The organism is Bacillus sp. (in: firmicutes), from assembly GCA_017656295.1.
Lineage (GTDB): Bacteria > Bacillota > Bacilli > Bacillales > JACDOC01 > JACDOC01.
Map to the genome: position 1 here is coordinate 1 of JACDOC010000012.1, position 57,671 is coordinate 57,671.

51 protein-coding genes and 1 riboswitch (1 of these 52 running past the window's edge) are annotated in these 57,671 nt (G+C 40.4%); of the genes, 38 read left to right on the forward strand and 13 right to left on the reverse strand.

Annotated features, from left to right (window positions below; all coding sequences use genetic code 11):
* Nucleotides 1–509 precede the first annotated feature (509 nt).
* The 7 genes from H0Z31_10485 (at nucleotide 510) to H0Z31_10515 (ending at nucleotide 7,883) form a co-directional block, all read left to right on the forward strand.
* Entirely contained in the window at nucleotides 510–1,202 is a 693-nt protein-coding gene (locus H0Z31_10485) for a DUF2306 domain-containing protein (protein ID MBO8177867.1), read from the forward strand.
* Nucleotides 1,203–1,518: 316 nt separating this feature from the next.
* Entirely contained in the window at nucleotides 1,519–2,889 is a 1,371-nt protein-coding gene (locus tag H0Z31_10490; GenBank protein ID MBO8177868.1) for a D-serine ammonia-lyase, read from the forward strand.
* A 279-nt stretch (nucleotides 2,890–3,168) separates the two neighbouring features.
* Complete coding sequence (locus H0Z31_10495; protein MBO8177869.1) at nucleotides 3,169–3,954, forward strand: GNAT family N-acetyltransferase; 786 nt, start codon at nucleotides 3,169–3,171, stop codon at nucleotides 3,952–3,954.
* Between the two features lie 256 nt (nucleotides 3,955–4,210).
* Nucleotides 4,211–4,975: a dioxygenase gene (locus H0Z31_10500; GenBank protein MBO8177870.1), complete on the forward strand. Its 765-nt coding sequence runs from the start codon at nucleotides 4,211–4,213 to the stop codon at nucleotides 4,973–4,975.
* Between the two features lie 33 nt (nucleotides 4,976–5,008).
* Nucleotides 5,009–6,121 (forward strand): bifunctional diaminohydroxyphosphoribosylaminopyrimidine deaminase/5-amino-6-(5-phosphoribosylamino)uracil reductase RibD, encoded by a 1,113-nt coding sequence (gene ribD, locus H0Z31_10505; GenBank protein ID MBO8177871.1) that lies wholly within the window; start codon nucleotides 5,009–5,011, stop codon nucleotides 6,119–6,121.
* Nucleotides 6,122–6,131: 10 nt separating this feature from the next.
* Nucleotides 6,132–6,347, forward strand: coding sequence for a hypothetical protein (locus tag H0Z31_10510; GenBank protein MBO8177872.1), 216 nt, complete (start codon nucleotides 6,132–6,134; stop codon nucleotides 6,345–6,347).
* A gap of 267 nt (nucleotides 6,348–6,614) precedes the next feature.
* The gene (locus tag H0Z31_10515) at nucleotides 6,615–7,883 is read left to right on the forward strand and encodes an MFS transporter (protein MBO8177873.1); all 1,269 of its coding nucleotides are present in this window, start codon (nucleotides 6,615–6,617) and stop codon (nucleotides 7,881–7,883) included.
* Between the two features lie 110 nt (nucleotides 7,884–7,993).
* Here H0Z31_10515 and H0Z31_10520 read toward each other — a convergent pair whose 3' ends face one another.
* Complete coding sequence (locus H0Z31_10520) at nucleotides 7,994–9,514, reverse strand: potassium/proton antiporter (protein ID MBO8177874.1); 1,521 nt, start codon at nucleotides 9,512–9,514, stop codon at nucleotides 7,994–7,996.
* Nucleotides 9,515–9,536: 22 nt separating this feature from the next.
* Nucleotides 9,537–10,094, reverse strand: a complete 558-nt coding sequence (locus tag H0Z31_10525; protein MBO8177875.1) for a tyrosine-type recombinase/integrase — start codon at nucleotides 10,092–10,094, stop codon at nucleotides 9,537–9,539.
* Nucleotides 10,095–10,494: 400 nt separating this feature from the next.
* Here H0Z31_10525 and speD point away from each other — a divergent pair, with 400 nt between their 5' ends.
* The 3 genes from speD (at nucleotide 10,495) to H0Z31_10540 (ending at nucleotide 13,976) form a co-directional block, all read left to right on the forward strand.
* Nucleotides 10,495–11,829: an adenosylmethionine decarboxylase gene (gene speD, locus H0Z31_10530; protein ID MBO8177876.1), complete on the forward strand. Its 1,335-nt coding sequence runs from the start codon at nucleotides 10,495–10,497 to the stop codon at nucleotides 11,827–11,829.
* Nucleotides 11,830–11,961: 132 nt separating this feature from the next.
* A complete protein-coding gene (locus H0Z31_10535) occupies nucleotides 11,962–13,059 on the forward strand; it encodes a winged helix-turn-helix transcriptional regulator (protein MBO8177877.1) in 1,098 nt (365 codons plus the stop codon).
* A complete protein-coding gene (locus H0Z31_10540) occupies nucleotides 13,056–13,976 on the forward strand; it encodes a pseudouridine-5'-phosphate glycosidase (protein ID MBO8177878.1) in 921 nt (306 codons plus the stop codon). The genes H0Z31_10535 and H0Z31_10540 overlap by 4 nt, the downstream gene beginning before the upstream one ends.
* A 188-nt stretch (nucleotides 13,977–14,164) precedes the next feature.
* On the opposite strand, the gene H0Z31_10545 is transcribed toward H0Z31_10540, so the two are convergent.
* Nucleotides 14,165–14,725 (reverse strand): thioredoxin family protein, encoded by a 561-nt coding sequence (locus tag H0Z31_10545; protein ID MBO8177879.1) that lies wholly within the window; start codon nucleotides 14,723–14,725, stop codon nucleotides 14,165–14,167.
* Between the two features lie 425 nt (nucleotides 14,726–15,150).
* Here H0Z31_10545 and H0Z31_10550 point away from each other — a divergent pair, with 425 nt between their 5' ends.
* Nucleotides 15,151–16,605: an alanine:cation symporter family protein gene (locus tag H0Z31_10550; GenBank protein MBO8177880.1), complete on the forward strand. Its 1,455-nt coding sequence runs from the start codon at nucleotides 15,151–15,153 to the stop codon at nucleotides 16,603–16,605.
* Nucleotides 16,606–16,930: 325 nt separating this feature from the next.
* Here the strand turns inward: H0Z31_10550 and H0Z31_10555 are convergent, their stop codons facing one another.
* Both H0Z31_10555 and H0Z31_10560 read right to left on the reverse strand, forming a co-directional pair.
* Nucleotides 16,931–17,440 (reverse strand): transposase, encoded by a 510-nt coding sequence (locus H0Z31_10555; protein MBO8177881.1) that lies wholly within the window; start codon nucleotides 17,438–17,440, stop codon nucleotides 16,931–16,933.
* A gap of 295 nt (nucleotides 17,441–17,735) precedes the next feature.
* Nucleotides 17,736–18,602, reverse strand: coding sequence for an HD-GYP domain-containing protein (locus H0Z31_10560; protein MBO8177882.1), 867 nt, complete (start codon nucleotides 18,600–18,602; stop codon nucleotides 17,736–17,738).
* Between the two features lie 596 nt (nucleotides 18,603–19,198).
* Between H0Z31_10560 and H0Z31_10565 the strand changes: the two genes are divergently transcribed.
* The 5 genes from H0Z31_10565 (at nucleotide 19,199) to ybaK (ending at nucleotide 25,292) form a co-directional block, all read left to right on the forward strand.
* Nucleotides 19,199–20,500 carry a PAS domain S-box protein gene (locus H0Z31_10565; GenBank protein ID MBO8177883.1) on the forward strand — a complete coding sequence of 434 codons (1,302 nt, stop codon included), beginning with the start codon at nucleotides 19,199–19,201 and terminating at the stop codon, nucleotides 20,498–20,500.
* A 152-nt stretch (nucleotides 20,501–20,652) separates the two neighbouring features.
* Nucleotides 20,653–21,630 carry a biotin synthase BioB gene (gene bioB / locus H0Z31_10570; GenBank protein ID MBO8177884.1) on the forward strand — a complete coding sequence of 326 codons (978 nt, stop codon included), beginning with the start codon at nucleotides 20,653–20,655 and terminating at the stop codon, nucleotides 21,628–21,630.
* A gap of 237 nt (nucleotides 21,631–21,867) precedes the next feature.
* Entirely contained in the window at nucleotides 21,868–24,084 is a 2,217-nt protein-coding gene (locus H0Z31_10575) for a PAS domain-containing protein (protein MBO8177885.1), read from the forward strand.
* 161 nt (nucleotides 24,085–24,245) lie between these two features.
* A complete protein-coding gene (locus H0Z31_10580; protein ID MBO8177886.1) occupies nucleotides 24,246–24,698 on the forward strand; it encodes a DUF1284 domain-containing protein in 453 nt (150 codons plus the stop codon).
* A 111-nt stretch (nucleotides 24,699–24,809) separates the two neighbouring features.
* Complete coding sequence (ybaK, locus tag H0Z31_10585) at nucleotides 24,810–25,292, forward strand: Cys-tRNA(Pro) deacylase (GenBank protein MBO8177887.1); 483 nt, start codon at nucleotides 24,810–24,812, stop codon at nucleotides 25,290–25,292.
* A gap of 63 nt (nucleotides 25,293–25,355) precedes the next feature.
* Here ybaK and H0Z31_10590 read toward each other — a convergent pair whose 3' ends face one another.
* Both H0Z31_10590 and H0Z31_10595 read right to left on the reverse strand, forming a co-directional pair.
* Nucleotides 25,356–25,958, reverse strand: a complete 603-nt coding sequence (locus H0Z31_10590; GenBank protein ID MBO8177888.1) for a transposase — start codon at nucleotides 25,956–25,958, stop codon at nucleotides 25,356–25,358.
* A 234-nt stretch (nucleotides 25,959–26,192) separates the two neighbouring features.
* Nucleotides 26,193–26,783, reverse strand: coding sequence for a biotin transporter BioY (locus tag H0Z31_10595; GenBank protein ID MBO8177889.1), 591 nt, complete (start codon nucleotides 26,781–26,783; stop codon nucleotides 26,193–26,195).
* A gap of 164 nt (nucleotides 26,784–26,947) precedes the next feature.
* On the opposite strand from H0Z31_10595, the gene H0Z31_10600 reads away from it, so the two are divergent.
* The 5 genes from H0Z31_10600 to H0Z31_10620 all read left to right on the forward strand — a co-directional run bounded on the left by H0Z31_10600 (nucleotide 26,948) and on the right by H0Z31_10620 (nucleotide 30,598).
* The gene (locus tag H0Z31_10600; protein MBO8177890.1) at nucleotides 26,948–27,322 is read left to right on the forward strand and encodes a flagellar basal body rod protein; all 375 of its coding nucleotides are present in this window, start codon (nucleotides 26,948–26,950) and stop codon (nucleotides 27,320–27,322) included.
* 14 nt (nucleotides 27,323–27,336) lie between these two features.
* The gene (locus H0Z31_10605; protein ID MBO8177891.1) at nucleotides 27,337–27,981 is read left to right on the forward strand and encodes a PspA/IM30 family protein; all 645 of its coding nucleotides are present in this window, start codon (nucleotides 27,337–27,339) and stop codon (nucleotides 27,979–27,981) included.
* 229 nt (nucleotides 27,982–28,210) lie between these two features.
* Entirely contained in the window at nucleotides 28,211–28,933 is a 723-nt protein-coding gene (locus H0Z31_10610; protein MBO8177892.1) for a cell wall-active antibiotics response protein, read from the forward strand.
* Nucleotides 28,930–29,967: a sensor histidine kinase gene (locus H0Z31_10615; protein ID MBO8177893.1), complete on the forward strand. Its 1,038-nt coding sequence runs from the start codon at nucleotides 28,930–28,932 to the stop codon at nucleotides 29,965–29,967. The genes H0Z31_10610 and H0Z31_10615 overlap by 4 nt, the downstream gene beginning before the upstream one ends.
* A complete protein-coding gene (locus H0Z31_10620) occupies nucleotides 29,960–30,598 on the forward strand; it encodes a response regulator transcription factor (GenBank protein MBO8177894.1) in 639 nt (212 codons plus the stop codon). The genes H0Z31_10615 and H0Z31_10620 overlap by 8 nt, the downstream gene beginning before the upstream one ends.
* A 308-nt stretch (nucleotides 30,599–30,906) precedes the next feature.
* Here H0Z31_10620 and H0Z31_10625 read toward each other — a convergent pair whose 3' ends face one another.
* Nucleotides 30,907–32,670, reverse strand: coding sequence for an alpha-glycosidase (locus H0Z31_10625; GenBank protein ID MBO8177895.1), 1,764 nt, complete (start codon nucleotides 32,668–32,670; stop codon nucleotides 30,907–30,909).
* Between the two features lie 271 nt (nucleotides 32,671–32,941).
* Here H0Z31_10625 and H0Z31_10630 point away from each other — a divergent pair, with 271 nt between their 5' ends.
* The 12 genes from H0Z31_10630 to H0Z31_10685 all read left to right on the forward strand — a co-directional run bounded on the left by H0Z31_10630 (nucleotide 32,942) and on the right by H0Z31_10685 (nucleotide 45,987).
* Nucleotides 32,942–34,213 carry an extracellular solute-binding protein gene (locus H0Z31_10630; GenBank protein MBO8177896.1) on the forward strand — a complete coding sequence of 424 codons (1,272 nt, stop codon included), beginning with the start codon at nucleotides 32,942–32,944 and terminating at the stop codon, nucleotides 34,211–34,213.
* A gap of 69 nt (nucleotides 34,214–34,282) precedes the next feature.
* Nucleotides 34,283–35,695, forward strand: coding sequence for a sugar ABC transporter permease (locus H0Z31_10635; protein ID MBO8177897.1), 1,413 nt, complete (start codon nucleotides 34,283–34,285; stop codon nucleotides 35,693–35,695).
* 1 nt (nucleotide 35,696) lies between these two features.
* Nucleotides 35,697–36,536, forward strand: a complete 840-nt coding sequence (locus H0Z31_10640) for a sugar ABC transporter permease (protein MBO8177898.1) — start codon at nucleotides 35,697–35,699, stop codon at nucleotides 36,534–36,536.
* Nucleotides 36,537–36,557: 21 nt separating this feature from the next.
* Entirely contained in the window at nucleotides 36,558–38,909 is a 2,352-nt protein-coding gene (locus tag H0Z31_10645) for a glycoside hydrolase family 31 protein (protein ID MBO8177899.1), read from the forward strand.
* Nucleotides 38,910–39,164: 255 nt separating this feature from the next.
* The gene (locus H0Z31_10650; GenBank protein MBO8177900.1) at nucleotides 39,165–40,196 is read left to right on the forward strand and encodes a LacI family DNA-binding transcriptional regulator; all 1,032 of its coding nucleotides are present in this window, start codon (nucleotides 39,165–39,167) and stop codon (nucleotides 40,194–40,196) included.
* A gap of 167 nt (nucleotides 40,197–40,363) precedes the next feature.
* The gene (locus tag H0Z31_10655; protein MBO8177901.1) at nucleotides 40,364–41,188 is read left to right on the forward strand and encodes a hypothetical protein; all 825 of its coding nucleotides are present in this window, start codon (nucleotides 40,364–40,366) and stop codon (nucleotides 41,186–41,188) included.
* Between the two features lie 229 nt (nucleotides 41,189–41,417).
* Nucleotides 41,418–41,558, forward strand: coding sequence for a hypothetical protein (locus tag H0Z31_10660; protein MBO8177902.1), 141 nt, complete (start codon nucleotides 41,418–41,420; stop codon nucleotides 41,556–41,558).
* A gap of 167 nt (nucleotides 41,559–41,725) precedes the next feature.
* Entirely contained in the window at nucleotides 41,726–42,451 is a 726-nt protein-coding gene (locus H0Z31_10665; GenBank protein ID MBO8177903.1) for a 5-formyltetrahydrofolate cyclo-ligase, read from the forward strand.
* 146 nt (nucleotides 42,452–42,597) lie between these two features.
* Nucleotides 42,598–43,539 (forward strand): alpha-L-glutamate ligase, encoded by a 942-nt coding sequence (locus H0Z31_10670; protein ID MBO8177904.1) that lies wholly within the window; start codon nucleotides 42,598–42,600, stop codon nucleotides 43,537–43,539.
* 137 nt (nucleotides 43,540–43,676) lie between these two features.
* Nucleotides 43,677–43,722, forward strand: a riboswitch (PreQ1 riboswitch).
* A gap of 98 nt (nucleotides 43,723–43,820) precedes the next feature.
* Nucleotides 43,821–44,318 (forward strand): NADPH-dependent 7-cyano-7-deazaguanine reductase QueF, encoded by a 498-nt coding sequence (gene queF / locus H0Z31_10675; GenBank protein ID MBO8177905.1) that lies wholly within the window; start codon nucleotides 43,821–43,823, stop codon nucleotides 44,316–44,318.
* 140 nt (nucleotides 44,319–44,458) lie between these two features.
* Nucleotides 44,459–45,547 carry a nitric oxide synthase oxygenase gene (locus H0Z31_10680; GenBank protein ID MBO8177906.1) on the forward strand — a complete coding sequence of 363 codons (1,089 nt, stop codon included), beginning with the start codon at nucleotides 44,459–44,461 and terminating at the stop codon, nucleotides 45,545–45,547.
* Nucleotides 45,548–45,615: 68 nt separating this feature from the next.
* On the forward strand, nucleotides 45,616–45,987 hold the full coding sequence (locus H0Z31_10685) for a helix-turn-helix domain-containing protein (protein ID MBO8177907.1): 372 nt from the start codon (nucleotides 45,616–45,618) through the stop codon (nucleotides 45,985–45,987).
* 204 nt (nucleotides 45,988–46,191) lie between these two features.
* Here H0Z31_10685 and H0Z31_10690 read toward each other — a convergent pair whose 3' ends face one another.
* From H0Z31_10690 to H0Z31_10700, 3 genes are all read right to left on the reverse strand, one after another.
* Nucleotides 46,192–47,196, reverse strand: a complete 1,005-nt coding sequence (locus tag H0Z31_10690) for a rod shape-determining protein (GenBank protein MBO8177908.1) — start codon at nucleotides 47,194–47,196, stop codon at nucleotides 46,192–46,194.
* A 248-nt stretch (nucleotides 47,197–47,444) separates the two neighbouring features.
* Nucleotides 47,445–49,103 carry a methyl-accepting chemotaxis protein gene (locus tag H0Z31_10695; protein MBO8177909.1) on the reverse strand — a complete coding sequence of 553 codons (1,659 nt, stop codon included), beginning with the start codon at nucleotides 49,101–49,103 and terminating at the stop codon, nucleotides 47,445–47,447.
* 19 nt (nucleotides 49,104–49,122) lie between these two features.
* A complete protein-coding gene (locus H0Z31_10700; protein MBO8177910.1) occupies nucleotides 49,123–50,097 on the reverse strand; it encodes a BMP family ABC transporter substrate-binding protein in 975 nt (324 codons plus the stop codon).
* Nucleotides 50,098–50,415: 318 nt separating this feature from the next.
* Between H0Z31_10700 and hutP the strand changes: the two genes are divergently transcribed.
* From hutP to hutG, 5 genes are all read left to right on the forward strand, one after another.
* The gene (gene hutP, locus H0Z31_10705) at nucleotides 50,416–50,865 is read left to right on the forward strand and encodes a hut operon transcriptional regulator HutP (protein ID MBO8177911.1); all 450 of its coding nucleotides are present in this window, start codon (nucleotides 50,416–50,418) and stop codon (nucleotides 50,863–50,865) included.
* Between the two features lie 117 nt (nucleotides 50,866–50,982).
* Complete coding sequence (gene hutH, locus H0Z31_10710; GenBank protein ID MBO8177912.1) at nucleotides 50,983–52,509, forward strand: histidine ammonia-lyase; 1,527 nt, start codon at nucleotides 50,983–50,985, stop codon at nucleotides 52,507–52,509.
* A 13-nt stretch (nucleotides 52,510–52,522) separates the two neighbouring features.
* Entirely contained in the window at nucleotides 52,523–54,193 is a 1,671-nt protein-coding gene (hutU, locus tag H0Z31_10715; GenBank protein MBO8177913.1) for a urocanate hydratase, read from the forward strand.
* Nucleotides 54,190–55,461 (forward strand): imidazolonepropionase, encoded by a 1,272-nt coding sequence (locus tag H0Z31_10720; protein ID MBO8177914.1) that lies wholly within the window; start codon nucleotides 54,190–54,192, stop codon nucleotides 55,459–55,461. The genes hutU and H0Z31_10720 overlap by 4 nt, the downstream gene beginning before the upstream one ends.
* Complete coding sequence (gene hutG / locus H0Z31_10725) at nucleotides 55,439–56,392, forward strand: formimidoylglutamase (GenBank protein ID MBO8177915.1); 954 nt, start codon at nucleotides 55,439–55,441, stop codon at nucleotides 56,390–56,392. Before H0Z31_10720 ends, hutG begins: the two co-directional genes overlap by 23 nt.
* Before the next feature lie 73 nt (nucleotides 56,393–56,465).
* Here the strand turns inward: hutG and H0Z31_10730 are convergent, their stop codons facing one another.
* The gene (locus H0Z31_10730; protein ID MBO8177916.1) at nucleotides 56,466–56,804 is read right to left on the reverse strand and encodes a hypothetical protein; all 339 of its coding nucleotides are present in this window, start codon (nucleotides 56,802–56,804) and stop codon (nucleotides 56,466–56,468) included.
* 196 nt (nucleotides 56,805–57,000) lie between these two features.
* Nucleotides 57,001–57,671: the 3' portion of a DUF421 domain-containing protein gene (locus tag H0Z31_10735; protein MBO8177917.1), read on the reverse strand. It continues 4 nt past the right edge of the window; 671 of the gene's 675 nt are visible here — the last part of the coding sequence; the start codon falls outside the window, past its right edge; the stop codon is at nucleotides 57,001–57,003.

The following is a 57,671-nucleotide window of genomic DNA, read 5'->3' on the forward strand; positions in this document are numbered from 1 at the left end:
CCCACCCGCGAGATGTGAAAGCCAACCTGCGTTAATTTAAATCGATCTTGCGGGAAGTGCAAGCCAAGTAGCGAGAAGTACAAGCCAAGTAGCGTGAAGTGCAAGCCAAGAAGCGAGAAGTGCAAGCCAAGTAGCGGGAAGTGCAAGCCAAGAAGCGAGAAGTGCAAGCCAAGTAGCGAGAAGTGCAAGCCAAGAAGCGAGAAGTGCAAGCCAAGTAGCGAGAAGTGCAAGCCAAGAAGTGGGAAGTGCAAGCCGAGTGCCGGAAAGTGCAAGCCAAGAAGCGAGAAGTGCAAGCCGAGTGGCGGGAAGTGCAAGCCAAGTAGCGAGAAGTACAAGCCAAGTGACGTAAAATACAAGCCAATGTCAAAAAGTGAATGCCTTTCCTCTTTTTAATCAGTAGTGTGATTACATATTTGTAAAAAAATGAAATTCATATAGCGCCTAGAGGTCGGTCATTGGTACGATAGTCTTAAAAGTTCTCAATTTTTTTAAAAAGGGAGGGGCTTGCCATGGAGCTTTTTGAATGGATGAGGATTTTGCATATTATGGGCGGATTTACAGCATTATTGACGTTTTGGATTCCGGTCGTGACAAAAAAAGGGGGAACACTTCACGTTCGTTCCGGATGGGTTTACGTCATTGGAATGGTGATTGTGGCGATAACAGCGGTGTACATGGCAATCTATCGAATTATTGATCCAACTACTTCACCTGTGTTGGTCTCGTTTTCGTTATTTTTGCTGTATATATCCATTTTAAGCTCATCCACCGCTTATTATGGAATTCGTGTGTTACGATTTAAAACAAGAAAAGAACGGCATACACATGTGGGGGATTTAGGGTTCCCGATGTTATTGTTGATATCTTCGAGTGGAATGAGTATTTATGGGTATATAAAAGATTTTCCGTTGCTTACCTGGTTTCCGCTATTAGGGGTGTTTCTTAGTACTGTACAGTTACGTTATTGGCTCCATAAGCCAAAGCGAAAAATGCATTGGTGGTTTGAACACTTCAGTGGGATGTTAGGCTGTTCCATTGCGACCAATACCGCTTTCACGGTGTTTGGTGCACCGAGATTATTAAATATCGAATCAGTCAGCTTGCTATTATGGTTCTTACCGACCATCGTATTAACACCGATCATTGTCGGTCTTTCTGTTTATTATGATCGGAAATTTAGCAAAAGGAAAGTAGCGGGGTAATCGATTCGTGGAAAAAGAACTTTTTTAGGTAAGACATCGCTTCTGTTTATCAGCAGCTTTTTTGCTGTCTTCTTTCACCTTCTAACTCGTTTTAGGGTTCCTTCTCACCATGTTTTACACGCCTCGTGTTGAAAGGGAACAAAATTCACACTTATCTACTAAGCTACAGCATGCCACTGTTCATTGCTTTGTTATCTAGGGGAATTGCGTTTGTTGGGACAAAGTACTTGATCAAAAAATATCATCATTAAAGTCAGCCCATAAAAGTATAAAAGGTGCAGGACCATTAATTTTTTCGATTCTAAGAGGTGAAACTATGAACAATCCGGTTATTAAAGGTAAAATGCTCTCTCAATGGCTAGAGGAATACCCTTTACTTAAAAACATGATCCAAACGGAGGAAGTGTTTTGGACAAATCCGAAGTACGCCCCTCTGGAAGAAGCGATGAAACGAATCAGCCTAACGGAAAAAGACGTGCTGGATGCGGCGAAAAGGTTGGAACGATTTGCTCCTTATATCACGAAAGTGTATCCGGAAACAGCAAAAAATCACGGGATCATTGAGTCCCCGCTCGTTCCTATTCGAAATATGAAACGGGAATTAGAGCAGCTGTACCGTCAGGAAATTTTGGGGGAGATGTTACTAAAATGCGATAGCCATCTCGCCATTTCTGGTTCCATTAAGGCAAGAGGCGGAATTTACGAAGTGTTAAAACATGCGGAAGCGTTGGCCATGCAACATGGGTTGCTTTCGGAAGAGGATGACTATTCCATCATCGATAGTGAACGATTTAAACAAGTTTATTCGCAATATGCGATAGTTGTTGGGTCAACGGGGAACCTTGGGCTAAGCATCGGCATCATGAGTGCCCAATTAGGGTTTCAAGTGTTTGTACATATGTCGGCGGATGCGAAACAGTGGAAAAAGGACTTGTTAAGGGAAAAAGGGGTCACCGTGATTGAAAACAGTTCCGATTACAGCCGAGCGGTAGAAGAAGGACGAAAGCAAGCGGAAAAAGATCCAAAGATGTACTTTATTGATGATGAAAACTCGAAACACTTGTTTCTTGGCTATGCAGTGGCCGCGTACCGTTTGAAGAAGCAACTTGATGACATGAAGATCGTCATTGATGAAGAACATCCTCTCTTTGTGTACCTTCCGTGTGGAGTGGGCGGTGGTCCTGGTGGAGTAACATTCGGTTTAAAACTACTATTTGGGGACCATGTACATTGCTTTTTTGTCGAACCGACCCACTCACCATGTATGCTGCTTGGATTAATGACTGGTTTACACGATCGAGTGGCCGTTCAAGATTTTGGCATTGATAATCGAACCGAAGCAGACGGATTAGCTGTCGGCCGGCCATCCGGTTTTGTCGGAAAAACGCTTGAACAACTAATAAGCGGTGTCTACACAGTGTCTGATAAGCAGTTATACGCCTTACTTACAAAAATGAAGGAGACGGAGAATATCTTACTTGAACCGTCTGCTTTAGCCGGAGTTATTGGTCCAACGAACCTATTTCGCTTTGAAAGCGGCCAACAATTCGTCTTAAAAAATGGCCTTCAAGATAAAATGAAACAGGCGACTCACATCGCTTGGGCAACCGGTGGAAGCATGGTACCGAAAGAAGTGATGATAGAGTACGTACAAAAGGGGAAGGAAATTCTTAAAAATAATTTCTAATAGTCCTATTCCCATGAAAAAATTAGGTTTTTTCTCGTAAACGTGGGTTTTTTCCCATAAGATTTAGATTTTTTCCCATAAAAGTTCAATTTTTTCTCATAAATTTTGGATTTTTTCTCATAATTAATGTGTTTTGCTCTTATTCATTGAATTATTCCCTTAAGTATTTGCTTTATAGGATCATCGTAAAAAAATATATTGCCATAAAATTGATGAAATGGTATTGTTTTATAAATAAAATTTTGAATAAACAGATAAATGAAAATAGGGGGGAGAAGGATGATTCGAAAGTTGACTTCGAAAGATCACGAAGCGGTGTTTGTTTTTTTAAAAGAAGAATCTTCGATGAACCTATTTATCATAGGAGATATCGAACAGTTTGGCTATGACCCAGATTTTCAAGAACTATGGGGAGACTTCGATGAACACGGGGAATTAAAAGCGGTATTATTACGTTTCTATAATTCTTTTATTCCCTATGCGAAAGCTTCTTATGATGTGGAAGGTTTTGCTGAGATTATACGTTCGTATTCCGGTGACTTTCAGCTATCAGGTAAATCGGATGTGGTAGAGCAATTTGAACGGTTAACTGACATTCCGCTAGGGAAAAAACGTGTCATGTATTTTGCCGAATGTAAGTCGACCGAGCATGTACAAAAAGAACTACCTTATGATATTCGTTTAGCAACGATTGATGATGTCGATCGTATCATGGACCTACGAAGCCGCATTGACGAGTTTCAAATCACTCCTAGCTCACGGGACATGCTTATAAAATCTATTGAAACTAACACCGGTCGAACGTATGTGATCGAAGAGGATGGGAAAATTGTTTCCTCTGCGTCCACAGCTGCGGAAAACTCCTTCTCAGCCATGATCGTTGCCGTGTGCACCGATAAAGAATATCGCCAAAAAGGATACGCGAGCGCCATCCTGCAGCGTATCATGTCTGATCTCATTCAAGAAGGAAAATATTTATGCTTATTTTATGATAATCCAGATGCCGGTAAAATATATAAGCGACTTGGTTTTCAAGATATCGGCACGTGGACAATGTATCGATAACGAGTGGGCCATTAGCGGCTCGCTTTTTTTATCTAGATGAGGTATTAGTACTAAAGAAATTCGTAGTTGGCACATAAAAGTTCTTTATAAGCACATAGAATCTCGCATTTGGCACATAGTCTATACAAAAAGGTACATAGAAACTAAATATTGGCGCATCCATAAATATGCTGAGCATCAATCCGGCAATCACAGCATTGAAGATGGTACAATGAAAGAAAATTTTAGCTTATCGCTATAAGGAGGTTTCAATCCCATGGCTCCATCTTTGTTTGTAGCTCACGGCTCGCCGATGATTGCGATACAAGATAATGAGTATACAAAATTTTTACAAAACATAGGTAAACAGATTCAGCCAAAAGCCATTGTGATTTTCACGGCCCATTGGGAACGTGAGGTATTGACGATTTCCTCTATTGAGGGAGAATACGAAACGATCCATGATTTTTATGGATTTCCTGAAGAGTTATTCCAAGTACAATATCCGGCCAAAGGGTCAAAAGAAGTGGCAGCCCTTGTCCAACAACGATTAGAAGAACATGGAATTTCTACAACAATCGATACGAAGCGCGGACTCGATCACGGTTCATGGAGCGTATTAAAGCATTTGTATCCGGATGCCAATATTCCGGTTGTGCAAATATCCGTTCATCCGTTTTTACCACCTAAAGAGCAATATCGGATTGGCGAAGCTTTACGCGGACTAGGAGAGGAAGATATTTTAATTGTTGGAAGCGGAGCCACCGTTCATAACTTAAGATTGCTAAAATGGGGCCAACAAACACCAGAGCCATGGGCAGTGGAATTTGATGACTGGCTCATTGAGCATGTTCAAAAGAAAGATCTCGCCGCACTTTTCCGTTATGAAGAGCTCGCCCCACATGCGTCAATGGCAATCCCTCGTCCCGAACATTTTGTTCCATTATTTATCGCGATGGGAAGCGGAACGATGGACAAGCCTCAATTATTGTTTCGAGCATACGAATACGGAACATTGAGTTACGTGTGTTTTCAATTTTAAACCTAACTGGATACGAAGGAGGCGCACTCATCAGTGGCAAATCATGAATTTTACATGCAGTTAGCCATTCAAAATGCAAAAGCAATGAAAGGGCAAACCGATCCGAATCCACTGGTTGGAGCGGTAATCGTCAATGACAATCGCATCGTTGGAATTGGGGCTCACTTAAAGGCAGGAGAACCGCATGCGGAAATTCATGCGCTTAATATGGCCGGGAACCTTGCAAAAGGGAGCACGATGTATGTGACATTAGAACCTTGTTCACATTACGGTCGAACAGGTCCTTGTGCGGAAGCGGTGGTCCGTGCTGGTGTAAAACAAGTTGTTATCGCCACCCTTGACCCGAATCCGCTTGTCTCTGGGCGCGGAGTACGTATGTTAGAAGAAGCGGGTGTGGAGGTTATTGTTGGGGTGTGTGAAGAAGAAGCGAAAAGAATGAATGAAGTATTTAATAAGTACATCACTACAAAGCTTCCGTTTGTCACCCTTAAATCAGCGATGACGCTTGATGGAAAAATCGCCACCTATACTGCTGACAGTAAATGGATTACGTCAGAAAAAGCGCGAGAAGATGTGCACCAACTTCGTCATGAACATCGGGCGATTTTAGTGGGGGTAAATACGGTTTTAAAAGATAATCCACAGCTCACAACCCGCATTCCTCATGGACGAAATCCGCTACGCGTCATTCTGGATTCGACGTTAAAAATTCCGCTCGATGCCCGTGTGGTAGCTAATAACGAAGCGGAGACGTGGATTTTTACAAGCGAAGCGTATGATAAAAAGAAAAAAGAAGCACTTGAGGACCAAGGAATTCGAGTATTGGTAACGAGTCATCCGTCCCGGGTCGATGTGAAAGAAGTGGTGCGCATACTTGGAGAAGAGCAAATTTCCTCTGTTCTTGTCGAAGGAGGCGGCGAGGTGAACGCCTCGTTTTTGAACAACGGTCTTGTCGATAAAGTGGTCGTTTACGTGGCTCCGAAATTGATTGGCGGGCGCATGGCTCCAACCTTTTTCGAAGGAGAAGGAAAAGCGTTGATGAAAGAAGCCATTGAATTGACAAGCTTTACGGTAACACCAGTGGGACCGGATATAAAACTCGAAGGTTATCCTGTCTATAAAAAAGAAGAAAAATGGAATGACTAAGAAGGGCAGCATGGCGTTGTCCTTCTTTTTTTCAATGTCATTGTTGATTAGTTATTCACACGGCGGCGACTCTAGCGGGAACAAGAAGCCGCAAGACCGTTACTTGAGCGTAGCGAGGGAAGCGGCTTGCCCTAAAAAAGCGTCCGCCTGCAGAGAAATGTATAAATATCAACAGTATCGTTCAACAGACACCCATGCCAATAAAAATTGTCACATGGATGAATAAAATACAGCAAAAGTGATCCACAGTTATTTCAGGGTAGAGCATTTTTAAAAGGAAAGGAAAGGAAATGTGGAAACAATTAAATTAGGTGTGAAACGTTACGATATAGATATCGTGTTGGAAGCGAAATTAAAAGAACTGAGCGTCCCTGTGCATCATGGCCCCATTTTACGAACAGCTGTAAATAATATTATTTGAAAAAAATGAAAATTTTGTCATAAAATTTAAATCCTATGATAAAATGGGGAGGTGGAAAAAGGAGGGGATAAAGTGTCAATTTGGGAAAATCCAACATATGTTCAACTGTTTTCTGCTCGCTTATTATCCAACGCTGGGGATAGTTTGTATGCGATTGCGACGATGTGGCTCGTTCACCAGCTTGGGGGCTCGACGTTTTACACGGGACTTGCAGGATTTCTAGTCTTAATTCCGAATGCGTTGCAAATGTTTTTTGGACCAATTGTAGAGCGTTTGCCCATAAAAAAGACGTTTGTTTTGACTCAATTGGCTCAAGCAATCGTTGTTTTGTTTATTCCGATTGTGGCTCATTTCAATTGGCTAACTGTTGAGTTTCTTTTAGTTATCATGCCTTTACTAGCGCTCATGAACCAACTTGTCTTTCCGATGGAGTCCGCCCTTTTACCAGTGATTTTAGAAAAAGAACAATTAGTCAAAGGAAATATCGCATTTTCTTTTGCTTTTCACGGAATGGAACTCGTTTTTACGACAATAGCAGGCTTGCTTATTGCGACATTTGGGGCCACGACGATTTTATTGGCTGATACCGTCATCTTTTTAGCCGCTATGCTTATTTTCTCGATGTTAAAATTGCCGATTGAACGTCTTAATATGGAAAAACAAGAATCATCCTTTGGCGAGTATGGAAAACAATTAAAAGAAGGGTTACATATTGTATTTCGCTCGTTATTTTTTGTAGCTGCCCTAGGCGGATTAATTGCCAACTTTGCTTTTGGAATGGTGAATGGAGTATTGCCGGATTACGCCGATCATCGTGGGGGCGCGTCTGTCTATGGATTTTATTTAGCGGCCCTTTCATTTGGAATCTTGATAGGGACGTTATTTGCCTCAACGATTGAACGTTTCCCACTTGGTAAAGTGGCTGTGTTCTCCTATGCTGGCTCCGCGGCTCTTTGGGCAAGTGCCATTTACGTACCAAATACATATGCAAGTCTTATTTTACTCGCCTTATCTTTACTGCCAATCGGTGCGACCAATGTCGTCATGGCGGCTGTCGTTCAATCTGTCGTCCCGACGAAATATTTAGCTCGCGTGTCCACTGTTTTAGGCAGTGTATCTGTTGGAGCGATGCCACTTGGGTCCCTCATTGCTGGGGTGTTGGCATTAAAAATTGGAAGTACGCATGTGCTCGCTTCCCCAGCATTAGGACTTTTATTCATTGCATTCTTTTGGCTCCTTATTCCAAGGTTATGGAAATTACCAAAATCGAGTGAAATTCAACCAGAAGATTTCGGACTTAACATAGAAAACCCTCAATTGGACACCTCCACATCGATTTAAACATCCTTCCCATCGTGCGGAAGGATGTTATTTTTGAATCACCCCCCTCCTTTTATAATAAAAACAACCACTTACCCAACAAGATAAGTGGTTGTTATCAATCAATTTCGTTATACAGAATTAGATAAATTCTTTCTCTCCTCATCTAATTGACTGTTTTTATTCTTTTCTTGTAAAAGCTGTTTTAATTGATTTTTACTCTTTCTTGAAGTAAGGATATAGAGGAAATCTCCTGCATGAATGATGGTGTTTCCAGTAGGTGTAATGAGCTGATCTTCTCGAATAATTGCGTTGACTAAAGAACCGTCTGGAAAAGGAATATCTTGTAATGATTTGCCTACAATGGCCGAGTCGGTCTCTATCTCGTATTCAATCATTTCTGCATCTGCTTTTCCAAGCGAAATGAGCTCAAGCGAATGCATCGGAGTAGTTTTCTGTGGACCCGTTAATCCAAGTTTTTCAGCTAAATAGGTAATAGTTGTTCCTTGAATTAAGCAACTCGTCATCACAACGAAAAAAACAACATTAAAGATAAGTTGACTGTTTTCAATATGTGCCAACATAGGGAATGTGGCAAGGACAATTGGCACCGCACCTTTTAATCCTGCCCATGAAAGAAATAATAATTCTTTATTTGTATAATTCATTTTAATCGTAGAAGCAAAAACAGCTATCGGTCTAGCAATAAGCATTAAAATTGCTGAAATTAAGATACCTTTTGAGAAAATGGTCCACGTAAAGAGCTCGGATGGGAAAACAAGAAGACCTAAAATGACAAACATCAATATTTGCATCATCCATGCAAAGCCCTCTGAAAACCGAAAAATCGAATGCCGGTATGCAATTTCTGCGTTTCCAATTATGATAGCTAATACGTACACGGCAAGAAGACCACTTCCGTTCAGAAAAGCCGTGATCCCGTATGTGAGTAAAGCAAACGCAATCGCGAAAATGGGATATAGCCCACTTGAATCAAGATTAATGCGATTTAAAGCTGCAACGGCTAATTTACCGAAAAGAAAACCAACGATAAGAGCAACCCCCATTTGTACAAAGAAAGAACCAACCAACGTTAGTGCATTTGCATCGGGCATCGTAATCAATTCAATCATTGCAACTGTCAAAAAGACAGCCATCGGGTCGTTCGAGCCTGATTCTGCTTCTAATGTTCTACCAACGCGTTCATTAATATTTTGTCCCTTTAACACAGCAAACACGGCAGCTGCATCTGTAGAACCAACGATTGCACCAAACAGGATTGCTTCTAGCCATCCAAGGTCAAGAATCATCTTTGCTGCAAGTGCGACGATTCCAGATGTTAAAATAACCCCAATGGTTGCAAGAGAAAGAGAAGGAAGAATAACAGGGCGAAGCGTACTCCATTTTGTTTGAAGTCCACCCTCAAACAAAATAATAATAAGGGCAAAGACCCCTATAAGTTGGGCGGCACTTGCGTTGTCAAAATAAATAATCCCTAATATATCGCTTCCCATAACCATACCGACCACCATGAATAGAACAAGAGCAGGTACTCCTATACGAGAAGAAAATTTCGTGGTCAAGATACCAGTGATAAATAAAATAGCTGTAAGTAAAACAAATGTATCTGTATGCAAAATATCTTCAAACATGGTTGTCAACTCACTCTCTTTGTTATAAATTTACATCCAATTGGATATAAACAGGATTTTGATTTGTAATCCCTATATATTGACGCGTTTCAGAGGGAGTGGAATGTTGCAGCCTTTTTTGAATGAGTGAAATCGCAATTCCTTTTTTATACGCATGATAGCCGAATGTTTTACGAAGTGTGTGGGTACCAATTGAACCTTTCACTCCTGATAGTTTAGCTGCTTCATTAATAATTCGGTAAGCTTGCTGACGAGTAATTGGTTCATTCGTTTTTCTTGATTGAAAAAGGTAATCGGTGTAGCTGAGTAAACTTTCTTGAATATATGCTCGTAAAGAGTTACGAACATGATCGTTAAAATATACGGGTGGATCAGTGTAAACAGAGGATTGAAGGTAGTGAAGAATTTCACCTGATTCGCTCATAACGTCTTTTACATGTAAATGCAGTAAATCATTAATTCGGATACCTGTATTAATTCCAAGCAAAAATAAACAATAGTCACGCAGTGAACGTCGTTTTAAAAATGCTTTTATTGATAGAAGTTGTTTTTCATCTTTAATTGCTTCAACAGTTTTCATTGCACTTCCTCCGATGTAACATAACATAATTATATCATAGCTTTATGTTACATTAAATTTATGTTTTTACTATTCGGAAAAATAGTAATAAAAGACAAGAAGGCAAACATTCTAGTTGTGCCCCCTTCCTTATGATGAACGTAAAAAAGGGATCACCTTTTACCTCCTTCCATTTCTTAGTGTGTCCCTGTCCCCCCAAGCCCCTATCCTAAAACTAGAGTAATTTGTCCAATAAGCCACACATCTAACGGATTCACATGTCCTGACCAACGTAACATCTCCTAATTATTCCTTCCATACCTGAATTTCATAAGTGTCTAACGCTTTTTATAGACAAACATACAAGCGAATGTTAAAGATTGTACATATTTTGTGAAAAAGGCGAAAGTGGGGAACGAAGATGGATACTACGGGTCACCATTTTATTATTGAATCCTACGGTTGTTCGGAAAGTCGTTTGAACTCAGGCGAATGGTTGGAAAAAGAAATGAGCAACATAGTGAATCAAGTTGGAATGAATAAGTTATCGAGTCATTTTCATCCCTTCTATCCAGAAGGGGTAACGGGAGTCATTGTGTTAAGTACCTCTCATTTTTCCATACACACGTGGCCAGAAAAAAAGTATGCGGCACTCGATTTGTACACGTGCGGAGACACATCAACGGATCGGTTATGGAAGGCCATTGAAACATTTACTGAACAAATTGGAGCGCAATTCACTCAAGTTTACTATGTACCTAGAGGAAATAAAACTCATTCAGACCCAATTTTACGAAAACAATGGACTTCTCAAAATAAAGACAATCGATTAACTACCCAAATGGAGCATCTCCAAATGATCAAGCCAAACCAAAGTAATGAGTGGGATATAATTCAATTAAAAGAAATATTAAGCGGAGAACATCATGTCCATTATCAAGGAAAAAGTCCGTTTCAAGATATTTTTATCGTCGAAGCAAACGACCTTCGTCTTTATTTAGATTATGAGTTGCAATTTAGCTCGATCGATGAACGTTATTATCATGAAGCACTTGTTCATCCGGCGATGTCATGGAACGACAAACGAGAACGTGTCCTTATTTTAGGTGGGGGAGATGGGTTAGCTCTTAGAGAAGTATTAAAATATCCGGATGTACAACAAGTGGAGTTAGTCGATATTGATCCGGTTGTATTAGAGGCTGCTCGGACGGTTCCAGCGTTAACGAAGCAAAACAACCGAGCGTTCTTTGATTCGCGTGTCACGGTTCATGTGAAAGATGCCAATGCATTTATCGAAAAATGCCAAAAACAATATGATGTTATTATTATTGATTTTCCGGACCCTGTAGACGAAGTGATTGCCGAACTTTACACAAAAGAACTGTTCGAGAAAATCGCAAGACGACTATCAAAAACGGGTACGCTCGTCTGTCAATCCAACTCAACAGAAGATACACCAATCGTCTTTTGGAGTATTGCGAAGACGATGGAAGCGGCGGGATTATTCACATTACCATATGAACGGATTGTTCCGTCCTTTGGTATTTGGGGATTCCATTTGGCGGCCCATCAACCGTTAAAAGAAAAAATGTTTTACGTACCTGTCCCTCATCAAGCCCTCCCTGATCCAGTAACGAAACTTTTCCAGTTAACAAACCGGGCACAAAGAACCGAGCCGTATGCCGTTGTTCATACGAAAAAACAATCTCAACTTCATGACATTTATCAAAAAGAAATTCGAAACTTAAATAGGTAAGTAAGACGTCTGACAAATTTTACAAGTCAACCGTTTTTATGTATGATATAAACAATTGTTTAAAATCTAAACAATTGTTTATTTTCTATACAAATAACAGACAATTACCGTTTCAATAGGGGGGGGATGGAGTTGAACAAACGTGAAAAGCAAATTTTAGAGCATATACGAGTCAATCCGTTCATATCCCAGCAAGAATTAGCAGATTCCTTAGGAATTTCTCGTCCAGCGGTAGCTGGATATATTTCATCGTTAATGAAGCAAGGGAAAATTTTAGGTAGAGCGTATGTACTTCCAGCGGATGAACGAATCATTTGTATCGGTGGGGCCAACATTGATCGAAAAGGATATGTGGATGAGCTTCAAATGGGGACGTCAAACCCCATTCAATTTTTATCAACAACTGGAGGAGTCGCTCGAAATATTGCAGAGAATTTAGGACGACTCAATATACCTGTCTCCTTAGTTAGTACGGTTGGCCTCGATGCTGAAGGTGAGCAATTGCTTGAAGATACAGGAAAATATGTAGATACACGGTTGGTAATGCATGTTACTGGACAAAATACTGGATCGTATACCGCGATCCTTTCTCGTGACGGGGAGTTGATCACCGCATTTGCCGATATGAATGTGTATGACACGATGACCCCAAAAGTGATGGAGACCTTTCGGCAAGAGCTGTTGAATGCACGTGTAATTGTTTTAGATACGAATATATCAGCAGAGTCGATTGATTGGGTCATTCAATTTTGTCGGGAAGAAGAAAAAACATTATGTCTTGCTCCCGTGTCGTCATTGAAAATTAAAAAGTTACCTGCTCAATTACATGGTGTTAACTTTTTCATTGCCAATGAGCATGAAGCAAGAACGTACACAAATATGATGAAGGAAGACTTGGAAAGTGTTTGTGATCAACTCCTTTCGTTAGGTTGTGAGAAAGTTGTGATTACAAGGGGAAAAGATGGGGTTGTCTATAAATCAAAAGAAGAATACGGACTCATCGATGCCCCAAAGGCCGACGTTGTCGATGTGACTGGTGCTGGAGATGCCTTTATTGCCGGCTTTTTATTCGGACATTGGCAAAACCAAACGTTAAAAGAGGCTTGTCAATACGGGATGAGTTGTTCGATTATTACTCTTTCAACTAAAGAAACGGTATCGACTGAATTAAACAAACAGCGATTATTACATACTGTAAACACTTATTTTCAAAAGGAGGACGAACAATGAAGCTATCAACGTATGTTGTTTTATCAGAAGAAGTAAAAGAAGCTTTACGATCCAATCAACCAGTCGTTGCGTTAGAATCGACAATTATTTCACACGGCATGCCGTATCCACAAAATGTAGAAACGGCTCTTGAAGTCGAAGAAGTGATTCGAAAAAACGGAGCCGTACCAGCAACCATTGCCATTATTGAAGGAAAAATAAAAGTAGGTCTCACGAAAGAGGAAATCGAATTTTTAGGAACAAGCAACGACATTGAAAAAGTAAGCCGAAGAGACCTTCCGTATATTTTAGCGAAGAAAAAGCATGGAGCGACAACGGTGGCTGCAACAATGATTTGTGCGGATTTAGCTGGCATTCGAGTGTTTGCAACTGGTGGAATCGGTGGTGTGCATCGGGGAGCAGAAAAGACAATGGACATTTCCGCTGACTTACAAGAGCTGGCACAGACAAACGTGGCGGTCGTTTGTGCTGGGGCGAAGTCGATTTTAGATTTAGGTCTTACCTTAGAATATTTAGAAACCAACGGTGTACCAGTCATCGGATACGGCACCAATATATTACCAGCCTTTTATTCAAGAACAAGCCCGTATCATGTAGACTATCAATTAGACACACCAGAAGAAATAGCTGAGCTTATTCAATTGAAATGGGAATTAGGTTTACAAGGAGGATTGGTCATTGCCAACCCTGTTCCGAAAGAACATGAACTTGAAGAGTCCTATATTCATTCGATCATCAACCAAGCCCTTCAAGAAGCGGAAGAAAAGAAGATTACAGGTAAAGAAGTAACTCCATTCTTATTGGATCAAGTGAAGACATTAACAGAAGGAAAAAGTCTCGAAGCGAATATTGCGCTTGTCAAAAATAACGCCCAATTAGCTGCGTGCATAGCTAAAGCGATGGTAAAAAATAAATAAGGAATATGATTGTTAAACATACGTTTGTTTAATAAAAACGAACCTTATCTTTCAAGGAATACATCTATTAATCAAACGTTTGATTAATAGATATAAAATGATCGTAGACAAACAAATCCCCCATTTCCCATTCGATTGGTAAAGGAAATGGGGGAATTTTTATATAGAAGAACAGAGCTGGAATTCACTTATTGGTTTTTCCATTTAATGTTGCAGCCAAGGCTTGGACGTTGATTTGGATCAACTGGCTCCCCTTTTAACAATTGATCAAGGGCCTTGCGAATAGATTCACCGGTAACCGGGATGTCATTTCCAGGTCGAGAGTCGTCCAATTGACCACGATATACGCATTTTAGGTCGCCGTCAAAAATGTAGAAATCAGGAGTACATGCAGCGTCATATGCTTTCGCCACTTCTTGAGTTTCATCGAATAAATAAGGGAATGGGTAACCAAGCTCTTCGGCAACCTCTTTCATTTTTTCTGGTGAGTCATCTGGATAGTTTTCGACGTCATTAGAGTTAATTGCCACAAATGAAATTCCTTTTGGCATATAATCATTCGCTAGTCGAACAAGCTCATGTTGCACATGTTTGACGAATGGACAGTGGTTACAAATGAACATGACTACTGTTGCTACGTCCGATTTGATGTCGTTTAAGGAAACATTTTTTCCAGAAACAACATCAGGCAATGTAAACTGTGGTGCTTCTTTTCCAAGCGGAAACATATTCGATTCTGTTCGGGCCATCGGAAACAACCTCCTTAAATAATCTCATCTCTATCGTACAAAAGGTTCCTTCGAATCACAAACAAAATGGTAAAAAATGATGGGGATTGGCGTTTTGAATTTTTATACAATAATTGTAAAGGTTTTGAAATAAAATATTTTTTACTGACGGTATAGGAAAGACACTTACATGGATGATAGGATAGAAAACATGAAATGGAAAGTATTTAGAAAAATTTTATAGGTGTTGAAATAGTAAGGTTTTCCAAATATTAAAGAATGATTTCAATTATATTAAAATACGTTTATTATTCTTTTAAAAAGTACTTCTTTACAGAGGTAAAGCAAAAAAGTGTTGTATTTTATAAATTACTTGTTTTATAATTTTGATAAGTTATTTATATTTATAAATAACCAGAATTTTTTTAAAAAAGGGGGAAGTTTGCTTGGAGAACTTCGTAAATGACATAGTAGGGATTTTATGGAGCTCACCGCTCATCTATCTATGTCTCGGGGTAGGATTAGTTTTTTCCATCATGACTCGCTTTTTACAAGTAAGACACTTAAAGGACATGATTAAGCTCATGTTCCAAGGAAAAAGCTCAGACGCAGGGGTATCATCATTTCAGGCCTTGGCAATTGCTCTATCTGGACGTGTTGGTACTGGTAACATTGCTGGAACAGCAACGGCGATTGCGTTCGGGGGACCGGGAGCGGTATTCTGGATGTGGACGATCGCCTTTATCGGAGCAGCTAGTGCGTTTATCGAATCAACTCATGCACAAATTTATAAGGTTAAACAAGATGGGGAATATCGTGGAGGACCAGCCTATTATATTGAAAAAGGTTTAGGCTGGAAATGGTACGGTGTTTTATTTGCAATTTCCGCTATTTTTGCCATGAGTTTATTAATGCCAGGTATTCAATCTAATTCTATTGCTTTAGGATTAGAAAATGCTTTTGGTATTAGTCCATTTATTACCGGAATTATTCTTGTTGCTATTATCGGTATCATTATCTTTGGTGGAGTAAAACGTATTGCAACGGTTGCACAATACGTTGTTCCGTTCATGGCTGTCGGTTATATTCTTCTTTCACTTATTATCATTGCTTTAAACATTACTGAGCTACCAGCTGTTTTTGCATTAATTTTTAAAAGTGCCTTCGCTTTAGATTCTGCCTTCGGTGGTATTGTCGGTGCGGCTATTTCTTGGGGAGTAAAACGTGGAATTTACTCTAACGAAGCTGGTCAAGGTACTGGACCTCACGCAGCGGCAGCAGCCGAAGTCTCCCACCCAGCTAAACAAGGACTTGTTCAAGCATTTTCTGTCTACATCGATACATTATTAGTATGTTCCGCAACGGCGTTCATGATTTTATTTACTGGTATGTACAACGTAGAAGATCCAGATGGAAACTTCCTTCGTGAGAACTTGCCAGGTGTCGAAGCAGGTCCTGCTTACACGCAAGCCGCTATTGAAACAGTATTCCCAAGCTTCGGTGCTGGCTTTGTAGCGATTGCCTTGTTCTTCTTTGCCTTTACAACTATTATGGCATACTACTACATGGCGGAAACAAATATCGCCTATTTAACGCGTGGCCGTAACAGCAAAACACCAATGTTTGTTTTAAAAGTTGTATTACTAGCAGCAACATTCTACGGTGCTGTAAAAACAGCAAAACTTGCATGGGCACTTGGTGATATCGGCTTAGGAATCATGGTATGGCTCAACGTCATTGCCATCGTTCTTCTCGCTAAACCAGCCTTAGTGGCATTAAAAGATTACGAAGAACAGAAAAAACAAGGATTGGATCCTGTCTTTGACCCAGAAAAACTCGGAATTAAAAATGCTGATTATTGGGTAGAAGAGTACAAAGGAGAAGAAAATCGAGTTTCATAATATTATATGGAAGACGTGTGAAGGAAGAGGTTTCTTCACACGTTTTTTGTTGAGAGCGAATAGTTTTTTCCTATTCAGACAGATTTAAAGAATGGTACTGTTTCCGTTGTTGGTATTGGTATCTGGCTCAACCTTTTATATAGAACTTCGACTTAAGATCGGACTTGAACGGATGATAAAGAAGCTCGAAATATGTGGGAAAGCAACTGGATGGTCATTAAAATTCGATAGTAGTTGATTTTGGGGTAGATGGTTAAGGAAAGTAATTGGTTAGAAATTTTGGTTCTCCGTCTAATGTTGGGGTGGTAAAGAAATCAGGCCACCCCTAACCTATATGTAGACATATTCCTTTATACTGATGTCTCAATAAGATTCTTGCTCGAAATCTCTTGAAGTTTTTATATCCATAGCCGTTTCGCTTGATGACTTTTGTCGTATTATTGATTTCTTCCAAAAAGCCATTGGAATGACCATACACAAAGCTATTAAGGATTTCTACTTGCCAATTTCGAAACGTTTCTATCGCTTGTTTCATCTCTGGAATTCCTGATTCCTCTACTACTTGATAAAATGCTTCCAGCTCGGAAAAGCGTTTTCCGCAAGCACAGGCATATCGACGACGTTTATACCAAATATACGTCATCCGTTCAAACCATTTTAAATGTTGAACTTTTTGCCATCGATAATCATGAACTTTGTTGGTGAGTTGACCACAGTCAGGACAAGGGTGTGGCTTTTGCTCCATTTCCACATAGAGGAGGATTTCCCCTTTACGCTCCTCCATTTTTATCACCTGACAGTCTTTTAATCCTGGGATATTCATGATAGAATTCATAGTACACGCAACTCCATTCTTTTTACTTGTTTCTGGACAATTCAAGTATAAAAGAATGACGGGGTTGCGTGTCTTTTTTTTGACCAAAATTGTATGAAAACCCCAACATTTATTATAGAGCCTTAAAATAAAAGAAAAAGACGAGTACAAACAATTTGTACCCGTCTAATTGTTGATTATGGAAGATGTACTGGGTAATATGCTGGTGCTACTGCACCAAAAGTTGCAAGAGCAAACATCGCAGTTACCATAAATTTTGTAACGAACTTTTTCATTGCTATCCCTCCTTTCATATTTATTTTCTTAGTTTTTCAATTTCATTAATATGTTTTAAAAAGATATCTACCACATCTGGGTTATAATATTTTCCTCTGTATTTTTTAATTTCTTCTACTGCTTCATCTTGTGTTCTTCGTTTTTGATAAACCCTATCACTTGTCATTGCATCATATGAATCTACGACTGAAACAATTGAGGCCCCTAAGCTAATTTCACTTCCTTTGAGACCATGAGGATACCCAGTTCCGTCCCATCTTTCATGGTGTTGCTCAACAATAAGGGCTGCTTTGTCAATAAAAGGGTAGTTAAGTCCTTTTAAAATTTGTGATCCGTAGATTGTATGTTTTTTCATAATATTAAACTCTTCTTCTGTTAGTCTTCCAGGTTTATTTAATATTTCAAGTGGAATTTTAACTTTTCCAATGTCATGGAAAAATGAACCATAGCTAAGAATTAGTAATTCAGAAGAATCTAGACCTAACTTTTCACCAAGAAATATTGCCATATTTTTTATATTATCACAATGATGTGCAGTATATCCATCTTTTTCCTCTATTGAGATAGCCATTTTCTCCATCTCAGATGATGTATGTGCATAATGTTGAAACACAGGTCTAGAAGAAATATAAAGAAATTCAACATCAGTAAGTGATGTGAATATATACGAGTGTTCTTGATTGACATTTGTAATTGAGAATCCAGGATAAATGGTTTGTATGTTTTCTTGAACCTTTAATGACATTTCTCCACTTAACAACATAAAAAACTCTAAATACCCTTCACCATCAGGGACTATAGCCCATTTCTTCCCGGCTTCCATTTTTTCATGGATGACTTGGGTTCCGTCGCCGTCCCCAATGAGACTAATTTCAATACCGCGCATTTTGACAACTTTTATATTTGATTCATTTAAAGTCGTAATATGAAAGGAGTTTTTGTAGGATTTTTGCTCGTCCATGTAGCCACCTCATAATTTTGGCACGTTGATAAAAGAAATGTGCAAGAATAATAGTTTATCCTTATTATATTTTTTTTCAATTTTGAATTCAATTTTGGATTAGGGCAAAAATTCCAACTTCCACTTTTATTGAATAAAATTGGAATTATGAATGCAACCATATTTTTTTAAAACAATTCTAAATATCTATTTTTTAGTTAAAAATATAGTTCTAACTACCTATATAGGATAAATGCGAGAATTATTAGTTCGAAAAAATTGTCAACTATATTTTGGTTATTCTGAAAAATATTTTACCTTCTCTATCATTTTTTTACAATAATTGAAAGCTAGTATTACAAATTAGTCATAAGGATTTGTCATGTAGCATTGCTAATACATGAAGAATAAATAATCCAAATTTTACAAATGATATTAAAACAATATTTATATTAGCCCCTTTTATTAGCCCCTTTTAAAGTGGGAGATGTAAAATTGGACATACAGTTTAGGAGAGTAAAAATCGTAATAGGAGATTGGTTATGAACAAAGAAGCGCAACGAATTGCCATTCGAATTGCTGGTATATATGTAGCCATTGGAGTGATATGGATTTTACTTACGGACTATTATTCGTTTATTTTGTCGAAAGACAATATCCAATCATACATTACCTTTCAGCGATATAAAGGTTGGTTTTTTACGATGGTAACCGGGGTGTTGTTTTATTATTTAATTGAACAACGTACTCAACGATTGATTCAATCTAAGGACGAACTCGAGAAAAAAGAAAAACAGCTTCAACAAAGTACGCTTCGATATCAATCGTTATTTATTCATAATCCGAACGGTGTCATTGAATTGGATTTAATGGGAAACCTCGTTTCATTAAATCCATCGGGAGAAGACATATTTAAAATTTCAACGGAAGAAGCGAAAGGAAAAAGGATTGATCAATTCATTGACTCAAAGGAAATGGACAGAGTGAGAAACTATTTTTATGAGGTCGTAAATGGGCAGTCCATAAAGTTTGAAACGTTATTAATTAATAAGGAAGGGAACGTAAGAAACATCCGTTGTGCACTTATTCCAATCATCGTTTCCGAACAAGTATCTGGTGTGTATGGAATTATTAGCGATATTACGGAACAAAAGAAAAATGAAGAAATGATGATTATGAACGAAAAAATGTACGTCATCGGTCAACTAGCCGCGGCGGTCGCTCACGAAATACGCAATCCATTAACTTCTATTAAAGGTTTTGTTCAATTGATGCACGAAACCAAATCGTTGAATCCAGCTTATTTAGATATCATGATGTCGGAAATTGATCGGTTACATACGATTACAAGCGAGATGCTCCTATTAGGAAAAAAACAAGAAGCCCAATTAGCTCCGATCGATTTAGGGGTTCTGTTAAAACAAGTAACGGTCCTTATGGAAGCTCAAGCTCATTTAAATAATGCCGACCTTTCCTTTAAGCAACCTTTCAAAGGTGACATTACAGTATTTGGAGACTCCAATCAATTGAAGCAATTGTTTATTAACATTATTCAAAATAGCATTGAAGCGATTAAAGACAATGGGAAAATCGATATTGTTTTGGATGTTCAAGAAAGTACTGCGGTGGTAACGGTTACGGACAATGGACAAGGAATGGAGGAAGAGCGGATCAAACGACTAGGGGAACCTTTTTACTCGACGAAAGAAAAAGGGACGGGACTTGGACTAGCTGTTTGTAAAAAAATTATTGAAAGGCATGAAGGAAATATCGAATTTGATAGTGAAGTAGGCAAAGGAACAACCGTCACCGTTCGATTACCGATTCAAAAGGCTGCCGAATAGGGGAGTCTTTTTATTGTTTAGTCGTGCTGTTTGATAAAAGTGAAAATTGACATTAGGTGGGAAAGATGGTTTGATAAAAATATATGTAAACTATTTTTTCAGAGAGGTTAACAAAATATTCGGGATGGGGGAATTTTGGCATGGAAACAAACATGGTAACGACGAACTTGTGGGAACGGTTGGCGGATAAAGCATTGCAGGGGGAAGTTTTAACAAAAGAAGAAGCATTATCGGTATTAAATGCAGACGATGATGAACTTTTACCGCTTATGCAAGCAGCCTTTCGAGTTCGACAAACGTATTACGGGAAGAAAGTGAAATTAAATATGATTATTAATGCGAAAAGTGGGTTATGTCCAGAAGACTGTGGCTATTGCTCTCAATCTATCGTCTCTAATGCACCTATTCAAAAATATACGTTGTTAGATAAAGAGACATTAGTAGCTGGGGCAAAAGAAGCGCTAAACCGGAAAGCTGGGACGTATTGTATTGTCGCGAGCGGTCGGGGAGCTACTGATCGGGAAGTGGATCAAGTGGTCGAAGCGGTAAAAGAAATTAAGAAAGAGATGCCGTTAAAAATTTGTGCGTGTCTAGGAATTTTAAACGAAGAAAAAATGGCGAAGTTAAAAGAAGCTGGGGTCGACCGGTACAATCACAATTTGAATACAAGTCGGGGGCATTATTCAGAAATTACAACGACGCACACATACGATGATCGCGTAGAGACGGTGAAACATGCGAAACATGCCGGCATTTCCCCGTGTTCGGGTGTGATTGTGGGTATGGGAGAATCGAAAGAAGATATTTACGAAATGTCATTAGAACTAAAAGAATTGGATGCTGACTCGATTCCAGTCAACTTTTTAAATCCTATTGCAGGTACTCCACTGGAAAATATGAAGAAACTCAACCCAAGATATTGCTTAAAAGTGCTTGCCATGTTTAGGTTTATGCACCCAACAAAAGAGATTCGCATTTCAGGGGGTCGGGAAGTGAATTTACGATCGTTGCAAGCACTTGGACTTTATGCGGCGAATGCTATTTTTGTCGGCGATTATTTAACGACAGAGGGGCAGGCGGCAACCGTAGACCATCAAATGATTGAAGATTTAGGATTTGAAATCGAATAGTAAGAGAAAGACGACTCCGATTGGGAAGTCGTCTTTTTAACGGGATATTCTTTTTATGTGAAAATATGAATTGAAATGATTTTCTAAAAGTTGGTTTAATTTTAAAAATAATATCTGAGTAAAGTGATAGGTAAATAGAACTTTTAAAAGTAAAATTATGATAAAATACATTATTAGTAGTAAAATCGACATATAAATGACAGTTATTCTAACTTTTAAAAGGTAGGATACGATTACATGGGGAAGAATCAACCTAAATGGCAAAAAGTGTTCCTTCATAGGGTGTTACTTGTATTGTTAGTGATTATGATTTTATCGGGCATCGTTCAGTTTTTCCTCTTGCAACATCAAGTCAAAAGTGAACTGGAACATCGTTCAGAACTCATATTAAATACGATTAGCCGAGAAATCGAAAAGTCAGAGCGAGCGTCTCAACTAATTGAACATCAGATCGACTTAAACTTATATGCTTTTGCTCGAAATATTGAGCAAGAATTAAAATCCCAATCTGTAGAGGAAATGACAAATGAGCAATTAGAAAATATAAGGAAAGAACTGCAAATAGCTGGTATTACAATATTCGCGCAAAAAGGGAATGATATTGTTGGCATCAAGTCGACTGATCCTGTTGAGATTGGTTTAAGTACGAAAGCATTTCATTTTTTTACATATGCCAATGCCCTGTTAAATGAAGAACGTATCCAAGTAAACGAAGCAAGTTTTGTAGACGATCAAATGATTGTTATGCCCATTATCCAATCTACTTCTCATTCTGAGGAAAAAGTATTTTACAAGTACGGGTACTATCATCCAAAAGGGAAAGACTACATTATTTGCTTGTTTATCGAAGCGGAAGATGTAAAAAAATTTACCGATTCGATTCACCCGAATGTGACAATCGAAAAAATTTTAAATGAAGATCCTTATATTAAAGAAGTGGCTGTGTTCGATATTTCAAATCAACAAATGAATATCATTGCGGGATTGTTTCACCTAAAAAGTAAAGAAGACAGGCAAATGGTGGAACAGCGAAAAATAGGTAAAAAAATTTCCTATCTTGATTCTACCCATTCGGAAGACGTATTTAAAGTTTTTTACCCTATTCCACAAGATCGAATGATTTATGTAGCGCTTGATTATCAACGAATGAGGCAATCATTAATGATTCATTCATTCCTTATGGCAAGTACAGGAATGATTGCCCTCCTTTGTTTATACTTCTTGATTCGTCGCTTGTTCCAGCAAATATCTAATCAGATGAATAGAATTGTAGAAAAAGTGAAGCGCATTTCTAAAGGTGACTATTATTTATTGATTGACTTTGATGAACAGCCGTATGAATTTCGAGAGTTAGCCCAGTCGATTAATAAAATGTCATTAAACCTGCGCCAATCATTTGAACGAATCATTCACGAAAAGCAGTTTCGTGAAGAGATTTTATCTTCCATCCCGGTTGGTATAATTACGGTGAATCAACGGACGAATGAAATGGAAGTGAATAAGACGGCGAAGGAACTGTTAAATTTAAATGAAGAACGAATGAATCTAGTGTCACAATATCTTTATCTGGACGAAAAAAATGAAGCCATTTGGAACTGGTTTTACTCGAATGAATTTTTCCATACCCGTAAAACAAAAATTGTTCGAGGAGACGAAACGTATACGGTGCTTGTTTCCCAGACGCCATTAATGAATAAAAAAGGGGAACGCATCGGGAAAATTTTTTACTTTATTGACGTTTCGGAATTCCATCGCCTCGAGCGAAAAGTGGCTAATATGGAGAAGTTAGCAACCATTGGTGAGCTTGCAACAGGAGCAGCTCATGAAATTAAAAATCCGTTAACGGTTATTCAAGGGTTTATGACATTACTTCAGCACCAAATGTCCGATGAAGAAAACGAAAAGTATCGGATTCCTTTAATCCTTAAGGAAATTGATCGTATGAATGATATTGTAAACGATATGTTGATGCTGGCGAAACCGAAACGGTTGAATCTAGAGTATGTGTCGTTAAAACAAATTATTGATGAGATGCTCCCGCTGTTAGATGATCAAGTACAAAATCGAATTTCTATTGAGGTTGATGTCGATCCATCGATTATGATTGATGCTGATATTGACCGATTAAAACAAGTGTTTTTAAATATTATTATGAACAGTATTCAGGCCATTGAGGGTCAAGGGAAAATCGAAATTGTTGCCAAAGTCGACGATCGGTTTGTTCAAATTTTTATTAAAGATACGGGAAAAGGAATTCCGCGTGAGTGGCTCGATAAAATATTTGAACCGTTCGTTAGTACGAAAGAATACGGAACCGGCCTTGGTTTGACAATTATTCAGCGAATTATTGATAGCCATGGAGGAGATATTCAAGTAGTTGAAACTGGGCCTAGTGGTACAGTGTTTCAAATTCAATTGCCTCTTAGTCAAGATATTGTCACCGCTCAACCGTAACAATGGTTGGGCGTTTTTGGTGTTTTGAGGAATGATTCGTTTTTAGTAAGGGGAAAAGAGTTTTGGATAAATAAATTGGAGGTTTTTTATGGGAAAATAGCAGAAAAGGGTTCCTTCTATACTATAATGGAAAGTAATCGGGGAGAAGAAAGGGAGATGTGATGAAACGTACGTTAAGAGGGCATCATTTATTATGTGTTCATGGTTTTCAAGGAATGGGGTATAGTCCAGCATTTGTAGAAAAAATGAGCGAAATTGTACAGGATATTCGCAATGACCGGCTTGATTTTCCGATTCGAGTAATTGAAGGATTAGATGAGGCGTGTCGAGCGTGCCCCCACCATGGAATCGGCCGATGTGAAGCAAGTGAACAATCGGATGCACACGTCCGCTTTCTCGACCGCAACGTCATCGAACACCTAGGACTCGAAAAAGGTAAAGAATATCCTAAATCATTATTAATCGCCCTAACCGCCACCAAAGTAAGACCCGAAGACCTAGACTCGCTCTGCAAAGGATGCTCCTGGCTATCTTATGGCATCTGCAAACAAGGAATCCAGAAACTGCGGGAAAAATACTTTAATGAAGTGGGGGACAGTCCCGCTGCACGTTAAAGGGTTAACGTTTTAGAGTAGTGGGGGACAGTCCCCAGTTGATTTAACGTATTAATGTGATAGGGGACTGACCCCAATATTGACCCCAATATATGTCGAGGTGTTAGATAGATGAAAAAAGTTGCTAAAACGAATGCGATGAGAATATTGGATCAGCAGAAGGTACCCTACGATATTTTTTCCTATGACACGGTAGATAAAAAAATTGACGGGGTTTCCGTTGCGGAGAAGATTGGAAAGCCATCAGAAGAAGTGTATAAAACGTTGGTGTGTCAATCACCAGATAAAGAATTATATGTGTTTCTCCTACCTGTTCATTTAGAGCTCGATTTAAAAAAAGCGGCTCAGCTTGTAGGGGAAAAGAAATTGGAGCTTCTCCCAGTAAGTGAACTACAAAAATGGACAGGTTACGTTCGGGGCGGATGTTCTCCTATTGGAATGAAAAAGAATTATCCAACATGGATTGATAAACACGCTGAACACCTATCCCACATCATCGTCAGCGCAGGAAAAATCGGACTCCAACTTTCTCTATCTGTATCTGATCTACTCCAAATCACTAAAGCACAACTAGGTGACATCGTAAAAGATTGATTTAACACTTTAAAGTTGTGCGGGACAGTCCCGCGATGCTTTAAAGCATCACGGGACTGTCCCCTATTGTTTTAAAGCTTTAATGAAGTGCGGGTCTGTCCCCTGCTTATTTAAAATGTTAAAGCGTTCCATATCTGTTTGTTCAACGAACTTTCGGTAGTGTTCTTTTTGAGGATGTGGGAAATAGGATAAGATTTTTTCGGTGGTGATGTGGGGGTTCGTTTGTTGGGTGATGTAGGCGGAGTAGCTACTCCATTTGTAGTTTTCGGGAGTTGTGACCATTTTAGCTTCTAGTGGATTTAGGTGGATATATCTACTGACATCTAGAAAGTAATCGGGGGTAACGATAAGTTTGGCACCGTATCGGCCTTGAAAAACGTGACCAACGAGATGGTAACGGTGGTTAAAGTAAATGGCATAACGAGTATGGAGTCTTTTCATAATGTCTTTAGGATGGTGATTGATTGTTTCCAATTGGAGATGGATATGGTTGGGCATAAGGCAGTATGAATGAAGATAAAAGGGGAAATAGGAGCGCGCATCTTCCAATAATTCCAAGTACATCAGACGATCTTTATCATCATAAAAAATCTTTGACCTCCGATTGCCTCGAGCGGTAATATGGTACATCGCTCCAGGAAACCAAACACGCGGCCTTCTCGGCATTCACAACACCTCTTTATTTTTTGTATCTAACCATCTATCCATATTCAACACAATTATTGATTTTCCTTCTTAAGAGTAAAATGAATGACACAAAGGGTACTTTAATGAATTAACTTAGTGAGGGACAGTCCCGCGTTACATTAATGCTTTACAACTTTATATGAACGCGGGACTGTCCCCACATCCTTTAAAGTACAAAAGCGGCCCTTTATTAGAGCCGCTTTTTACGTTAGTTTAAGCGATTTTTTTGTTGGCATTGATGGTAGGGATTTTGCGTAAGCGGTGGGCGAGGATGCCGGCGAAAATGGCTAATGTTAAGTCTTTTGGAATGAATAAGACCATCCAGCCCCAGGCCATGGTGTATGTGAAGCCTTCTGGTGCTGCTGCCCAAAGTTTAAACGCTAGGTACATCCAGTTCGTACCGACTAAATAGTTGACCGCTGTTCCGACGATGGCGGCGACAATGAATCTTCCAAATGTCGGTTTCGCTTCGACGATTTTTCCGGCCACATATGCTGCAAAAATAAAAGAAACGATAAATCCGAATGTTGGTGAAAGAATACTAGAAAAACCTCCCCCAAACTTTGCAAACACCGGAGCACCGAATAAACCAATCAACATGTATAAAAGCATCGAAATACTTCCTAACCGACTGCCTAGGATAACCCCTGCTAACACCGCAAAAAACGTTTGCAGCGTAATCGGCACTTGTCCGATCACCATGAATGGTGCAAATGACGTAATATTTGCCCCAATCGCCATTAACGCAGCAAATAATGGCGCAAGGACCATATCTCTTGTTGTTAATTTACCCTTTGTTTCCATGATTCCACCCCTTATGTAGTTCTCTCTTTTAGCATACGAACCCACAGGATATATGTCAACCTAAATTTAAATAAGGTTAACAAAAATACCGCTTAAAATACGCCTCGAGTCGTAGATGAAAATAAAGCTCGGGCTCGTTATGGGATATATGAAGAAAAGATAAGATGAAGACAAGAAAGGAGGGAACGCGGACGATGAAAAAGATTGCTTTATTTACACTAGGGATCATATTAGCCTGTATCATTTTAGCCCACCTTGGACCAATGATCGGCCTGCTTATTTCATCCATTATTTTCTACTATGCTTTCAAAAAATGTTTAAAGGCCGAAAAAACGAGCGTCAAAATTTTGCTAGGGACGATTGCGGTCATCGCCTTAATCGCCAGTTTGTCCAACATTCCTGCCGTCATCGGGCTGCTCGCCTTAGTGGGATTGTACTATATCCATAAAAACTGGAAAAAACAACCGTCATCACCTAAAGATGACGATCCGTTCACCAACTTTGAACGCGAATGGCAAAAACTACAACAAACTAATTGAAAGGGGTTATTGAAATGGGATTGTTTACACGATTAAAGCAAGTAATTGAAGCTGATTTACACGACTTAATCGATCAAAAAGAACAGAAAAATCCAATGGCGATGCTAAATCATTACTTACGTCAATGCGAACAAGAAGTGGAAAAAGTGAAAAAGCTCGTCGAACGCCATTACACGTTAAAAAATCAATACGAAAGAGAATGGCATGAAGCGAAAAAGATGGCTGAAAAGCGGAATCATCAAGCAGCCGTTGCTCAAGAAGCGGGAGCTGACGACTTATACCAATTTGCATCAACGGAACAACACCAATACGAAGAACGAGCACAACGCCTTGCCCAATTAAAAGAGCAAGCTGAAAAAGAACTCGAGCAACTCGAAAAAAAATACGAGCAAATGAAGCATAAGTTAAAAGATATGCACGTAAAAAAACTTGAACTGATGGGACGTGAAAACACGGCGCGGGCTCATTATCGCATGAACAAAGTATTAGATGGAGAAAAATACTCTGAAAAAGCGAACTCTCGTTTTGAAGAAATGGAGCGCTACTTAGACGAGCTCGAGCGAAAAGTAATGACACGCTATTATGAAAGTACAATTGATACAAAAATTGCTCAATTAGAAAAAGAGCTAAAAAATCGGGAAACAGTTTCGAACGAATAAAAAAACGTGGTATGCTTAAGGCATAGATCAAGTGAAACTTCCATCAGTGAGGGGCCCTTACAGATGGTTAGTTGAACGAATCGGGTTCTGACTGGCGCTTAACTCCTCTTAAACTACTTTATGTTTTGAAGCGGGAATCTTAGCGCCAGTTAGAACGGGTAAAAACAACGCCTGATTTGTCCTTAGCTTAACCAACAATGAGAAGAACAGAAAGGGGAGATGTCATACGATGAACAAGTACAACGGATGGTTATGGATTTTTTATATCGCTGTTGGACTTCTTTTGTTTGAAATCATTTTTTTAGATGGTGGCATACTCTACTTTCTGTTCTTTTCTTTTCTCTTCGTATACATCGGAAAAAAATATTACCATAAACTCCTTGGGAAAATCGTATTTTGGGTCAGCTTAGTAAACGCTGCTTTCGCCATTTTTCACACGTTAGCATTTCGCTGGGTACTATTTGCAGTCATCTTATACTTTCTTATCCAGTATGTGCAATCGAAAAAAACACGTTCGACCGTTCAAGTAGAGGAAATTCGAAAAAGCGGGACCACATCGGATGTTATTTTTCGTAAAAAGCCTTTTTTTCAAAATAAAATCATCGGGCGCCAAAGCACCCCGCAAGCAATCTACGAATGGGAAGATGTCAATGTACAAGGATTTGTAGGGGATATGGTCATTGACTTAAGCCAAACCGTCTTTCCAAAAGGGGAGGCCCTTATTTTTGTACGCCACCTCCTTGGAAACGTGCAAGTGCTTGTTCCGTACGATATGGAAGTATCCGTTCACGTGTCCGTTGTCGTTGGAACGGTCGATATTTTTCAAATGGTCAATGAGCGTGTCGTGAATGAATCCATTATTTTTCAAACGGCTGACTATCCAGAAGTGGAGCAAAAAATTAAAATCGTGACGTCGATGGTGGCCGGTCATGTAGAGGTGAAACGGGTATGAACGTCATCCAACGTCACCTCCTTTTCGGTTTCGTTTGTGCAGTCGTCATGGTCATCGGCGTCATTGGATTATATATTTTAACCTACCCGTTGGAAAAATGGTCCGAATGGTGGACAGAAAAAGTCGCAGGAATTCCATTTATATTGGCTGTTTTGCTATTACTTGTGTTCATCGGATTATTTTTAGGACTTTTTTTCGGGTGGTATTGGAAAAAACAATTTTTAACGATCGAACGGTCTCTATCTAATTTTCGTAAAAGCTCGCCATCAAAAGAATCTAACGAAACGAGCGTCGCTGAAGTAGAAGAAATTCTTTTGAAAATAAAGCAATGGCAGCAACAATTTCAAGAGCAGACGAAGCTCGCCCAAAAGTTAGCAAGCCAAACAGCAGAACAGCAAGAAAAGCTGATGCAAGAACTCGTAACAAAAGAGCGGAGTCGACTCGCCCGGGAGTTGCACGATTCAGTAAGCCAACAACTATTTGCCGCATCGATGTTAATCTCCGCCATTAATGAATCGGAAGACACCACTTTCCCTCAACTTTCCAAACAGTTACAAATGGTCGAACAAATGGTGCATCAATCGCAACTCGAAATGCGGGCCTTACTCCTTCATTTACGACCTGTACCGTTAAAAGGAAAGACGTTGCAGGAAGGAATGCTCGAGCTGCTTTCAGAACTTAAGCAAAAAGTTCCGATGACGATTCAATGGAAAATTGAACCGTTCCCTTTAGATAAAGGAATTGAAGATCATTTGTTCCGAATTTTACAAGAAGCGATTTCGAACACCCTTCGTCACGCTAAAGCGACTACGTTAGAAGTATTGTTTATTGTCCGTGACCAATTTGCCATATTACGTGTCGTTGATGACGGGGTTGGTTTTAACGTAGAGGAAGTCAAAACTACGTCGTACGGCCTGCAAACGATGCGTGAGCGTGCGCTTGAAATCGGTGGAAATCTTCAGATTGTCAGTCTTCCGGGAAAAGGGACACGACTCGAAGTGAAAATTCCGATAATGGAGGGAGACGATGATTAAAGTATTATTTGTCGACGACCATGAGATGGTGCGTATCGGTGTATCCTCGTACTTATCAACACAGCCGGATATCGAAGTCATTGGAGAAGCGGAAAATGGAAAAGAAGCGGTTGACTTAGCATTACAGCTCCGTCCCGACATCATTTTAATGGACCTGGTAATGAAGGAAATGGATGGCATTGAAGCGACAAAACAAATTATGAACGCATGGCCTGATGCCAAGATCATTATCGTTACAAGCTTTTTAGATGATGAAAAAGTGTATCCTGCCCTTGAAGCCGGTGCCACAAGCTACTTATTAAAAACGTCAAAAGCAAGCGAAATTGCGGATGCCATAAGAAAAACGTATCACGGTCAAACGGTGCTCGAGCCAGAAGTGACTGATAAAGTGATGGCGAAAATGCGTCGACCATCTACTCGCCTGCCACATGAAGAATTAACAAAGCGCGAGATGGAAATTTTATTATTAATGGCCAAAGGAAAAACGAATCAAGAAATTGCCGACGAACTGTTTATTGCCTTAAAAACGGTAAAAACTCACGTCAGCAATATTTTAAGTAAACTAGAGGTCCAAGACCGGACCCAAGCGGTCATTTATGCGTTTAAACATCATTTAGTCGATCCCACCTAATAAAAGTCAAGGTGGGATTATTTCTTTTGCTGATATTTTTGAGCAAGTAAAGCTTTTACTTGATTATACGTTAACCCAGACGCCCGGTTTTTCGCCTTTACTTCTTCGATATCAGTACCTGCAACTGTAAATCGCTTCGTAGGTTTCATCACCATTCCCTCCTTTCATATTTATTTTCTAATAAAACCATACAAATATGCGAGCAAAATCCCAAGGTTCAGCACTTTAAAGCATCGCGGGACTGTCCCCTAGTCCTTTAAAGTACAAAAAAGCTACCCCAATAGTATGAGGTAGCTGTTAGTTTGATTTTATTTTTTCTTCGACCAAATGACAAAATCATATGGACCGAGAGTAAGTGAATTGCCTGTAGAAATGTCGATACCATTCCATAAGTTTACGACGTTTCGATTGGCAACAACAGTTGGTAGTGCAATTTGTTGTTCCTCTTTTGAACGGTTCATAAAAATAAATACTTCTTCGTCTTCTGTCCATTTTTTATAAGCAAGGACATTGGGTATTGGGAAAAATTCAATGGAACCAAGATTACCAAATGCGGGTGACGTTCTTCGTAATTGAATGAGTCGCTTCACAGTTTCGAATAGTTCGCGGTTTTGTTTTTCTTCATCCCATTCCATACACTTACGGCAACCAGGGTCTTGGCCACCGGTTAAGCCGATTTCGTCTCCATAATAAATACATGGGCTGCCTTTAAACGATAATTGGAAGACGAACATGAGTTTCACTAGCTCTACATTTTCGTCGGCTTGAGTTAAAATACGCGGCGTATCGTGGCTTCCTAGTAAATTAAAGGCGACGTTGTTGACCGTTTCCGGGTATTGATGAAGAACGTGTTGAATTTGCTCGCCAAACGTCTGCTCGTCCATTTTTTGTTTGGCAAAATAATCGATTACGGCGTTCGTAAACGGATAGTTCATCACCGCATCGAACTGGTCCCCTTGAAGCCACCGCATCGAATCGTGCCAAATTTCCCCTAATATATAGACGTCCGGTTTGATAGCTTTGACCGCTTGGCGGAATTCACGCCAAAAATCATGATCGACTTCGTTCGCGACATCTAAGCGCCAGCCATCAATATCAAATTCTTCGATCCAATAGGTAGCGACATTTAATAAGTATTCTTTCACTTCTGGGTTTTGGGTATTTAATTTCGGCATGGTATGAACAAACGCGAACGTATCATAGCTTGGGACCGGCTCAAACGTAAGCGGAAATTTGCGAATATGGAACCAATCTTTATAACGAGATTTCTCCCCGTTTTTTAACACGTCTTGGAACTTATCGAAATAATATCCACAATGATTAAACACCGCGTCTAACATCACCCGAATACCGCGCTTGTGGCACTCGTTCACTAAACGACGGAACGTTTCCTTGTCCCCAAATTGTGGGTCAATCTCCATATAGTCGATAGTGTCATATTTATGGTTCGAAGGTGCTTTAAAAATCGGTGTAAAATAAATACCGGTGATGCCGAGTTCTTGCAAATAATCTAAATGGTCCATGACTCCTTGAAAGTCGCCTCCGAAAAAGCTGTCTGGTTTCGGGTCTTCTGATCCCCACGGAAGCGTCCCTTCAGGATTTAGCGAAGGATCCCCGTTGGCAAAACGCTCAGGAAAAATTTGATACCAAACCGTATCCTTTACCCAATCAGGCGCTTGGAATACATCGTTTGGATGTAAAAACGGGAAGCAAAAATAATACGCCACATCATCCAAAGGGGCGGATGGGAAAAAGCCGCGTTCGGTATATACAAGCGTTTCACTTTCATCGTTTAATTCAAAGCCATACCGTAATCGGCGATATTCCGGCTGAATAGCGACAAACCAATAATCAAATAGGTGATCGCATCCGGATTTAATCATTTCTTTTTTTTGAACAGACCAGCGCCATGTTCCATCTTCATCTTTACTCCAGCGATAAGGATCTTCGTATAATAGATGAACTGAATCAACATCATCTTTTTTCGTGCGTAGACGAATATGAAGCGTTTTTTCATCATATGCATAAGCGAAAGAATTCGTCGGACGATGATAAATGGCTTCTTTTAGCATTATGTCACTCCTTGCGCAAAGGTTTGCATTAATCGTAAGAAAATTCCAATGGGGATGTCAATATTAAAATGAAATTAGATAGAAAAAGAATAATAGTTTATTTGACAAAATTGTAAACGCTTAAAAAATTCCAAAAAATATATTGTCTTTTTGTTTAGGCTGGGCTAAAATAAAATCAAAATTAGTGCAAACGCTTTCCTAACTTAGAGACATAGTACTTCTTTTAAGTGTGCAAACGTTTGTACAATCATTTAGGGGGAGGTTTCATTTTATGAAAAAGAAGTTGTTAGCTTCGATGATGACAGCCGCTTTAGCGGTGGGTTCGTTAGCTGCTTGTGGTCCAAAAGATAACACAACTTCATCAACAGATAATGGATCAACAGACAGTGGGGAAAACAAACCTGAAAAATTAGTCGTTTGGGAAGACAAAGATCGTGGCCCAGCGATTGAAGCAGCAATTAAGAGTTTCGAAGAAAAATATGGAATTAAAGTAGAGTACAAAGAAGTTCCGATGTTAGACCAGCAAGATAAGTTACGTTTAGATGGTCCGAACCGTACTGGAGCGGATGTTGTTACGCTACCTCATGACCGTATTGGTCCACTTGTGACAGAAGGATTAATCGTTCCTCTTCATGTGGATGAGGAAGTTGTGAATCAATTCACTGAATCTTCCATTCAAGCAATGACATTCGATGGAGAATTATACGGTTTACCAAAATCTACAGAAACACCGGTTCTTATTTACAACAAAGCCCTTCTTGAAAAAGCTCCAGAAACAATGGATGAGCTTTATAGCTTTGCTAAAGATTTCTCAAAAGATGGAAAGTACGGATTTTTAGCGCTATGGGATAACTTCTATTTCGCGCATGGTGTCATTGGCGGATTTGGTGGTTACGTGTTTGGTGATGATAACGGTGTGCCAAATCCACAAGATCTCGGCCTTAACAACGACGGCGCTGTTGAAGGGGCAGAGTACATTGCGAAATGGTATCAAGAAGGATTATTCCCTAATGGTATTATCGGTGAAAACGGTGGCCAAACATTAGATGGTTTATTTACAGAGGGAAAAGTGGCTGCTGTTATGAACGGTCCTTGGGCGTTCCAAGGTTATCGTGAGGCTGGTATTGATATTGGGGTAGCTCCACTACCTACGTTACCAAACGGTGAACATGTGAAAACATTCATTGGGGTAAAAGGTTGGTACGTAAGCTCCTTTTCTAAACATCCGGAATGGGCACAAAAACTAGTTGAACATATTACAAATGCCGAAAATGCAAAAATCCGCTTTGAATTAACTGGCGAAATTCCACCTGTAAAATCTTTAATTGAAGATCCAGTCATTGCAGAAGATGAAGCAGCAAGTGCGGTAGCGATTCAATCCGGTTATGGTGTACCGATGCCAAACATTCCAGAAATGGGTGAAGTTTGGGACCCAATGGCATCTGCTCTTCAATTAACGGTTACAGGCAAACAAGAGCCAGCAAAAGCGTTGGATGAAGCAGTCAAAGCGATTGGACAACAGATTCAAACGAATCACCAATAATGTTTTTTAGTGGCAGTACTTCATCCGGAGTACTGCTACTCTCTTTCATTCAACGAATCATCAGTGGGGATGAGAAAAACCCCCGAAGCCACCTTAACGGGCAGTAATTTTCCCCCATCTCAAGAGTGGACCAAAGAAGGAAGTAGGGAGCAACAGCCCGTAAAGGTCCGATTAGTGTTCAAGAAAGGAGCATGTCTCGTGTCAACAAACACCACACGGCATAGTAAAGTCGCCTTCATCTTATCTCTCCTTCTTGCTGGTCTCGGGCAGCTATATAATCGTCAATTATTAAAAGGTTTCTCCTTTATTATTTTAGAAGTAGCTTATCTAATCGCTTTTTACGATTTATTTAATATGGGTTTTTGGGGACTTTTTACCCTTGGTGAAGTCGTTCGACGTGACCATTCTATTCGTTTACTGATTCAAGGAATTTTAGCGGTTATTGTTCTGGCATTTGGAATTGGGTTTTATATTTTTAACGTTGTCGATGCGTATCGTAACGGGAAAAAGCGCGAGGAAGGTATTCCATTACCTACGATTAAAGAACAATTTAAGCATTTATACGATTACGGTTTCCCTTACTTAATGATTTCACCAGGACTTTTTTTACTTATTTTTACCGTGGTGTTTCCATTAATTTTTATGGTGTTATTAGCGTTTACGAACTATGATCTATACCATTCTCCACCAGCTAAACTTGTCGATTGGGTTGGGTTTGAGAACTTCAAGAAAGTTTTCACGTTAGATATTTGGCGTGACACAATGATGAAAGTTCTCGCTTGGACGATTATTTGGACGTTCGTTGCAACGACCGGACAAATCATCATCGGTATCTTCTTAGCTGTTATCGTGAATCAAAAAGATTTAAAAGGAAAGGCCATTATTCGGACCATTCTCATTCTTCCATGGGCGGTACCAGCATTTGTAACAATTTTGATTTTTGCCAATATGTTTAACGAAACCTTTGGGGTGATTAATACATCTATTCTCCCGTTCTTTGGATTGGATGCCATTCCATGGATGACCGATGTGAACTGGACACGTACAGCGGTAATATTGATACAATTTTGGTTAGGATTCCCATTTGTTATGGCGATGACAACTGGGGTGTTACAAGCGATACCAGATGATTTATATGAAGCCGCTACGATGGACGGGGCAACACCTTGGCAAAAGTTTCGTAACATTACGTTGCCGATGATTTTATACGCAACGGCTCCCATTTTAATTACGCAATACACGTTTAACTTCAATAACTTCAATATTATTTACCTATTTAACAGCGGCGGACCAGCAATCGTCGGTCAGCAACAAGCGGGTGGTACCGATATTCTCATTTCGTGGATTTATAAGTTAACGTTAAATTCTGCTCAATACAGCATTGCAGCAGCGATCACGTTAATACTTGGGATTATCATTGTAACCTTTGCGGTGATTCAGTTTAAGAGAACAAGATCATTTAAAGAAGAGGATTTGATGTAATATGAGTATGAAAACAGCGAAAATCATCCGCTTAACGTTGTCTTATCTCGTCTTGTTTGTTGCGATGTTTATCGTTATTTATCCCATTTTATGGGTCATCGGGGCTTCATTAAATCCAGGAAACAGTTTAATGAGCTCCACGATGATTCCTGAAAATCCGACGCTTAGCCACTATCAAGACCTGTTTGGAGAGGATTCCTTGTTCCTGCAATGGTATTGGAATACGTTAAAAGTGTCAGGACTTACGATGATTTTTTCCGTTATTTTAGTCGGACTGACTGCCTATGCGTTTTCACGTTACCGCTTTACCGGTCGTAAATATGGACTCATGACGTTTTTAATTTTACAAATGATTCCCCAATTTGTAGCAATTATCGCTTTATACGTGTTACTTTCCATGTTAAAGCTGATGGATACTCATCTAGGATTAATTCTCCTCTATGTAGGTGGGGGAATTCCGATGAATACGTGGTTAGCGAAAGGGTACTTCGATACCATTCCGCGTGAGTTAGATGAATCCGCTCGGATGGATGGTGCCGGTCACTTACGCATTTTCTTCCAAATTATTTTGCCGTTATCGAAACCGATTTTAGCGGTAGTGGCTTTGTTCTCGTTCATCGGACCGTTTGCCGAGTTTATTTTAGCGTCATTGATTTTACGTTCAGAAGAAAAATACACCCTCGCTGTTGGTCTTTATAGCTTAGTGTCCGACCAATTTAACAATAAATTTACGGAATTTGCTGCTGGTTCCGTCTTAATTGCGATTCCAATTGCGTTATTATTCTTGTCTTTACAAAAATATTTTGTGTCAGGTTTAACGGCTGGAGGAACGAAAGGGTAAAAAATCGAAAGGGTGGTAGTGATGATCGATACGAGTTTTATGATCCATCCAGGAAAAAATCAATCGAAAACGTCTTCAACTTTAAAAGACATCGGTTCCGTCCGTCAAGTAGCAGTCGAGGATGGAACGATTCATCTTCAATGTGAAAATGGCGATGTCGCGATTTTGTTTTACACCGAAGAGATTGTTCGTGTGGTGATGAACCCGTTACAAACGCCAACATTAGCTACGTCAGTGGCGGTGATTAAGGAGCGAGAAGATGTATCATTTGAAATGGAAGAGTATAGCGAACGCCTGCTCATCGCCACTCGTAAGCTGCAAATCGATCTTCATAAGTCGCCGTTACGCATCGCTATAAAAGATAAAACAGGTCGCCTTCTTGTCAAAGATGGAGAAAAGGGAATGGGCTATACGAACGAACGCCATGTCATTGGGTATAAAGAAATGAAGGAAGAAGAGTATTTTTACGGATTCGGAGAAAAAACGAGCTTTTTAAACAAGCGCGGCGAAAAAATGACGATGTGGAACTCCGATGTATACGCCCCACATAATCCGGAAATTGATGCGTTATATCAATCGATTCCGTTTCTCCTCGCGTTAAACGAAGGGAAGGCGTACGGCTTATATTTTGATAACACGTTTAAAACGGTCTTTGACTTAAAATCAAGTGACAACGAGTATTCATTTTCAGCCGAAGGGGGACAACTCGATTATTACATTTTCGGCGGACCGACGTTAAAAGAGGTTATTCAACAATACACATCACTAACTGGACGGATGCCACTACCACCGAAATGGGCCTTTGGCTACCACCAATCTCGTTATAGCTATGAAACGGCCGAAGAGGTTCGGGAATTAGTCAATCAGTTTCAAAAAAGGAACATTCCTCTTGATGCGGTTTATTTAGATATTCATTATATGGATGGTTATCGCGTATTTACGTTTGATCCGTTCAGCTATCCACACCCAAAAGAGCTGGTAGAAGAACTGAATCAAGCTGGGGTGCATGTAGTTCCGATTGTCGATCCCGGAGTAAAAGTGGACTCCGAGTACGATGTGTATCGTGATGGTGTAGAAAAAGATTTATTTTGTAAATATATGGACGGAACGTTGTATACAGGGGACGTGTGGCCTGGAAAAAGCGTCTTTCCTGATTTTCCAAATAAAAACGTCCGAACGTGGTGGGGGAACCAACATTCATTTTATACAGAGTTAGGTATTGAAGGCATTTGGAACGATATGAACGAACCAGCTGTTTTTAACGAAACGAAAACAATGGATGTTCAAGTCGTTCATAACCAAGATGGTGAAAAGAAATCACACCGGGAACTTCATAATGTGTATGGTTTGTATATGGGTGAGGCCACCTACAGTGGATTAAAACGATTGCTAAACGGAAAACGGCCATTTGTTCTGACGCGGGCCGGTTTTTCGGGCATTCAGCGATATGCTGCTGTATGGACCGGGGATAATCGCAGCTTTTGGGAACATCTCCAAATGTCCTTACCGATGTGTATGAACCTCGGGATGTCAGGGATTCCGTTTTGTGGTATTGATGTTGGAGGATTTGCTCATGATTGTACACCAGAGTTGTTCGCCCGGTGGATCCAAGTAGGAGCGTTTTTCCCGTTTTTCCGTAACCATAGTGCGATTCAAACGAAAAGACAAGAACCGTGGATGTTCGGTGAAAAAGTAGAACAAATCGCCAAAAAGTACATTGGGTTACGGTATCAATGGTTGCCATATATTTATACCCTCTTCCGTGAAGCAGCTCAAACAGGAGTTCCTGTGATGCGACCAATGGTTTTGGAATATCCACAAGACAAGGAAACATACGAAATGCATGATCAATTTATGCTCGGTTCGGATGTGCTGATTGCTCCAGTGATGTCACCAAGTCAAAAGTATCGTGTCGTCTATCTTCCGGAAGGTGAATGGTATAACTATTGGACCGATGAAAGGATCGTAGGCAGCCAATATATCATGGTTGAAGCTCCTCTTGATACACTACCGATTTTCATCAAAAGTGGGGCCATTTTGCCTCATGGTGAAGTGAAAAGGAATACCGCTGAAGCGGACCGTCAATTGACCATTCATTTGTACGGTAATGAAGAAGGAACTTCCACTTTTACATTGTATGAAGATGATGGAACCACATTTGAGTTTGAACAGGGTTGTTATTTCGAACAGAACATTGAAGTTCATTATACATCGACCAACGTGAATATTGAATGGAACAATGTCCACCAAGGACTAACGCCTGCGTGGGAAAAAATCGTCTTTGTTATTCACGGAGCCGAAAATCGACAGGTGACGTTAAACGGTCAAGTTGTCGATTCATCTGCCACTTTTTTTGAAGTAAGAACGAAGTAACACCATCCCCCTGTTTCTAAGGGGGATGTTTTATCCCGTTTGAACTGGCGTTAAGACTCCCACTTCAAAACATAGCATATTCAAAGAAGTTTAAGTGGGAGAAAAGCAATCGTAAGCACCCGATTCGTCGACTAACCATCAGTGGGCTGACTTTTGAAAATATGAACTGGCATTAAAAAACGACCCCTCTCCAGCACGGATGGTGTCGAATGACCAAAAACATAGTACAATAAGATGAACGGAGGAGGGCATGACATGAGAGTGACGATTAAAGATGTCGCGAAATTGGCGAATGTGGCCCCATCGACCGTATCGAGGGTGATTGCAGATAGTCCACGAATTAGTGAGAGGACAAAAGTAAAAGTTCGTGAAGCGATGGAGCAGCTCGGGTATCATCCCAACTTAAATGCCCGAAGCTTAGCAAACAAATCGACCCAAGCTTTAGGAATCGTCATGCCAAGCGCGACAGGGAAAGTGTTACAAAATCCATTCTTCCCAGAAGTGATTCGAGGAATCAGTGCTAAAGCGTATGAAGAGGAATATGCCCTTTATCTGACGACGGGGCAAACAGAAGAAGAAATATTTGAAGATGTTGTCAAAATGGTGCAAGGAAATCGAGTCGACGGCATTGTCCTGCTATACTCAAGAGTTGATGATCAAATTATGCACTATTTATACGAAAAACAATTTCCATTTGTGGTAATCGGAAAACCTTATAAATATACAGATGAAATTCATCATGTTGATAACGATAATGTAAAAGCAGCGTTAGAAGTAACGGATTATTTAATTTCTCTTGGTCATGAACGTATCGGTTTTATTGCTGGTACGTTAGATTTAGTCGTTACGATTGACCGGTTACAAGGCTATGAACGGGCGATGCGTCTTGCCAATTTACCATATCGAAACGAATATACGATTTTCCAAGAGTTCGTTCAAGAAAGCGGAAAAAATGCGGTGAAAAAATACCTCTCGTTAAAAGAGTTTCCAACGGCTCTTATTGTTACCGACGATATTATGGCCCTTGGGGTATTAGCCGCCTTACATGAAATGGGGATTCGTGTTCCCCAAGATGTGTCCGTTATTAGCTTCAACAATTTAATGATTGCCGACTACACTCAACCGGCGCTATCCTCCGTTGAGGTGAACATATTTGATTTAGGATACGAGGCAGCGAATTGTTTATTACAGGCGATTCACCATCCGCAAATCGCAGCGAAACAAATTACGGTGAATCATGAAATGATCCTCCGACAATCGTGTGCCCCTTTACAAAAAAATGATTAACCGTTAAACCGTCGTCTATAAAAGGCGACGGTTTTTTCGTCATAAAAATTTCATCATTTCATCTTCCTAATTTCATAAATTTTATTCGTTTTCGTCATATGATTGACATATTTGCTGGGTACACTTTGAAGTGTAAACAACATTAACCAAAAATAGGAGGATGATGAATGATGAAAAAGAAAACGATCGGTGTATTAACAACAGGCATTTTATCTTTAGGAGTGTTAACGTCTATTCCAGCTTTTGCAGAAGAATCACCTGAAGCCGAATTCTCTTATGAAGATTCATTTGGCAGTGAAGCCCCTTTTGACATGGAAGAGCACTACGGAGATTTTAAAGGGAAACATATGGGCCACCATCATCAGTTCATGCATAAAGGAAAAAATATCAATTTTATTTTAAAGGGAATTGAAACATATGAGATTGAAACAGAAGGAAAAACGTTAAAAGAAGTAGCGAATGAAGTTCGAGAAGCACATTTGTTCGAAGAAGCCGACAAGCTAGGTATTGAAACAAACGGTAAAGAATTAAAAGAAATTGCGAAAGAAGTAGCTGAAGCGAAACTTCTCCAAGAAGCTGAAACATACGGTATTGAAACAGAAGGAAAGGAATTACGTGACATTCGTAAAGAAGTAAAAGAAGCGAAATTATACGAGAAAGCAGAAGAATTTGGCATCTCAACGGAAGGAAAACAGTTACGTGAACTAGCGAAGGAAGTTCGTGATGCAGCCATTGTCTCTAAAGCGGAGGAACTAGGAATTGAGACGGAAAGAAAAGAAACGAGAGAACTGCACAAACTAATCCATGAAGCGCAACTTCTCAATAAAGCTCAAGAACTAGGCATTGAAACAGACGGCAAAGAATTAAAAGAGATTAAAAATGAAGTCTTTGAGGCGTTAAAAGCGGAATTAGAGGAATTAGGTATCATTTTCCCTGACCACGATGACATAACGGAACAGACGAAGCTTGAAGAAGAGGCAGACGAAGCATGATCATCCACCTCGAATCCTCGGTCTTGATGATCGGGGATTATTTGTTTTTATTGCTTTTCATTCAACTTGAGATGAAGGAGATGAACGCCAAGACATCGAACTTTACATCCACGGGATAATAAACAAAACCCAAAGGTCGGAATTGGCATCGAACGTAAAGTAAAATCGGATAAACGGAAAGTATCGGCATCGAACGTAAAGTAAAATCGGATAAACGGAAAGTATCGGCATGGAACGTAAAGTAAAATCGGATAAACGGAAAGTATTTGGCATCGAACGTAAAGTAAAATCGGATAAACGGAAAGTATTTGGCATCGAACGTAAAGTAAAATCGGATAAACGGAAAGTATCGGTATGGAACGTAAAGTAAATCAGATAAACGGAAAGTATCGGCATGGAACGTAAAGTAAAATCGGATAAACAGAAAGTAATCAGCAGACAGTTGATATATATAAGAGATTACCGTACAGAAAAAATGCTAAAAAATAATTTATAATAGCAAAATTTTTTAGTAATCATCATGAAAGGAGCAACTCCATGATCGACAAAGACACAATTCGTCACCGCGTTTGGAACACGTTAACCGAAAAAAAGCTCGGCAGGTTCCCGTTTCCGCTTACCCATCGTATCCCAAATTTTAAAGGAGCAGAACAGGCGGCTCATCACGTGACCTCATTAAAAGAGTATCAAGAAGCGAAAACGGTGAAAGTCAATCCAGATGCCCCCCAGCTTCCTCTGCGAACGCAAGTGTTAGTAGATGGAAAAACGTTACTTGTGCCTACTCCACGGCTACGCGCAGGATTTATCCTTGTAAAACCAGAGTGGGTACCGAAAGGAGAGGAACGAAAAGCCGCCAGTTTAAAGCATATTCGGACGTATGGTCAGGAAATAGCGTTAACCGAAATACCGACGATTGATTTGTTTGTAGCTGGTTCCGTCGCTGTCACCAAAGATGGGCGCCGTATCGGAAAAGGGGAAGGATATTCTGATCGGGAATATGCCATTCTTCGGGAGCTTGGTCAACCGCACATGCCGGTGGTGACGACCGTTCATTCGGTTCAAGTAGTGGAGGAGGATGTGCCAAAAGACCGGTATGATGTAATCGTCGATTGGATTGTCACAGAACAAGGATGTATGAAGACCGATTCCCCATACGAAAAGCCGAACGGAATTTATTGGGAAGAAGTAACCGATGAAGAAATGAATGAAATGCCGGTTTTGAAAGAGTTATGGGAGATAAAGAAAAAAGTAAAACGAATTTAATGGGACATTTTCATCGTAGGCAAAGGCATAATTATCTTTTAAAGAGACATTAACGCTCAGTCGTTTTAAAAAATATGAGTTCCCACTACATTCACTATATGGTACTGTAAAGGTAACTAAACTTATCAACTTTATGGGGGATAAAGATGAAAAAAATTTACGTTATCCATGAAAATGAAGAGTGGACCGTTCATTTAACAAGACGATTAAATGAATTACAGCTACCGTATGAAGAATGGTTTTTAGATAAAGGAATGGTCCCGTTATGGGAAGAGCCGCCGCATGGAGTGTTTTATAATCGGATCAGTGCGTCTTCACATACGCGTGATCACCGGTTTGCACCGGAGTTAACGGGAGCGGTATTGACCTGGTTAGAACGTCACGGCCGGAAAGTGATTAACGGTTCAGGAGCGATTCGTTTAGAAGTAAGTAAAGTCCATCAATATATGGCGCTTCAACGTCATGGCATTCAAACGCCGAAAACGATCGCTGCGGTAGGGAAAGAGCAAATCATAGAAGCAGCGAAACAATTAAACGCTCCTTCCTTTATTACGAAACATAATCGTGCGGGAAAAGGATTAGGCGTTCAACTGTTTCATTCGGTTGACCAGTTAGCCGACTACGTCAATGGCCCTACGTTTGAAGAGCCAATCGATGGAATCACTCTGGTGCAAGAATATATTGAGTCACCAGACCAATCGATTATTCGCTGTGAATTTGTCGGCGGGAAGTTTTTATACGCTGTTCGCGTCGACACATCCGAGGGGTTTGAATTGTGTCCGGCGGATGTTTGCCAAATTGGCGATGCCTTTTGTCCGGTAGGAGAGGATACGAAGCAACGACCTAAATTCGAAATTATTGAAGGATTTAAGCACCCGATTTTAGCGAAATATGAAGACTTTTTACGTGAACAAGGCATCCACATAGCGGGTATCGAAATGATACAAGATAAAAATGGCAACGTGTACACTTACGATGTAAATACGAATACGAACTACAACAAAGAGGCAGAAGAAAAAGCAGGCCAATACGGTATGCTTGCGATTGCGCAATATTTAGGGGCGGAATTAGTTAAATTAGGTGAATAAGATTGTATAATTCCTATATTAAATAGAGGAATGCCTTCCTAGTGAAGGCCCTTTTTCGTTTCATATCCTTTCCATTGACAAGGACCTGTGAATTCTCTACTATTAAGTTTGTGAAACAACTGGATAACCCCGTGTAGACGGGAGAGGTTCATAGCTTAACCCTCTATAAAAAACTATGGATTTGCATTCGCCATATCCATGGAGGGTATGGTTTTTTTGTTTTTCAAGTTCATAGTTCCTCTCCGTCCTCCCTACACGGCAGGTGAAAAGGAGGATTACCCATGAGTGGAAGAAAAGATGAAGAATTAAAAGATTTAAGCTTACTAGGTAACCAAGGAACGAAATACATTTATGAATATTCACCTGATATTTTAGAGGCATTTGACAATAAACATCCTGACCGAGATTATTTTGTCAAATTTAATTGCCCAGAGTTTACAAGCTTGTGTCCAAAAACTGGCCAACCGGATTTTGCAACCATTTATATTAGCTACATTCCTGATAAGAAGTTAGTCGAAAGTAAATCGTTAAAATTGTATTTATTTAGCTTCCGAAATCATGGTGATTTTCATGAAGATTGTGTCAATATTATCATGAACGACTTAATCGACTTAATGGATCCAAAATATATTGAGGTATGGGGAAAATTCACTCCTCGAGGCGGCATCTCCATTGACCCATATTGCAATTATGGGAAACCGGGAACGAAATACGAAAAAATGGCCGAATACCGTTTAATGAATCATGATCTATATCCAGAAAAAGTCGACAATCGATAGAGATGAGTGGCTTTCGCTGCTCATCTTTTTTTACATCTTTTTCATTCAAAGAATATTCACGAAACTGTCACCATTAAGACCAGGACAAAATGTATTATTTCAATAAGATGGATATAAATTGTATGTAACGGGTGAACAACATGGAACAACAACGGTTATGGCAAGAAGCGTCGACATTTATTGATGTTTGTTATAAAGAACTCGGAAAGAGCGAAGCGGATATCGAAAGGCGAAAAAAAGATATTCGTGAAGCGATTGAGCGGGACGGATTTTATGAGCATACGTATGAAGAGTTAGCTCACGGGGCGCGCATGGCGTGGAGAAACAGTAACCGCTGTATTGGGCGACTGTTTTGGCAATCGTTACACGTGTTTGATGCACGCGGTGCAAGGACTGAAGAAGAAATTTATGACCATTTAATCCATCACATTGATTTTGCCACGAATGAAGGAAAAATTCGCCCAACGATTACCGTGTTTGCGCCGGAACACAATGGGAAAGAACAGGTTCGTATTTGGAATCACCAGTTAATTCGGTATGCCGGTTACGAAACGGACGAAGGCATCATCGGTGATTCTTCCTCCATATCGTTTACGAAAGCGTGTCAGTCGTTCGGTTGGCAAGGGGAAGGAACGCCGTTTGATGTTCTGCCGTTAGTGATCCAAGTAAATGGTCAACAACCAAAATGGTTTGATATTCTAAAAGAAGTCGTAAAGGAAGTTCCGCTTGAACATCCAGAGTATCCTTGGTTTGCTGACTTACAGTTAAAATGGTATGCGGTACCGATTATTTCGGATATGTATTTAGAAATTGGCGGCATTCGGTACACCGCAGCCCCGTTTAACGGGTGGTACATGGAAACGGAAATCGGTGCGCGCAATTTAGCAGACGACTATCGGTACAACATGCTCCCAACGATCGCCGAGTGGATGGGACTGGATACAAGTAAAAATAGCACGCTATGGAAAGATAAAGCACTCATTGAGTTAAATATCGCGGTACTTCATTCCTATAAAAAACACGGTGTGAGCATCGTCGATCATCATACCGCTGCGCAACAATTTAAATTGTTTGAACAACAGGAAGCTGCCGTCTGTCGTCATGTAACGGGTGACTGGACATGGCTCATTCCGCCAGTCTCACCAGCAACGACCCATATTTTTCACCAACCGTATGACAACACGATGATTTCACCGAACTTCTATTATCAAAAACGACCGTATGAGTAAAACTTCATGATTAAATTAGGTGTTTGTGTTAAGATAGATATATAGTAAAAAATGGAAGGATGAATGAGTTGGGCGTCAAACAAACGATAGTAGCTTCTATAATTCTGGCGATCTCGATTGTAGCGGGCTGTTACTTGATTTCTGCCAAAAATGACCTTGGTGTCCACAACGGATTGGAAAGTCAACAAAATGATCAAGGAAGTGTTCTCCTAGATATAGATGAAGCTGCTAAGCTCCTTGGTTTATCGACAGAAGAATTAAAAAGAATTATCAAGACAGAACAATTACATTTAGACCGAAATAGTAGTTTTTCAGGTACCATGCTGCCATATACAGTGATTGATGGGACGGTTTATTTTGAAAGATCTACTCTTTTACAATGGGCTCAAGCTATTACGTTAGAACATCGAAAATACATGGATGGCACGGTACATCAATAATATTGGAAACGCCCGGGCTTTGGCCACGGGCGTTTTCGTTTTGTATGTTCAAACAGGTATCCTATATGCCGAATTAGGTATATTCTATGTGCTTAAATCTAAGTTTTATAAGCCTAATCTGGCAATGTATTTACCAAACTAGGAATCTATGTGCCAAACCTAACAGCTTTTGAACCAAATCTAATTTCTATAAGCAATTGATTTCTACGCCAACTGCATTAGTTTTTTCATCACGTGTAATGAACGACCGGTTCCAATAGCAACCGATTCTAATGGATTTGGAGCCATGTGAACAGGAACGTCGATTTCTTGGCTAATCCATTCTTGTAAGCCGTTTAAAAGGGACCCGCCACCAGTGAGTACGACCCCGCGTTCAACGATATCGCCGCTTAGTTCCGGTGGACAATGTTCGAGTGTTTCTTTGACGATATTTAAAATGTCTTGAAGAGATTCTTTAATGGCTGTATGAATTTCTGTTGAAGTTAATGTAATCGTTTTTGGTAGACCTGTCACTAAATTTCTTCCGCGAATCTCCATTGTTTGTTCTTCGTGATCGGCGAGCGCATTTCCGATTTGTTTTTTTACTTCTTCGGCTGTTCGTTCACCAATCAGGAGATTATAGTGCTTACGTACGTATTGAATAATGTCATCGTCGAGTTTGTCGCCACCGATTCGAATCGATTGGGACGTTACGATGCCACCGAACGAAATGATCGCCACTTCAGTTGTCCCGCCCCCAATGTCTACAATCACGTTGGCCACTGGTTCGGAAACGGAAAGGTCAGCTCCAATAGCGGCTGCAACAGGCTCTTCAATTAAGATCACTTGTTTGGCCCCACAGCTTTTCACAGCATCATGAATCGCACGCCGTTCAACCGCCGTTGCCCCCGATGGCGTACAAACGACCACTCGCGGCTTTCGTACAGATATACCGATTTTTTTACTCACTTTTTTCATTAATAGTTTTAACATCTCCGTTGTCATATCAAAATCAGCAATCACTCCGTTTTTTAAGGGGCGGACCGCTTGGATGTTACTAGGAGTTTTTCCAATCATGTTTTTTGCTTCCGTGCCTACAGCAAGAACTTTTTTTGTTTCAATGTCAACGGCCACGACGGATGGCTCGTTAATTACAATGCCTTTATTCTTTGTATATACTAATATATTTGCTGTACCTAAGTCGATTCCTATATCTGTTGGTGAAAACATATGTAGCTTCAACCTCCACAATAATTCAGATACTATACCATTCATAAAGTATAAAGGAACTATGACGGTTGTTTTTCAGGAAATGAATGGTACTTGTGGAATGTTACAAAAGGGAATCGGCCGAAAGCTGATAGGAATCGGCTTTATTCATTGACCAGCTAATCGGTTGTAAAAAAAATTTAATATTTGTGAAATCATATTACAAATAAAAAAGCTGACCTCACCCGATATGGAGGTCAGCTAGTTGATTATAATTGAAAACGTTCTAGTTCTTTCTTTAATTGTTCTGTTTTTTGTTCAAGCACTTTTACTTGATCGGTCATATGTTTAAAGGCGTTCACTTGTTCTTCAGTGGTTGCCGAAATTTCTTCTGTACCGGCGGCTGTTTCTTCGGTCACAGCACTTATATTTTCAATGGCCATGTTAATGTTTTCGGTTTTGTGATTGGTTTCTGTTAACGTTTCACAAAGTTGATCTAATTGGTCGTATACTTTAGTGACGTTACGCATAATAGATTCAAACGATTGCTCAATTTGATCCATAGATTGCATTTGTTCTTGGGAGATGCCTTTTCCTTGACGTACGGCATCAACAATAGCTTGGGTACCTTGATTAATGTAGCCAAGCATCGACGTAATGGATTCAGTTGCTAATTTGGAGTCATCCGCAAGTTTTCGAACTTCTTCGGCAACGACAGCAAATCCTTTTCCGGCTTCTCCTGCACGTGCTGCTTCAATGGCTGCGTTTAAGGCAAGTAAGTTTGTTTGCTCAGCAATGGAGGTTACCGCATTGGCTGCTTCTTCAATTTTTGATGTATAGTTGGCGAATTCTTCAACGGCTCGTAGAATGTTATCCGTTGATTCGGAAACAAGATTTGTTAATTCACGTTGTTTTTGTACGTTTTCACGTCCATGCTTCACAGAAGTAAGTGCCTGGCTGCTAAAGTGGGACGACTGCTGACTTTCTTGCAAACTATGGGTCATTTCTTCGCTAATCGAGTTCATTAAGGAAGCAGTAGACTGAATGTTTTCGGAAATGTCTTGACTTCCTCGTGCTAATTCGTCAGTCGAAACAGCGATTTGGTTGCTACTTTCAAGTAAGCTCTGCATTTGATTGGATATTTCTTCAGTAAATTGCTTTACTTCTGTTCCAATGGTATCGACGGATTGTACCGTTTGTTTTAAGTTATGAACCATATGTTCGAATGCACCAGTCAGTTTTCCAATCTCCACGATTGATTTTTTATGACGATCATCCGTTAATTGCACCGTTAAATCCCCATTAGCCACTTGTTCTGCTTGTTGAACGAGCTGATGAATAGGCTTTGTGATTTGTTTTCCTAAATACCAAGAAACGAAAGTAGAACCGACAACGAGAATAATACTTCCGATAATGGATGAAGTAATAATAAATTCGATTTTTTTCTTCGTTTGATCAACGATATCACCATGCCATTGGGATGTGCGAAGCGACAGTAAATGCATATCGTTTAAAATACCGGAAATTCGTATCGATTGGCGTTTTACTTCCGGTAAATTTCCAGATGATAACGCTTCTTGAGAGGCATGGTATAAATCATCAAATTTTTGGTTCATTTTTTGTAAAATCGCGATATGTTCTTCTGTTTTTAATTGCCTTTTTAATTGAGTCAACTCCTCTTGAACAACTTGTAATTGGGCGAGCGCTTCCGTTTTGTAGCTTTCCGATGGATTAAATGCATAGTTGGCTAACGCTTGTTTAGTAATAATGAAATCCCCGTTAAGTTGCTCAACGTCCAATAAAATTTGAACATCTTCTTTAGACGAACTTTGAATTTGTACAATTTGGAACAAGATAAATCCAATCATGATCGATGCAATAAGAACGGGAATAAGGCCTAAGATTAACAATCGTTTTCGTAAGGTCAATGTTACCTACTCCTCTTGTTTATTTTTCTGATTGAACAGTAATTTCGCCTGAAACGATTTTTTGTTTCGCTTTTTCAATTTGTTGTAGTTGGTCTTCGGAAAGGTCAATCACTCGAATCGGGGCAAGTCCGACCCCATTTTCTTTTAGACCTAATTCCAAATGAGTACCGTCTACTTCTCCGTTTTCCTTTAATCTTTTCGCCACTTCGTAAACAGCTACATCAATGTTTTTTAACATCGAAGTGACAATCGCTTTTTCGGCAATAAAGAACTGGTCGGAGTCAACGCCAGCAGCATAAATTTGTTGACGTTGTGCTTCTTCTAACGCACCAATCCCAGTAAACCCGGCTGCTGGATATAAAAAGTCCGCCCCGCTTTCGATTTGTTTTTGTGCAATGGCTTGTCCAAGTTGAGCATCACCAAAATTGTTCGCATACTCGACCATCACTTCGATGTCGGGATTGATGTATTGAGCCCCTTGGATAAAGCCCAACTCAAAATGGTGGATGACTGGTACATCGGCACCCCCGATAAAGCCAAGCGTATTCGTTTTTGATTGCATCGCCGCAATCATACCAATTAAAAAGCTGGCTTCCTGCTCTTTAAAGGTAATGGACATCACGTTTTTAAGCTCGCTATATCCATCAATTAATAAAAATTGTTGTTCGGGGTGTTCTTTCGCTACCTTTTCAAGCGCTTCTTGAATCGAAAAGCCAAGTCCAATAATTAAGTCATATCCTTCTGCAACTAGTTCATTCAATGCTTGTTCGTAGTTTCCATCCGGTTGTTCTTTATAATCAAATAATATACCGAGTTCATCTCGAGCTTTTTCGAGTCCGCGAAAAGCAGAATCGTTAAAAGAGCCATCTCCAAGGCCGCTATCCGATAAAACAATTCCAATGGTGAGTTCATCTTTCTTCGTTGCTTGTTCTCCTTGTGCACATCCAGCGATAAGGATGAGCATCCCCATTAAAATAGGAAATAATTTTTTCACGAATCAAATACCTCCTTAAATATCGTTTGTAAATACCATTTTAAAAAGGAAAAATTAAACAATATGGCTTCTTGTGTAAAAAAAACGAAAATTAACTGTAAAGGATAAAAATAATATTATAGTAAAATAATGAAAATACAGGACAATTTTCTTAAAAATAATGATACTTGTCAACAGGACCTCTTTATTTTGCTAATGTGGTAGTTATCTAACTTGTAAAAGGTTGACATGTTTTTATTGACATGAAAGTTTGAAAACCTTTACAATAAAATTAAGTTATTAGTTAGTTTAGAAAATTTTAAATTGTTAGGTGAGTTTGTGTTAAAAGATAAACATCTTCGTATCGGTCGTAACGCCATTTTACTGGCGATGGCAGATGAACATGAACAGGCTGAGCTCCAATCTCTATTACACGAGCATGGATGGAAATGGTGTATAGGAAAAGTAGGTTCGATGGACTCGCAAAAAATTGTCGCTGCGATTGAAACGGCGGCAAAACGAAACGGTGTCGTTGATAGCACATTGTATCGGGAAATGCATGCGTTATACCATTCGGTCATTGAAGCCGTACAAGGGATGACGCGAGGCCAAGTCGAACTAGGGGGATTGATGCGTACCGTCGGATTGCGTTTTTCCGTCGTCCGCGGGAATCCGTACGAAAATGTGCAGGAAGGAGATTGGATTGCCGTTGCGCTTTACGGTACGATTGGCGCCCCGGTCCGCGGGTTAGAGCATGAAACAATCGGATTAGGAATCAATCACATATAAATATAGTAGAAGAAAAAGTCTAGAGTGATTAGTCAAGAGGAGGCTTTCTCTCATACCAGTTATGGTAGAGAAGAAGCCTCCTTCTTTATTACATTAAAGGGATAAGAGGTGGATGAGATGGTCGTGTTAACCGGTCATTCGTTGACGATAGAAGACGTTCGAAAAGTCGTCTTGGAAAAAGTGTTTGTTTCAGCCCATCCAGATAGTTGGCAAGAAGTAGAGAAAAGCCGAAAAGCGGTTGAACAAGTGGTAAAAGAAAAAAGAGTCGTCTACGGAATCAATACGGGATTTGGGAAGTTTAGCGATGTGTTAATTGATGAAAAAGACGTCAAAGAGCTGCAATACAATTTAATTCAGTCGCATGCGTGCGGGGTAGGCGATCCGTTTCCAGAAGAAGTGTCACGAGCGATGGTGTTGCTTCGAGCGAATGCGTTGCTAAAAGGCTTCTCCGGCGTAAGGCCTGTCGTCATTGAACGGCTTCTTCAATTATTGAACGCCGAAATTCATCCGGTCGTACCTCAACAAGGGTCGTTAGGAGCAAGCGGCGATTTAGCCCCTCTTTCCCATTTAGCCCTCGTCTTAATGGGAGAAGGTGAGGTCTTTTACAAGGGAGCTCGTGTCAAAGCCATAGAGGCTCTTTCGAAGGAAGGGATTGCTCCTATTACTTTAGAGGCAAAAGAAGGGTTAGCCCTCATCAATGGAACACAAGCGATGACGGCCGTCGGTGTTGTGGCGTATTTAGAAGCAGAGACGATGGCGTATGAAAGTGAAATGATAGCTGCCCTAACGATGGAAGGACTTCGTGGAATTGTCGATGCGTTTGATGAAGACGTACATGTTGTACGTGGGTATCCACAGCAAGTCGAGGTTGCCCGTCGAATAAGAATCTATTTACACGATAGTAAATTGACTACTCGCCAAGGGGAGCTGCGTGTCCAAGATGCGTACTCGCTACGCTGTATTCCACAAGTGCACGGAGCGTCCTGGCAAGCGCTCGATTATGTAAAAGAAAAACTGGAAATCGAAATAAATGCCGCAACGGACAATCCGCTTATTTTTCCGGACAAAAGAAAAGTCATCTCAGGGGGCAACTTTCATGGACAGCCGATTGCGTTAGCGATGGATTTTATGAAAATCGCCTTATCCGAACTCGCGAATATCTCTGAGCGGCGCATTGAGCGTCTAGTCAATCCACAGTTAAACGATCTGCCCCCATTTTTAAGTCCGGAGCCGGGCTTACAATCAGGGGCGATGATTATGCAATATTGTGCGGCGTCGCTCGTATCTGAAAATAAAACGCTCGCTCATCCGGCTAGTGTCGACTCCATTCCTTCTTCTGCGAATCAAGAAGACCATGTGAGCATGGGGACGATTGCGGCACGTCACGCGTATATGATTTTGCAAAATGTCCGTCGCGTGTTAGCCATTGAGCTCATTTGTGCGATGGAGGCGGTCGCGTATCGGGGAGTCGAAGGGATGGCATCCAATACGAGAGCTTTTTACGAGGAAGCGAGAAAAATCGTTCCGCGCATCGTGAAAGACCGCAAATTTTCGGATGACATTGAAGCAATGAATACGTGGTTAAAACAGTTTGATTGGTTCACTTTTTTCCAGAAAAAACTTCGAACAAACAAAATCAAGTAAGGAGGAAATAGGAATGGAACAAATGAAACGTGTAATTCGCGCAAAAAAAGGGTTGGAACTAGAGTGTAAAGGCTGGGAACAAGAGGCGGCTCTTCGCATGTTGTACAACAACTTAGACCCAGAAGTCGCGGAAAAACCGGAAGACTTAATTGTGTACGGTGGAATCGGTAAAGCGGCGCGAAATTGGGAAGCGTTTGATGCGATTGTCGATACGTTACGTAAGTTAGAAAACGATGAAACGATGCTCATTCAGTCCGGGAAGCCCGTCGGAGTATTTAAAACGCATCCACACGCTCCACGCGTGTTATTATCGAATTCCGTGCTCGTTCCGAAATGGGCGACATGGGAGCATTTCCATGAACTCGACAAAAAAGGTCTTATCATGTACGGCCAAATGACCGCTGGTAGCTGGATTTACATCGGTACACAAGGCATTTTACAAGGAACGTACGAAACGTTTGCAGCTGTGGCAAAAAAGCATTTTAATGGCACGCTCAAAGGAACGATTACACTGACTGCCGGACTCGGTGGAATGGGTGGAGCTCAGCCGCTCGCGGTAACGATGAATGATGGCGTTGTCATTGCGGTTGATGTTGATCCAGACCGGATTCAAAAACGCCTTGATACGAAATATTTAGACTGTATGACGACTTCATTAGAAGAAGCGTTAATGATGGCGCAAGAAGCAAAACAACAAGGAAAAGCGCTATCCATTGGGTTAGTTGGAAATGCAGCGACAGTTCACCATGAAATTTTACAAAAAGGGTTTCCGATTGACATCGTTACAGACCAAACGTCTGCCCATGATTCGTTAAATGGATATGTACCAGAAGGAATGACGTTAGAAGAAGCGGCGGCGTTACGAAAAGAACGTCCAGAAGAATATATCGCCCGTTCGAAAGCGTCTATGGCCAAACATGTTGAAGCGATGCTTGCCTTCCAAAAAAATGGGGCAATTGTGTTTGACTACGGAAACAACATCCGACAAGTCGCCAAAGACGAAGGGGTAGAAGATGCCTTTGCGTTCGCAGGCTTCGTTCCTGCGTACATTCGTCCATTGTTTTGCGAAGGAAAAGGACCGTTTCGTTGGGTAGCCTTATCAGGAGATCCAGAAGACATCTATCGGACCGACGCTCTAATTAAAGAACTGTTCCCAGAAAACGAAGCGCTCATCCGCTGGATTGATATGGCGCAAAAGAAAGTCGCGTTCCAAGGACTACCAGCTCGTATTTGCTGGTTAGGCTACGGCGAACGGGTGAAAATGGGGCTTGCGATAAATGAACTTGTGAAAAAAGGCGAATTAAAAGCACCGATTGTTATTGGTCGTGACCATTTAGATTGTGGATCGGTAGCCTCACCGAACCGAGAAACAGAAGGGATGAAAGATGGCAGTGATGCCGTAGGTGATTGGGCGATATTAAATGCACTCATTAATACAGCAGCTGGCGGTTCATGGATTTCAGTGCATCACGGCGGCGGCGTTGGGATGGGTTATTCGTTACATGCTGGTATGGTGGTTGTTGCAGATGGAACAGACCTGGCTCGCGAGCGTCTCGAACGCGTATTAACCACCGACCCTGGCATGGGGGTTATTCGTCACGTCGATGCTGGTTACGAAAAAGCGAAGCAAGTGGCGAAAGAAAAAGGCATCTACATTCCGATGGACAAAGGAGGAACAGCATGAAACTCGATCTTGTCATTCGTAACATTGGGCAGCTACTCACCATGGCAGCAGGCGGACCCGTTAAAGGAAAAGACATGAACCAGTTGTCGGTCGAAACTGATATGGCAATTGGGGTAAAAGACGGAAATGTCGTGTGGATCGGAAAAGATACGGAAGTGAACGATCTACAGTACGATCGATTCATTAATGCGAATGGAAAGCTTGTCACACCGGGACTGGTCGATCCGCATACACACCTTGTGTTCGGAGGTTCACGTGAACACGAAATGGCGTTAAAACAACAAGGGGTTCCTTATTTAGACATTTTAAAGCAAGGAGGCGGTATTTTATCGACCGTTCGAGCGACACGACAGGCAACCGAAGAGGAATTGTTCGAAAAAGGGATGTTTCACTTACAACGGATGATGTCATATGGCATCACGACGGTAGAAGCTAAAAGTGGGTACGGTCTGAATGAAAAGACTGAACTAAAACAGTTACGAGTAGCCCGTCGCTTAAACGAACATCATCCAGTCGACGTCGTGTCCACCTTTTTAGGAGCGCACGCCATCCCAACAGAATATAAAGAGGACCCGGATGCGTTTTTAGAAGCGATGCTCGCTATGCTTCCGGACATCAAAAAACAAGGTTTAGCCGAGTTTGTCGATATTTTTTGCGAAACCGGCGTATTCTCCGTGGATCAATCTCGCGCCTTTTTACAAAAAGCAAAAGAATACGGCTTTGACGTGAAAATTCATGCCGATGAAATTGATCCGCTCGGTGGGACCGAACTAGCGGTAGAACTTGGGGCGATTAGTGGAGACCACCTTGTTGGGGCATCCCATCAAGGGATCCACGCATTAGCGTCCTCTCATACGATTGCCGTTTTATTACCAGGTACGTCTTTTTACTTAGGAAAGGAAAGCTATGCGAAAGCCCGGAAAATGATCGAAGCTGGAGTCGCTGTGGCCTTGTCGACCGATTTTAATCCGGGAAGCTCACCGACGGAAAACTTGCAATTCATTATGTCGCTGGCAGCCTTGAAGCTGAAGATGACGCCGGAAGAAATTTGGCATGCGGTAACGGTCAACGCAGCGTACGCCATTAACCGGGGGAAAGTCGCGGGGCAAATTCGCATCGGTCGACCTGCTGATATCGTCGTATGGGATGCGCCGAACTATCAATATGTGCCTTACCATTATGGTGTCAATCATGTGAATACGGTTATTAAGACCGGAAACGTCGTGTACGAAAGGGGCGAAGGGTATGTCTCATCGCCTGTATCTTAAACGAGCAGGAACAGCCATTTTCCAAGACCGGTTTGTGAGAAAAGGAAAAGAGCTGTTTCAAGGAGAAGCGAGTGAAGCAGTGGTCGCACTGGTCGGGGCCCCGCTATCTAAGTCATCTATCAGCCATTCCGGGGCCGCATTTGCTCCAAATACGATTCGGCAAGCGTTGCAAGCCTTTAGTACGTATGCGGTGGACGATGACATTGACCTGTGGGACGAACGGGGGTGGGATGCTGGAGATGTAGAAATGCATCCGACTGACATCGTCACCTCCCAGCAACGAATTTATGATACATTAGTAGATTTATATAAAAGTCATCCTGAAACGAATTGGATTGTACTGGGTGGAGACCATTCGATTAGCTATCCATCGATTCATGCGTTCCAGCAAGCATACGGAACAATTGGGGTTATTCAATTTGACGCCCATCACGATTTACGCAACCTACAAGACGGCGGCCCGACGAACGGAACCCCGTTTCGAAGTTTACTAGAAAAGGGAGCACTGCAAGGAAAGCACCTCATTCAAATTGGTATCCGGAATTTTATGAACGGAAAAAGTTACACCGAATTCGGTCAGCAACAAGGGGTCACCATCTATACGATGAAAGACGTTCGCGAACAAGGCGTGAAGGAACTCGTTTCCACCAGTGTAGAACAATTAGCTACTACTTGTGACCGTATTTACGTATCCGTCGATATGGATGTCCTAGATCAAGCGTTTGCCCCTGGATGCCCGGCCATTGGCCCAGGCGGTATGGACTCCGAATCGTTAATTGAGGCGATCGAACTGGTCGCTCAACACGAAAAAGTAAAAGGGATGGACATCGTTGAAATTGACCCGACCGTTGATGTCCGCGACATGACGAGCCGAATGGCTGCTTACTTAATTTTGACGTTTTGGAAGGGGAAGAAAAAAATTCGTACGTAATGTAGAAAAGACAGGAACTTTTACAAATATTAAATCTCTAAAAAGAGCCTGCATCAAATTTTTTGCAGGCTCTTTATTTAATTGTAACAATTTCGACAGGCCCATGATCATCACAATGACCATTGTGAACATGATGTAATCTTCCAGTAACTAAATAATCCATATGATTGCCGTGAGGGACCATTTCATGCCCACAATCATCATCGTGGTTACAACCACAAGCAATAGGTCGACATTCATCAGGATTGGTTTCGCTAACTGGAATCTTACATTCATCCCAGTGACTTTCATGTTCGTGGTGAAGATGACCATTATGCACATAATCAATATGATCATCGTGTCGAATTTTTGTATGTCCACACGCAATACTGTGACGATGTTTATGTTCACCTGTATGGCTAGAGTGTTCCATTATTCATTCACCTCTTAATATATTTTCTCTTAAAGTATCCCCAAATAATAATCCTTTAATCTTGGGATTCCACCAACATTTGACTTAAAAAAAATCATATTTCGTGGCATCATCAAAGTAAGAGTAAAGAACGTTGGTAGAAGGAGGATATGCGTAAACATTCCTTATTAATTGGTACTAATTGGTAACTCTATTTTTAATAAGTTTGTACAAATAAACCATCATCTTCTTGCCATTCGGCTAAAAAAACATCTTTATAATCAGAAATACCTTGAGATTTGAGTTGTGTTTTTAACCAAGACTCATTAAAACCTAAATCATTTAGTTCATCCCATAAAACTTTACCGTCGCGTATTAAAGTGACTGGAACATAAACAGGTTTTATGGACATATTAAAATCTCCCTGAGTTGTTTTTTGATATTTTGATTTTTTTAAAATGCTAATCGAGCCGTTAGCTTCTAAATAACAAAAGGCCACTTCTCGAATAGAAAAGGTTTCGCTTTGCCGAAGTAAGCTTTGCAGCTGATTGATATTCATTCGATTCTTTTTCAATTCTTCATAATCAACTTTTCCATTTTTAATAAGAGCAGACGGTTTTCCTTCAAATATGCCGCGAAACGCTAGAAATTTCTGTCCAAGATATTCGACGATAAAAAGTAAACCGCCCCATAATATCATAGAGTAAATAATATAAAAGGCACCGATTTGATGGTCGTATACTGCGTTTCCTAGTAATTCTCCCAGTACTATAGAGGCAATAAAAGTGAAGGGTGTAATTTGATTAATGATTTTCTTTCCAACCAACTTGACGATGATAAAAAGAAGGAAAAACCCGATCATAAGTTCAATGGTTAGATACATGACTT

What these genes read in the sequence shown, in the direction of transcription:
- H0Z31_10485 (MBO8177867.1), top strand. Translation starts at nt 510, where the DNA reads ATGGAGCTTTTTGAATGGATGAGGATTTTGCATATTATGGGCGGATTT.
- H0Z31_10490 (MBO8177868.1), top strand. Translation starts at nt 1,519, where the DNA reads ATGAACAATCCGGTTATTAAAGGTAAAATGCTCTCTCAATGGCTAGAG.
- H0Z31_10495 (MBO8177869.1), top strand. Translation starts at nt 3,169, where the DNA reads ATGATTCGAAAGTTGACTTCGAAAGATCACGAAGCGGTGTTTGTTTTT.
- H0Z31_10500 (MBO8177870.1), top strand. Translation starts at nt 4,211, where the DNA reads ATGGCTCCATCTTTGTTTGTAGCTCACGGCTCGCCGATGATTGCGATA.
- H0Z31_10510 (MBO8177872.1), top strand. Translation starts at nt 6,132, where the DNA reads ATGGCGTTGTCCTTCTTTTTTTCAATGTCATTGTTGATTAGTTATTCA.
- H0Z31_10520 (MBO8177874.1), bottom strand. Translation starts at nt 9,514, where the DNA reads ATGTTTGAAGATATTTTGCATACAGATACATTTGTTTTACTTACAGCT.
- H0Z31_10525 (MBO8177875.1), bottom strand. Translation starts at nt 10,094, where the DNA reads ATGAAAACTGTTGAAGCAATTAAAGATGAAAAACAACTTCTATCAATA.
- speD (MBO8177876.1), top strand. Translation starts at nt 10,495, where the DNA reads ATGGATACTACGGGTCACCATTTTATTATTGAATCCTACGGTTGTTCG.
- H0Z31_10540 (MBO8177878.1), top strand. Translation starts at nt 13,056, where the DNA reads ATGAAGCTATCAACGTATGTTGTTTTATCAGAAGAAGTAAAAGAAGCT.
- H0Z31_10545 (MBO8177879.1), bottom strand. Translation starts at nt 14,725, where the DNA reads ATGGCCCGAACAGAATCGAATATGTTTCCGCTTGGAAAAGAAGCACCA.
- H0Z31_10555 (MBO8177881.1), bottom strand. Translation starts at nt 17,440, where the DNA reads ATGAATTCTATCATGAATATCCCAGGATTAAAAGACTGTCAGGTGATA.
- H0Z31_10560 (MBO8177882.1), bottom strand. Translation starts at nt 18,602, where the DNA reads ATGCGCGGTATTGAAATTAGTCTCATTGGGGACGGCGACGGAACCCAA.
- H0Z31_10565 (MBO8177883.1), top strand. Translation starts at nt 19,199, where the DNA reads ATGAACAAAGAAGCGCAACGAATTGCCATTCGAATTGCTGGTATATAT.
- bioB (MBO8177884.1), top strand. Translation starts at nt 20,653, where the DNA reads ATGGTAACGACGAACTTGTGGGAACGGTTGGCGGATAAAGCATTGCAG.
- H0Z31_10575 (MBO8177885.1), top strand. Translation starts at nt 21,868, where the DNA reads ATGGGGAAGAATCAACCTAAATGGCAAAAAGTGTTCCTTCATAGGGTG.
- H0Z31_10580 (MBO8177886.1), top strand. Translation starts at nt 24,246, where the DNA reads ATGAAACGTACGTTAAGAGGGCATCATTTATTATGTGTTCATGGTTTT.
- ybaK (MBO8177887.1), top strand. Translation starts at nt 24,810, where the DNA reads ATGAAAAAAGTTGCTAAAACGAATGCGATGAGAATATTGGATCAGCAG.
- H0Z31_10590 (MBO8177888.1), bottom strand. Translation starts at nt 25,958, where the DNA reads ATGCCGAGAAGGCCGCGTGTTTGGTTTCCTGGAGCGATGTACCATATT.
- H0Z31_10595 (MBO8177889.1), bottom strand. Translation starts at nt 26,783, where the DNA reads ATGGAAACAAAGGGTAAATTAACAACAAGAGATATGGTCCTTGCGCCA.
- H0Z31_10600 (MBO8177890.1), top strand. Translation starts at nt 26,948, where the DNA reads ATGAAGACAAGAAAGGAGGGAACGCGGACGATGAAAAAGATTGCTTTA.
- H0Z31_10605 (MBO8177891.1), top strand. Translation starts at nt 27,337, where the DNA reads ATGGGATTGTTTACACGATTAAAGCAAGTAATTGAAGCTGATTTACAC.
- H0Z31_10610 (MBO8177892.1), top strand. Translation starts at nt 28,211, where the DNA reads ATGAACAAGTACAACGGATGGTTATGGATTTTTTATATCGCTGTTGGA.
- H0Z31_10615 (MBO8177893.1), top strand. Translation starts at nt 28,930, where the DNA reads ATGAACGTCATCCAACGTCACCTCCTTTTCGGTTTCGTTTGTGCAGTC.
- H0Z31_10620 (MBO8177894.1), top strand. Translation starts at nt 29,960, where the DNA reads ATGATTAAAGTATTATTTGTCGACGACCATGAGATGGTGCGTATCGGT.
- H0Z31_10625 (MBO8177895.1), bottom strand. Translation starts at nt 32,670, where the DNA reads ATGCTAAAAGAAGCCATTTATCATCGTCCGACGAATTCTTTCGCTTAT.
- H0Z31_10630 (MBO8177896.1), top strand. Translation starts at nt 32,942, where the DNA reads ATGAAAAAGAAGTTGTTAGCTTCGATGATGACAGCCGCTTTAGCGGTG.
- H0Z31_10635 (MBO8177897.1), top strand. Translation starts at nt 34,283, where the DNA reads ATGAGAAAAACCCCCGAAGCCACCTTAACGGGCAGTAATTTTCCCCCA.
- H0Z31_10640 (MBO8177898.1), top strand. Translation starts at nt 35,697, where the DNA reads ATGAGTATGAAAACAGCGAAAATCATCCGCTTAACGTTGTCTTATCTC.
- H0Z31_10645 (MBO8177899.1), top strand. Translation starts at nt 36,558, where the DNA reads ATGATCGATACGAGTTTTATGATCCATCCAGGAAAAAATCAATCGAAA.
- H0Z31_10650 (MBO8177900.1), top strand. Translation starts at nt 39,165, where the DNA reads ATGAGAGTGACGATTAAAGATGTCGCGAAATTGGCGAATGTGGCCCCA.
- H0Z31_10655 (MBO8177901.1), top strand. Translation starts at nt 40,364, where the DNA reads ATGATGAAAAAGAAAACGATCGGTGTATTAACAACAGGCATTTTATCT.
- H0Z31_10660 (MBO8177902.1), top strand. Translation starts at nt 41,418, where the DNA reads ATGGAACGTAAAGTAAAATCGGATAAACGGAAAGTATTTGGCATCGAA.
- H0Z31_10665 (MBO8177903.1), top strand. Translation starts at nt 41,726, where the DNA reads ATGATCGACAAAGACACAATTCGTCACCGCGTTTGGAACACGTTAACC.
- H0Z31_10670 (MBO8177904.1), top strand. Translation starts at nt 42,598, where the DNA reads ATGAAAAAAATTTACGTTATCCATGAAAATGAAGAGTGGACCGTTCAT.
- queF (MBO8177905.1), top strand. Translation starts at nt 43,821, where the DNA reads ATGAGTGGAAGAAAAGATGAAGAATTAAAAGATTTAAGCTTACTAGGT.
- H0Z31_10680 (MBO8177906.1), top strand. Translation starts at nt 44,459, where the DNA reads ATGGAACAACAACGGTTATGGCAAGAAGCGTCGACATTTATTGATGTT.
- H0Z31_10690 (MBO8177908.1), bottom strand. Translation starts at nt 47,196, where the DNA reads ATGTTTTCACCAACAGATATAGGAATCGACTTAGGTACAGCAAATATA.
- hutH (MBO8177912.1), top strand. Translation starts at nt 50,983, where the DNA reads ATGGTCGTGTTAACCGGTCATTCGTTGACGATAGAAGACGTTCGAAAA.
- hutU (MBO8177913.1), top strand. Translation starts at nt 52,523, where the DNA reads ATGGAACAAATGAAACGTGTAATTCGCGCAAAAAAAGGGTTGGAACTA.
- H0Z31_10720 (MBO8177914.1), top strand. Translation starts at nt 54,190, where the DNA reads ATGAAACTCGATCTTGTCATTCGTAACATTGGGCAGCTACTCACCATG.
- hutG (MBO8177915.1), top strand. Translation starts at nt 55,439, where the DNA reads ATGTCTCATCGCCTGTATCTTAAACGAGCAGGAACAGCCATTTTCCAA.
- H0Z31_10730 (MBO8177916.1), bottom strand. Translation starts at nt 56,804, where the DNA reads ATGGAACACTCTAGCCATACAGGTGAACATAAACATCGTCACAGTATT.